Origin of the sequence: Streptomyces sp. NPDC008139, from assembly GCF_042957025.1 — a bacterium.
GTDB lineage: Bacteria > Actinomycetota > Actinomycetes > Streptomycetales > Streptomycetaceae > Actinacidiphila.
This window is the reverse complement of the sequence record NZ_JBIBHM010000001.1, coordinates 226,963-282,137: the sequence shown is the minus strand read 5'-3', so window position 1 is coordinate 282,137 and position 55,175 is coordinate 226,963. Positions and strand designations below refer to the sequence as shown.

Sequence of the window (55,175 nt, the reverse complement as noted above, 5' to 3'; positions counted from 1 at the left end):
CGCTGCGAGCGGTGGTCGTCCGGCGGGCTGGGCCGAAGGCTGATCTTGGCGGCGGGTGTCGCGTCGCGCTTGTATGCCTCTCGGCGGCGGCCGACATGCTTGTCCTCTAAGCTCCGCGCATGCGGGAGATCTGGGGTGGAGTGCGGCTGCTGTATTTGGGGCAGAAGTGGGCCGCAGGCCACGGGCGGGAGTGGCGGCTGGGGATGGTGCCCGCGCTGATCACGTTGGTCGGGTACACGGCGGCGCTCGTGGCGCTGCTGGTGTGGACGGACGACCTGGTCGCGTGGGCGACGCCCTTCGCGGATCACTGGGCGTCGCCGTGGTCCGGGGCGTTCCGGGGGCTGTTGGACGCGGTCGTGGTCGGGGGCGGGCTGCTGCTGGCGGTGATCTCGTTCACGGCGGTGACGCTGCTGGTCGGGCAGCCGTTCTACGAGACGGTCGCGGCGCGCGTGGACCGGGCCGAGGGCGGGGCGCCCGAGGGGCCCGAGCCGGGGCTGTGGCGGGAGTTGTGGGTCTCGACGGTGGACAGCGTCCGGGTCCTGGTGCGCGTCGCGGCCTTCGGGATCGTGCTGTTCGCGCTCGGCTTCGTGCCGGTCCTCGGGCAGACCGTGGTGCCCGCCGTCGGCTTCTGCGTCTCCGGCTTCTTCCTCACCCTGGAACTCGCCGCGGTCGCGATGCAGCGCCGCGACGTACCGCTGCGCGAACGCATCCGCGTGCTGCGGGCCCGGCTGCCGCTGGTCCTCGGCTTCGGGGTGCCGCTCGTCCTGGCCTTCCTCGTGCCGCTGGTGGCGGTCTTCCTGATGCCCGGCGCCGTCGCGGGCGCGACGCTGCTGGCCAGGGAAGTGCTGCCGCCGGGCGAGCCCGCCGAGGAGGGCCGGCCCGACGACTGAGGGCCACCGCCGGACCGCGCCCGGTCCCGCCGCCGCAAAAGGCCGGATCCGTCCGCGAAATGGCCGCTTCCGCCCCTACGTCGGACTCGAGCCGAAGGCGACTCGGGCCAGAATCCTGGCCAGTTGGGCCTGCCCCCGCTCGTTGGGGTGGAACCAGTCCCAGCGGCTCAGGTCGTCCGTGCCGAAGGGGTACGCGAAGACGGCGCCGCCGTCGTAGCGGCAGCGCTCGTACTGTCCGCAGACCTGCCCGAGCACCTTGTTGTACGCGATCACGCGGTCCCGTACGGTGTCCCGCCGCTGTTCGGCCGCCGCGCTGTGCGAGTCCGCGTCGCGCAGCATCGAGGGACACAGGCCGAGCTTCCAGACCTGCTTGCCCAGGACGTTGGTCCGCCCGACCGACCACAGCCGTTTGAGGTCGGGGATGCTGGCCACCAGCACCTGCGTGCCGGGCAGCACGCGGTGCAGATACGACAGCGCGCGGGCGAAGTCGGCCCGGAAGTCGGCGATCGAGGTCATCGCGGCGGCGGAGGCGGTGCACGCGTCGTTCGCGCCGATCAGCACGGTGACCATGGCGGGCCGGTGGGCCGCCGCGGCCTCGGCCTGGGCGGGCAGGTCGGCGACCAGGGCGCCGGACTGGGCGAGATTCCAGCTCCTGGTGGCGGGCACGGTCGCGGCCAGCCGGTGCGTCACGCTGTCGACCTTGTCGCGGCCGCCGGTGGACCACGACACGTCGGGGCAGTCCGACAGCGGCGAACAGGCGTCGAAACCGCGGGTGATGGAGTCACCGAGCGCGGCCACCGACGGCGGACGGACGTTCCAGGGGCGGGTCGGCGAGGGCTTCGGGGACGGGTCGCGCGGCCCGGAAGCGGAATGCGAGGTGTGTGCGGAGGGTTCACCCCGACCGCCGTCGGGCGGAGACCCGCTGACGGTGCATCCGCCCAGGAGAACGGCCCCTACGGCCAGTGCGAGGCCACGGCGCAGCATCGGTCGCATCCGGTGCTTCCCTCCGACGAGTGGGTGACATCTCGTACCAGCACGACGGTACGTGACTCCCTCAAGGACGCCGCACGGTAGCTTTTTCCCTGACACCCGGGCGAAAAGACGGGAGGTCGGCGACTGCCGGGCGTCAAACGTAGATTGTTGTCCCGATTGCGGTGAATAGTGCAGAATGTCTAATGTTGCCCCGGGAGCAGCCAGTTCGGGTGTGAGGCCGCTGGGGAAGGCGAACCTCGTCCCACACTGGAGGTACCGGTGACGACACGTGGAGTTCTGTACGTGCACGCCGCACCGCGCGCGCTCTGCCCACACGTCGAATGGGCCGTCGCGGGCGTCCTAGGCGTGCGCGTCACACTGGACTGGATCCGGCAGCCCGCCTCGCCGGGTACCTGGCGCGCCGAATTCTCCTGGCAGGGAGAGCCCGGCACCGCGTCCAAACTGGCGTCCGCGCTGCGCGGCTGGCACCAACTGCGCTTCGAGGTCACGGCGGAGCCCTGCGCGACCGCCGAGGGCGAGCGCTACAGCGCCACGCCCGAACTGGGCATCTTCCACGCCGTCATCGGCATGCACGGCGACATCCTGATCCCCGAGGACCGGCTGCGCGCCGCGATGCAGCGCGCCCGCATGGGCGAGGCCGATCTGGAGAGCGAGCTGTCCGGGCTGCTCGGCAAGCCCTGGGACGACGAGTTGGAGCCCTTCCGCTACGCGGGCGAGGGCGCCCCTGTCCGCTGGCTCCACCAAGTGGTCTAATCCCGGCGGCGGTACGTCGTCGCCCCCGAGCGGGGTCGCGCGGCATAGCCTGCCGGTATGTCCGACACTCTCACCGTCGCGGTCCTCGGCACCGGAATCATGGGCGCCGGGATGGCCCGCAATCTGTCCGCCGCCGGGCACGAGGTCCGTGCCTGGAACCGCACCCGCTCCCGCGCCCAGCCGCTCGAAGCCGACGGCATCCGCGTCACCGACGACCCGGCCGACGCCGTACGCGACGCCGACGCCGTGATCACCATGCTCTTCGACGGGCCCTCCGTCCTGGGGGTGATGCGCGCCGCCGCGCCCGCCCTGCGCGAGGGCGTCGTATGGGTCCAGAGCAGCACCGTGGGACCCGACGCGCTGGCCGAACTGGGCGCGCTGGCGGCCGAGACCGGGGCGCACTTCCTCGACGCGCCCGTCCTCGGCACCCGGCCGGTCGCCGAAGCCGGGGAGCTGACCGTACTGGCCGCGGGCCCCGCCGCCGCCCGCCCGGTCGCGGAACGGGTCTTCGACGCGGTCGGCCGCACCACCATCTGGCTCGGCGACGACGGTACGGCCGGGGCCGCCAGCAGCCTCAAGCTCGTCCTCAACACCTGGGTGCTGGCCGTCACCCACGGCGCCGCCGAGGTCATGGCGCTCGCCAAGGGGCTCGGCGTCGACCGCGACCACATCCTCGAAGCCATCGGGGGCGGCCCCCTCGACCTGCCCTACCTCCGCGCGAAGTCCGCCGTCATCCTCAGCGGCGACTTCGCCCCCAACTTCACCGTGGACGCCGCCGCCAAGGACGCCGGACTCATCCTCGGCGCCGCCGACCGGCACGGCATCCGCCTCGACCTCACCGCCGCCGGCGCCGACCGCTTCCACCGCGCCTCCGCCCAGGGCCACGGCGACGAGGACATGGCCGCCTCGTACTTCGCGAGCTTCCCCGACCCCGAAGCGAAGTAGCGGACCTTATTGCCGCCGTCTGCCTCCGGGCGTTTGGATCCGCCCTTTGGCTCGCCGGCTACCGGCGAACCCCGCCGCGCCAGTGCGCCCGGCCGTCCGACCTCACACGTGTGCCCCTGCCGGACCGACCGGCAGGGGCACACGTGTCACAGCTCAGCGGGCAGCGCCTCAGCGGTTCCAGGAGCGGAGCGCCAGCACCACGTTGTGGCCGCCGAAGCCGAAGGAGTCGTTGAGGGCGGCGATGGTGCCCTCGGGCAGCGGGCGGGCCTCGGCGCGGACGATGTCGGCGTCGGCCTCCGGGTCCGGGTCGTTGAGGTTGATCGTCGGCGGGGCGATGCGGTGGTACAGCGCGAGAACGGTCGCGACCGTCTCGATACCGCCCGCGCCGCCCAGCAGGTGACCGGTCATGGACTTGGTGGCGGAGATCGCCATGTGGTCCACGTCGTCGCCGAAGACCTGGCGCAGCGCCTTGATTTCCGCGACGTCACCCTGCGGGGTCGAGGTCGCGTGCGCGTTGACGTGCACGATCTCGGCCGGCTTCAGGTCGGAGTTGTGCAGCAGATTGGTCAGCGCGGCGGCGATGCCACGGCCCGACGGCTCCGGCTGGGTGATGTGGTGCGCGTCGGCCGAGATGCCCTGGCCGACCGCCTCGCAGTACACCCGGGCGCCGCGCGCGGTGGCGTGCTCCTCGGACTCCAGGATGATCACGCCCGCGCCCTCACCGAGGACGAAGCCGTCCCGCCCGGAGTCGTACGGCCGCGACGCGCCCTGCGGGTCGTCGTTGTTCTTGGACATCGCCATCATGTTGCCGAAGGCGACGATGGGCAGCGGGTGGATGGCCGCCTCGGTACCGCCCGCGACGACCACGTCGGCGCGGCCGGTGCGGATCATCTCGATGGCGTAACCGATGGCCTCCGCGCCCGAGGCGCAGGCGCTGACCGGGGTGTGCACACCGGCCCGCGCGTTGACCTCGATGCCGACGTTCGCCGACGGGCTGTTCGGCATGAGCATCGGCACGGTGTGCGGGGAGACCTTGCGGACGCCCTGCTCCTTGAGCACGTCGTACTGGCCGAGGAGCGTGGTCACGCCGCCGATGCCGGAGGCGACGACCGTACCGAGCCGGTCGGGGTCGACCGCCGGGTCCTCGCCCGCTTTCGCGGTGAAGCCCGCGTCCGCCCACGCCTCACGGGCCGCGATCAGCGCGAACTGCGCGCTGCGGTCCAGCTTGCGGGCCAGCGGGCGGGGCAGCACCTCACCCGGTTCGACGGCGATCTGCGCGGCGATCCGCACCGGCAGATCCGCCGCCCAGTCCTGGTCGAGCGTGCGTACGCCGGACCGGCCGGCCAGCAACGCCTCCCAGGTCGACGCGCTGTCGCCACCCAGCGGTGTGGTTGCTCCGATACCGGTGACGACCACGGTGCGATTGGTCGGACTCACAGGAATTGTCTCTCCACGTCTAGAAGGGCGGGCGACAGTCGCGTCGTCCCGGTAGGGCTTTCTGGCGGGCGGGGCCCGGTCAGGCCTGGGCGGCCAGGATGTAGTCGACGGCGTTGCCGACGGTCTTGAGGTTCTTGACGTCGTCGTCCGGGATCTTCACACCGAACTGCTCCTCGGCCGCCACGACGACCTCGACCATGGACAGCGAGTCGACGTCCAGGTCGTCGGTGAAGGACTTGTCGAGCTGGACGTCCTCCTGCGGGATACCGGCGATCTCGTTGACGATGTCGGCGAGACCGCTGACGATCTCTTCCTTGGTGGCTGCCATTGACGGCGCTCCTTGATGTGTTGCTGGGTGAGCGGCGTGCGGGACTGCGGCGCCGCGAGGGTGTGTGACTAAGGGAGAGTAACCACAGTTGCCGCGTAGACCAGACCCGCCCCGAAGCCGATGACCAGCGCGGTGTCGCCGCTCTTGGACTTGCCGGTGGCGAGCAGCCGCTCCATCGCGAGCGGGATCGAGGCGGCCGAGGTGTTGCCCGTGGTCTCCACGTCACGGGCGACCGCGACGTGGTCCGGCAGCTTCAGAGCCTTGATCATCGAGTCGATGATCCGCATGTTCGCCTGGTGCGGGATGAACGCGTCGAGCTCGTCGGCGGTGATCCCGGCGGCGTCCAGCGCCTCCTGGGCGACCTTGGCCATCTCGAACACGGCCCACCGGAAGACCGACTGGCCCTCCTGCGTGATCGCCGGAAAACGGACTTCCCCGGCGGGCGTGTCCCGGTAGACCTCCCAGGAGACGGTCTGCTTGATCGTCTCGGACTTCTCGCCGTCGGAACCCCACACCGTGGGGCCTATGGCGGGTACGTCCGAAGGGCCGACGATGACCGCTCCCGCGCCGTCGCCGAACAGGAAGGCCGTGGCACGGTCCTCCTTGTCGGTGAGGTCGCTGAGCCGCTCCACGCCGATCACCAGGACGTGCTTGGCGGTGCCGTCGGTGACCATGCCCTTGGCCAGCGTCAGGCCGTAGGTGAAGCCCGCGCAGCCCGCCGAGATGTCGAAGGCGGGCGGCATGCCCGCGCCGATCCGGTGGGCGATCTCGGTCGCGATGGCGGGGGTCTGCTTGAAGTGCGAGACGGTGGCGACGATCACGCCGTCGATGTCGGACGCGCTGATCCCGGCGTCCGCGATGGCCTTGCCGCCCGCGGCCAGCGACATCTCGGCGACGGTCTCGTCCGGACCCGCCCAGTGCCGGGTGGCGATCCCGGACCGGGACCTGATCCACTCGTCCGTCGAGTCGATGTGCTCCAGAATGACCTCGTTGGGCACCACGCGGGTCGGCCGGTAGCCGCCGACACCGAGGATCCGCGCGTACGGCGCACCCTTGCTCGGCCTGATCTTCGCTGTCATCTCTGCACGGCTCCTATTCGGCTGCGTCTACGGCTTCGGCGGGGGTGCCGTATTCGGCGACGAGGGCGCGGGCCGCTTCCAGATCGTCCGGCGTCTTCAGCGCGAGGGTTCGCACCCCGGGCAGCGCCCGCTTGGCGAGGCCGACGAGCGTGCCACCGGGCGATACCTCGATCATCGCAGTGACGCCGCGTTCCTTGAAGGTCTCCATGCACAGATCCCACCGAACCGGGTTGGACACCTGCGCGACGAGCCGCCGTACGATGTCCGCGCCGGACGCCACGAACCGGCCGTCGGCGTTCGACACATAGGGCAGCGCCGGGTCCGTGACGGCCAGCGAAGGCGCGAGCGCCTCCAGGGTCGCCACGGCCGGGGCCATGTGCTCGGTGTGGAAGGCGCCCGCCACCTTCAGCGCGATGACGCGGGCCTTCTCCGGCTTGTCCGCGGCCAGCGCCGCGAGTTGCGGCATGGTGCCGGCCGCCACGATCTGGCCGGCGCCATTGATGTTCGCCGGGGTCAGACCGAGACCGGCGAGGTGGGCGAGGACCGTGTCCGGGTCGCCGCCGAGCACCGCGGACATGCCCGTCTCGGTGACCGCGGCGGCGTCCGCCATGGCCCGGCCGCGGGCCGCGACGAAGGTCATCGCGTCCTCGGCGGACAGCACCCCGGCCAGTACGGCCGCGGTGATCTCACCGACGCTGTGGCCCGCCACCGCGTCCGGGGTCAGCGGGGAGGCCCCGCCGGTCAGTTCACCCGCGGACAGCAGACCCGCGGCGACCAGCAGCGGCTGTGCCACCTTGGTGTCGCGGATCTCGTCCGCGTCCGCCTTCGTGCCGTAGTGGGCGAGGTCGAGGTTCGCCGCGGCGGACCAGCCGGCCAGGCGGTCGGCGGCACCGGGGAGTTCGAGCCAGGGGGCCAGGAAGCCGGGCGTCTGCGCGCCCTGGCCGGGAGCGACGAGTACGAGCACCTTCACACTCTCTCTCGCGGACGGGGATGACCGCCCGTGGGGACAGGGACCAAGAACTGTCAGGCGATTTGTATGTGTCCAACAAAAGCTCAGTGCGTCCGGTCGGCGTCGGACAGTCGCCCCAGGATGAGCGCGATGCGCAGGGTGAACGCGGAGCGTACATCGGAGGGTGACCAGCCGGTGACATCGGTCACACGTCGGAGCCGGTAGCGAACGGTATTGGGGTGAACGAAGAGCATGCGGGCCGCACCTTCGAGGGACGACGCCTGCTCCAGATAGACACTCAGCGTCTCCAGCAGCGCCGAGCCCGCTTCCTCCAGCGGTCTGTAGATCTCCTCCACCAACTGTTCACGAGCGTAGCGGTCGCCCGCCATCGCCCGCTCCGGCAGCAGGTCGTCCGAGAGCACCGGGCGCGGCGCGTCCGGCCACGCCGCGCACGCCTTGAGTCCGGCCGCCGCCGCCTGCGCGGAACGCGTCGCCGTCAGCAGGTCGCCGACGACCGGGCCCGCGACGACCGGGCCCGCCGCGAACGGGCCGATCAGCGCCTTCGCCACCCGGATCGGGTCGTCGTCGCCTCCGGCGACCACGACCAGGCGCTCGCCGAGCACGCCGGTCAGCACCTGGAGCTTCGCGTGCCGGGAGGCCCGCCGGATCGCCTCGACCGTCAACTCGCTGTCCCCGGTGGGCGCGGTGCCGAGCACCACCACGATCTTGTCCGGCGAATTCCAGCCCAGCGCGGCGGCCCTGGACAGCACGCCCTCGTCCGCCTCGCCCGACAGCACCGCGTTGACCACCAGCGACTCCAGCCGCGCGTCCCACGCGCCGCGCGCCTCCGCGGCCTGCGCGTACACCTGCGCCGTCGCGAAGGCGATCTCCCGCGCGTACACCAGCAGCGCCTCGCGCAGTACGCCCTCGTCGCCCGGTGCGGCGACCTCGTCGATCGCCGCCTCCATCACCTCGATGGTGGTCCGGACCATCTCCACGGTCTGCCGCAGCGAGATCGCCCGGGTCAGCTCGCGCGGCGCCGTGCCGAACACGTCGGTGCTGATCGCCTGCGGCGCCTCCGGGTGCCGGAACCACTCCGTGAACGCGGCGATGCCGGCCTGGGCCACCAGGCCGATCCACGACCGGTTCTCCGGTGGCATCGCCCGGTACCACGGCAACTGCGCGTCCATCCGCGCGATGGCGTTCGCGGCGAGCCTTCCGGCGGATTTCTCCAGCCGCCGGAGCGTGGCGGCATGGCTGCCGCGGCCTGTCTCTGCGGGAGGTTGCGGGCTTTGCGAGGGCTCGGGCACGAGGACAAGCCTGCCTTATCCCCTGCGGGGCGCGCTCCAGGGGTACGGCGATCACCCCCACCGTCCTCGACCCGGCCCCGGTCCCACGGTTTCCCCACCCGAGACCCGGCCCCGCCGCGGGCCCGCCCCCTGTACCTCCACCCTGCGCAGGGCCTTGCTTTCCGGGGCGCGGCCCCGGTGGGTTCACCTTGCGCAGGGCCTGGTTTTTAGGGGCGCGCCCCTGTGGGTTCGCCCTGCGCAGGACGTGCCCCGTCAGGGGCGCGGGGAACTGCGCGACAAGCCCCCACCGGCGGGTGGTCCGGAGACAACCGAACTGCCCCTCTGGGGCGGGTGGTGACCTGCGGGAGCGTCGTGGCTGGCCGCGCAGTTCCTCCCCAACCTTCGGCCGGGGGTGCCCCTAGCGCCCCAGACGGGGCACAGGCCGTGCGGACAGCGCGCCCGCGCGGCGGCCGCCGCACGGGCAGGACCCCGGCCCCTGCGGGGTGAGGTCTGGGTATCGTGGGCCGGTGATCGACGTGCGGCGGGCCGCGAGCAGGATGCGATCGGTGCCGGAGAAGGGCATCGTGACGCGGCACGCGTTCTCGTTCGGGGGTCACTACGACCCCGAGAACGTCCGGTTCGGACTGCTGCTGGCGTGCAATGAGGAGAGCCTGGAACCGGCCGCGGGGTTCGCGGAACACCCGCACCGGGACACGGAGATCGTCACCTGGGTGGTGGAAGGCGAGCTGGAGCACCGGGACGAGGGCGGCGCGCCGCACCGCCTCGGCCCCGGCGGGCTCCAGCGGCTGAGCGCGGGCGGCGGCGTACGCCATGTCGAGCGCAATGCGGGCGGGACGCGGCTGACGTTCGTTCAGATGTGGCTGCACCCCGACACGTTCGGCGAAGCCCCTGGCTACGCGAGCGTGAGCGACCCGGCCCCGCCGGGCCCCGGTCTGACGCTGCTGGCCACGGGCGCCCCGGGCGCGCCGCCGCGGGCGCTGCGGCTGCGGCAGCGCGCCGCCGCGCTGTACGTGGGCCGCCCGGTGACGGCGGACAGCGCGCCGCTGCCGTCGGCCCCGTACCGCTATGTGCATGTCGTCCGCGGCGGTGTGCGGCTCGGCGACGAGCTGCTGACGGCGGGGGACGCGGCCCGGATCACCGGCGCGGACCCGCTCACGGCGCGGTGCGAGGGCCCGGCGGAGTACCTGGTGTGGGAGATGCACGCCGAGCCCTCGTACGGCTGACCGCCCCCCCCGAACGCGCTAGCGCAGCTCCGTGAGGACGGCGTCGGTGAAGCGCGGCCACAGCGGCACCGCCCACTCCCCGAAGTCGCGGTCGGTGAGCGCGACGCAGGCGGCTCCGGCGACCGGGTCGACCCACAGGAAGGTGCCGGACTGGCCGAAGTGGCCGAAGGTCGCGGGGGAGGAGAGGGCGCCGGTCCAGTGCGGGGACTTGGCGGCGCGGATCTCGTAGCCCAGGCCCCAGTCGTTGGGATTCTGGTGGCCGTAGCCCGGCAGGACGCCCTTGAGGCCGGGGAAGACCACCGAGGTGGCGGTGGCCACGGTGGAGGGGTGCAGGAGCCGCGGGGCCTGGAGCTCGGCGGCGAAACGGACGAGGTCGTCGACCGTGGAGACACCGTCGGCGGCGGGGGAGCCCGCGCCGGACAGGCCGGTGGCGGTCATGCCCAGCGGTTCGAGCACGGCCTGCCGCAGATACTCCGCGAAGGGGATGCCCGCGGCCTTGGCCAGGTGCTCGCCGAGCACGTCGAAGCCCGTGTTGGAGTACAGCCGCCGGGTGCCGGGCGGCGCCGTCACCCGGTCCTCGTCGAAGGCGAGCCCGGACGCGTGCGCAAGCAGGTGCCGCACGGTGGAGCCCTCGGGACCCGCCGGGTCGTCCAGCTCGAAGACGCCCTCCTCGTACGCCACCAGCGCCGCGTACGCGGTCAGCGGCTTGGTGACCGAGGCGAGCCGGAACCGCTGTCCCGTCGGCCCGTGCGACCCGGCCACCGTCCCGTCCTGCCGCACCACGGCCGCCGCCGCGTTCGTCACCGGCCACTGCTCGATCAGGCGCAAGCTCTCCATGCGTGCGAGCTTAAAGCGTGTCCGTGCCGCGCTTCGGGGCGGGACCGGAGCGAGGCCGGGGCGGGATCAGAGCGGGCCCGGCGCGCGGAGCCCACTTGCTTGGAGTGCACTCCAAGGTCTTAGCGTGGAGGGTATGACGGTCGTGCAGGTGGCGAAGAGCAAACCGAGTAATACGACGAGCTGCGCGGATGACGACGGGCACCTGCGGCCCGACGGGCAGGACCAGTACACGATCAGCGAGGTGGCCGCCTTCACCGGCCTCAGCGCGCACACCCTGCGCTGGTACGAGCGGATCGGCCTGATGCCGCACGTGGACCGCTCGCACACCGGCCAGCGCCGGTTCACCAACCGCGATCTGGACTGGCTGGCCTTCGTGGGCAAGCTGCGGCTGACCGGGATGCCGGTCGCCGACATGGTCCGGTACGCCGAGCTGGTGCGCAGCGGCCACCACACGTTCCCCGACCGGCAGGCGCTGCTGGAGTCCACCCGGCTGGACGTGCTCCAGCGGATCGCCGAGCTCCAGGACGCCCTGACGGTCCTCGACTTCAAGATCAGCACGTACGCGTGCTCCACCGTGCAGGACCCCGCCCCGCGGACCCCCGCGGTGCGGCACCCCGCAGCGCAGGAAAGGACAGGCGCCTGATGAGCGACGACACCTCACGTATCGCCACCACGACCCTCGGCACCGAAGGACCCGCGGTCGGTGTCCAGGGTCTGGGCTGCATGGGCATGAGCGAGTTCTACGGCGACACCGACGAGGCCGCGGCCCGCGAGACGCTGGAGACGGCGCTGGGCGTCGGCGTCACCCTCTACGACACCGCCGACATGTACGGGATCGGCGACAACGAGGAGTTCCTGGCGCCCTTCGTCAAGGCGCACCGCGACGAGATCGTCCTGGCGACGAAGTTCGCCAACGAGCGCAAGCGCGACGACTCCTCGTACCGGGCGATCCGCAACGACCCGCCGTACATCCGGCAGGCCGTCGAGGGCAGCCTGCGCCGCCTCGGCACGGACGTCATCGACCTGTACTACATGCACCGGCGCGACCCGGCGGTCCCGCTGAGCGAGTCGGTCGGCGCGATGGGCGAGCTGGTCACGGAGGGCAAGGTCCGCTGGCTGGGGCTGTCCGAGGTGACCGGCGCGGAGCTGCGCGAGGCGCACGCGGTGCACCCGATCAGCGCGATCCAGTCGGAGTGGTCGCTGTTCAGCCGGGACGTGGAGCAGTCCGCGGTCGGCGCGGCGGCCGAACTGGGCATCGCCTTCGTGCCGTACTCGCCGCTCGGCCGCGGCTTCCTGACCGGCTCGTTCACCGACGCGGCCACCGAGCTGGGCAGCGGCGACTTCCGGCAGAGCCAGCCGCGCTTCACCGGCGAGAACGCCCGGCGCAACGCGGACCTGCTGGCGCCGGTCCGCGCCGTCGCCGAGGCGCACGGCGCGACCCTCGGCCAGATCGCGCTGGCCTGGGTGCAGCAGCGCGCCGCCGTGCACGGCCTGCCGGTGGTGCCGATCCCGGGCACCCGCAAGTCCGCCCGCGTGCTGGAGAACACCGCGGCCACCCGGATCACGCTCACCCCGGCCGAGCTGGAACTGCTCGAACCGATCGCCGCGCGGGTGGCGGGCGACCGCTACCCGGACATGAGCAGTACGTCGGCGGCGCGCGAGTAGCCGTACGGATTCAGCCACACGACACCGCACGACGCGCCCCGGCGCCACCCGCCCGCGTACGACCGCGCCCTACGGCTGCGGCCGTACGCGGGCGGACTTGATCGCCGCGAGCACCGCCGCGGCGAAGGGCAGCGACTCGTGCACGGGCCCGTAGCCGAGGCCGAAGACGACGGCGGCCGGGTCCTGGTCGGCCTCGCCGGGCTGCTCCTGCCGGTCGGCGTCGCGGCGCAGCAGCCGCAGATGGCCGTGGAGGAGTTCGGGCGAGCGCCAGTCGAGGCCGCTGAGCTGTTCCACCGGGAAGCTCTGGTCGCCCGCTTTCCACTTCGCGGACGACGCGCCCGTCCAGAACCAGCGGAAACTGACGGTGCGGCCGTCGAACAGCGCCTTCGCGTCGTACGCCTTGAAGGAGCGCGGCGCCGCAGGTGGGGCCACGAGGAAACGTTCCGCCGGGCCGTCGTCGAGGCTGTGCCGCACCTGGGGGCCGAGCAGGGGGCGCAGCTCGTCCCGGTAGTACTCCGCGAGCGTGCGCGACTGCGCGGGCAACACCAGACGGTACGGGTCCGCGCTCTCCTTGAGCTGGCCGCCGGCCGCCTCGATCACCGGATCGGCGCCGGGCCTGGGCAGCGCCCGCAGGACGACGGTGCCGCGCCGCCCGTCCAGCAGTTCGATCCCGTCCAGCGCCTCATGCGGAATCCGGCGTTCCCCGAGGGCCTGGAGAAACCTCACGCCCCGTACGCCTCTGCTGTACCGGATCACCACCGCTTCTGGTTCGAACTCCCATTCAGCGTTGTTTCCGGCCAGCACATCACCCATACGGGCCATCGTAAGCGGCCTCCCGCTTGGCGGTACCCCGTCAGGAACTACGCGCGTCCCGCGGCCTCGTCGAACTCCTTGACCAGGCGGCGCGGAGCCGTGCGGCGCCAGGCCTCGGTGAGGAGTTCCGCGAGCTCGTCCGGGTCGACGGAGTCCAGGGCGGCGCGCACCCAGCCGAAGCGGCCGACGTAGGGGGCGGGCGAGAAGGTGCCGGGGTCGGCGGCGATCAGCTCGGCCTGATCCTCCTTGGACGCCTTCAGCGACACATGGGCGCCGTCGGGGTTGCCCATGGCGAAGATCTTCTCGCCGACCCGGAAGGTGTGCTCGCTGCCCCAGGTGATCTGCCGGTGCGCCCGCGGCAGCGCCAGGGCGCTGTCCGCGAACTCCTCGAAGGTGGCCATGCGGCCAGCGTAGAGCGGCCCTGTGACAGCCCGCCCCCGCAGCCCGCCCCGGACGGGTCGCGGCTCGGCCCGGCCCTCAGGCGAGCCCCGAGGTGCAGCCCTCGTCGGCGTCCTGGCAGGCGACCGCCGCGTAGTTGCCCAGGGCGATCTGCGTGAAGTTGGCCAGGCTGGTGGTGCCGGGCGCGAAGTAGCCGGGGTGCCCACTGGCTCCGGCGGCGCTGATCACCCGGGCGCCGAAGGAGTCGTTGACCGGGTCGGCGCCGTGGCCGAGCCCGGCGATCTCCAGGTGCGGCACATCGCTGATCCAGTCGGAACTGTCCCGCGCCGCCCACACGTGCGCCGACGTGTGGAGCTGCGATGCGCGCTGCACGCGCATGCCAGGACTGCCGAAGACCGTGATGTCGGCGACCGAGCGGCCCGGCAGGTCGGGGGCGGCCACCCCGCACAGCACCGAGCCGTAGGAGTGGCAGAAGAGCGACACCTCGGCGTGCTGCGGCAACGCGCTGAGCAGCGCGTTCAGCCGGGTGGCGCCGCGCTCGGCCATGTTGCCCGTCGAGGCGTCCAGGCCGAGCCCCGTCGGCGTGGTGTAGTCCGCCCACGCGATCACGGCCGTCCGCACGCCGGGGTCTGCGGCGCGCTCCGCGTCGTACAGCGCCGTCGCCATGCCGACCGGGGCCGCGTACGACTTGGTGGCGCGCTCGAACGTGAGCAGGTTGGTGTCGACGCCGGGGACGACGACGGAGACCCGCTTGGCGGCCTTCAGGTCGCCGAAGACCTCCGCGACCCGGCCGGAGCCCGTCGGGTCGAAGGAGAGGATCTGCCGGTGGCCGCTGAGCAGCGAGGTGTAGCGCGCGGCCCGCCGCGCCGCGTCGATGCGGCCCGCCACGGTGAACTGGTCGCTGTGCGAGCGCGCGGTCTCCGCGGTGCGGGCCTGCTCGATGGCCGCGTGGTTGGCCCGGTAGCGCAAGGTGAGCGGCGCTCCGTTGAGATTGCCGACGATCAGCGGGTACCGCTCGGTGAGCGCGAGCCGCTGGCCGCCGGTGAGCGACGCGAAGAAGCGCGCGATCGTCCGGGCGCCGCTGTCGGGGTCCGGCAGCTTGTGCGAGGCGATGGTGCCGTGCCGCCAGGACGACAGGGCGGCGGCCCGCGGGTCACCGGCCCCGCCGGGGCGCAGCGCCGTCCAGCCGGTGGTCGCCAGCATGATGAAGACGACCGACAGGGCCAGCAGGGCGCGGATCGACATGGGGCTCAGTCGCGCTTCGAGAAGGCTCACTCGCAGATGCCTCGCGGATTCGTCCCGGGTTCAACCGGGCGGCGGGGATATGGGGGCGGGAGGTGGGGCGTCAGGTGCTGTGGGGCAGTACGTGTCGGACAACGGCGTCCCTGGGCGCGGCTCCGCGGTCCAGCGTAGAAGACCCGGACGGGTGGCCGGGTCAAGGGTGAGTCAGATCACGTTTGGAAACGGAATGATCTGACCGGAGGTTACGCGCCTGCCGCCAGTCGGACGCACCCCCGGTGGCCGCCTCCCGCCGGAAGGCACTCACAAGGCGATACGCGGCCGGTACACGGCCTCCGCGCGGCATAGCGGCGGCCGCAGCGGGCAATGGAACCGGCAGGACCCGAGGACGGGACCCCGAGGAGGGAACCATGGCTCGACGTTTCGCCACGACCGAACGCTCCCGCGGCACCCGAGTCGAAGTGGAGCGGACCGGCGGCAGGCTCGGCATCATCGGAGTCATCAGCTCGGTCGTGGGCTTCTTCGTCCTGGGCATCGTGTTCGGCCCCGTGGCGGTCGTCTGCGGCTGGCTCGCGATGGGCCGCCGCTGGAGCGGCCGCAAACCCCTGCTGGCCCTGATCGCGCTGTTCCTCGGCGCGCTCGACACACTCATCGCGGTGCTCTACGTAGCCCAGTAGCCCCGCCCGCGCCGCCCGCCGCCGCGCGGGCGTGCGAACGGCCTCCGGGCCGAGAGGGTGAGACCTCTCGGCCCGGAGGCCGTTGTCGTGCGGAGCCCAGGCGAACCCGAGGCGAACCCCGGGCGGAGCCGAACTACGCGTCGCCGCCCGCCGCGCCCGGGTCGGCCGAGGCCACGTCCAGGAGCTGGTAGCGGTCGACGGCCTGCTTCAGCAGGGACCGGTCGATCTTGCCGTCGCGGGCCAGCTCGGTGAGGACCGCCAGGACCACCGACTGCGCGTCGATGTGGAAGAAGCGACGGGCCGCGCCACGGGTGTCCGCGAAGCCGAAGCCGTCCGCGCCCAGCGAGGAGTACGTGCCGGGCACCCAGCGCGAGATCTGGTCGGGCACCGCCCGCATCCAGTCCGAGACGGCCACGAACGGCCCCTCGGCCCCGGACAGCTTGCGCGTCACGTACGGCACGCGCTGCTCCTCCTCCGGGTGCAGCAGATTGTGCTCCTCGATCGCGACGGCCTCGCGCCGCAGCTCGTTCCAGGACGTCGCGGACCATACGTCGGCCCGTACGTTCCAGTCCTCGGCGAGGATGCGCTGCGCCTCGACCGCCCACGGCACCGCGACACCCGACGCCATGATCTGCGCGGGGATCGTACCGGCCTCGCCGGTCTTGAAGCGGTAGATGCCCTTGAGGATGCCGTCCACGTCGACGTCCGCGGGCTCCGCCGGGTGCTGGATCGGCTCGTTGTAGACGGTGAGGTAGTAGAAGACGTCCTCGCCCGGCTTGCCGTCCGCGGTCTCGCCGTACATCCGGCGCAGACCGTCCTGCACGATGTGCGCGATCTCGTAGCCGAAGGCGGGGTCGTACGCGACGCAGCCGGGGTTGGTGGAGGCCAGGAGCTGCGAGTGGCCGTCCGCGTGCTGGAGGCCCTCACCGGTCAGCGTGGTGCGGCCCGCCGTCGCGCCCAGCACGAAGCCGCGCGAGAGCTGGTCGGCCATCTGCCAGAACTGGTCGCCGGTGCGCTGGAAACCGAACATCGAGTAGAAGACGTAGACCGGGATCAGCGGCTCGCCGTGCGTGGCGTACGCCGAGCCCGCCGCGATCAGCGACGCCGTACAGCCCGCCTCGGAGATGCCGTCGTGCAGCATCTGCCCGGTCGGCGACTCCTTGTACGCCAGCAGCAGCTCGCGGTCGACCGACTCGTACTGCTGACCCATCGGGTTGTAGATCTTCGCGCTCGGGAAGAACGCGTCCATGCCGAAGGTGCGGTACTCGTCGGGGGCGATCAGCACGAATCGCTTGCCGATCTCCTTGTCCCGCATCAGGTCCTTCAGGACGCGGACGAACGCCATGGTGGTGGCGATCGACTGCTGGCCCGAGCCCTTCTTCGCGGTCGCGTACGTCTTCTCCGGCGGCAGCGGCAGCGGCTTGGCCCGCACCACGCGCGTGGGCACGTAGCCGCCGCACGCCTTGCGGTGGTCGTGCATGTACTGGATCTCTTCGGAGTTCCGGCCGGGGTGGTAGTACGGCGGGTAGCCCTCGTCGAGCCGCTGGTCGGTGATCGGCAGGTGCAGCCGGTCGCGGAAGCGCTTGAGGTCGTCGACCGTCAGCTTCTTCATCTGGTGCGTCGCGTTGCGGCCCTCGAAGTTCGGACCCAGCGTCCAGCCCTTGATGGTCTGCGCGAGGATCACCGTCGGCTGGCCCTTGTGCTCCTTGGCCGCCGTGTAGGCCGCGAAGACCTTGCGGTGGTCGTGGCCGCCGCGCCCGAGGTGCAGGATCTGCTCGTCGGACATGCCTTCGACCATCTTGCGCAGCCGCTGGTCGTCGCCGAAGAAGTGCTCACGGATGTACGAACCGGTCTCGGTCGCGTACGTCTGGAACTGGCCGTCCGGGGTGGTGTTCATCTTGTTGACCAGCAGACCGTCGCGGTCCTGGGCCAGCAGCGGGTCCCAGGAGCGGTCCCAGATCAGCTTGATGACGTTCCAGCCGGCGCCGCGGAACTGCGACTCCAGCTCCTGGATGATCTTGCCGTTGCCGCGGACCGGGCCGTCGAGGCGCTGGAGGTTGCAGTTGACCACGAAGGTCAGGTTGTCCAGGCCCTCGCGGGCGGCGATCGAGAGCTGGCCGAGCGACTCCGGCTCGTCCATCTCGCCGTCGCCGAGGAACGCCCACACGTGCGACTTGGAGGTGTCGGCGATGCCGCGCGCCTCCATGTAGCGGTTCATCCGGGCCTGGTAGATCGCGCCCAGCGGGCCGAGGCCCATCGAGACGGTCGGGAACTCCCAGAAGTCCGGCATCAGCCGCGGGTGCGGGTAGCTGGAAAGGCCGTTCGGCGCCTTCGACTTCTCCTGGCGGAAGGCGTCGAGCTGCGCCTCGCTCAGCCGGTCGAGCAGGAAGGCGCGGGCGTAGATGCCGGGGGAGGCGTGGCCCTGGAAGAAGATCTGGTCGCCGCCGAGGCCGTCGTCCTTGCCGCGGAAGAAGTGGTTGAAGCCCACGTCGTAGAGCGAGGCGGAGGAGGCGAAGGTGGCGATGTGGCCGCCGACGCCGATCCCGGGACGCTGGGCGCGGGAGACCATGACCGCCGCGTTCCACCGGGTGGCGTTGAGGATCTTGCGCTCGATCTCCTCGTTGCCCGGGAAGAACGGCTCGTCCTTGGTGGCGATGGTGTTCACGTAGTCGGTGCTGCGCATCTCGGGCACCGCGACGCGCTTCTCGCGCGCGCGCTCGATGAGGCGGAGCATCAGATAGCGGGCCCGCTCACGGCCGCGCTCGTCGATGGCCGCATCGAGCGAGTCGAGCCATTCCGCCGTCTCCTCGGGATCGAAATCCGGGACCTGGCTGGGAAGGCCGCCAATGATGATCGGGTTGCGATCGGATCCGGAAGCCACGCTGTTCCTTCGCTGCTAGGTGGAGCTCTGCTGGGTCGCGCCGCCTCCATCGTGTACCGCGTCGTTCGATACGTCATCTCTACCGAGCGGTAACCGCAGCTCATGAGCCGCGCGGCTCCAGGGCCGGTGGTCGGCCGGGAGCCTCCCGGACTGAGGTTGGGGGAGGCCAAACCTGAACTCTACGCCCAGTCGCTCGTACGACCGACTCGCGGCTCCAATCACGCACAACACCGGCAAACCGCCGTGATGTGCGTCACCATTGAGTGTGCGGGTTGCGGTGACACGGTCGAATCGTCACCGTTTCGACGGTCTCGTACGCCGGGTACTTGCGCGATCCGCCCAGCCCGTGTGGACTACCGCCAATAACCCGCACAGGCGCGGGCAGATTTTCCCCATGACAGGAGGCAAAGCGTGAGCGCGACCGCGGACCACGCGGAGGAGCGGACCAACCCGGCGAGCCGGCTTGGTTTCGAGCCCGGACAGGTGGTCCAGGAGCTCGGGTACGACGAGGATTGCGACCAGGAGCTTCGAGAGGGTATCGAGGAGCTCACGGGCGAGGAGCTCGCCGATGAGGAGTACGACGACGTGCCCGACGCCGTCCTGCTGTGGTTCCGCGAGGACGACGGCGACCTCACCGACGCACTCGTCGACGCCACGTCGACGGTCGACCCCGGCGCCCCGATCTGGCTCATGACCCCGAAGACCGGGCGTGACGGCCACGTCGAGCCCAGCGAGATCGGAGAGGCCGCGCAGACCGCGGGCCTCGCCCAGACCAGCAGCGTCAACGCCGCCAAGGACTGGACCGGCAGCCGTCTCGTGACACCCAAGACGGCCCGCGCGGGGAAGCGGTAGCTTTCCCGGCATCGGCGGCCCGCCGCAGGGGTTGCGCCCCGCGGCCGTCCGCCGCCCGTCACACGCTGGCCGCGCGGTTCCCCGCGCCCCCTCGGGGGAGCGGGGAACCGCGCGCTTGGCCCACCCTGTGTCGCGGCCCTGCGGCGGTCGCGACGGCCGCGCCGGGTCCCGCGCCTCCCCGAGAAGGGACGCCCGCGCGATGAGCGAGATCAGCGCAGCCCACGAGATCCCCGCGGTCGGCGCCCCGGCACCCGACTTCGCCCTGCCCGACCAGCACGGCCGTACCGTGCGGCTGGCCGACTTCCGCGGCCGGAAGAACGTCGTGCTGCTCTTCTACCCCTTCGCCTTCACCGGCGTGTGCACCGGCGAGCTGTGCGCGCTGCGCGACGAACTGCCCGCGTTCCAGAACGCGGACGTGCAACTGCTCGCCGTCTCCTGCGACTCGATGCACTCGCTGCGGGCCTTCGCCGATCAGGAGGGCCTGGACTACCCGCTGCTGTCCGACTTCTGGCCGCACGGCACCGCCTCCCGCGCCTACGGCGTCTTCGCCGAGGACAAGGGCTGCGCCCTGCGCGGCACCTTCGTCATCGACAAGGAGGGCACCGTGCGCTGGACCGTCGTCAACGGACTGCCGGACGCCCGCGATCTTCACGACTACGCGAAGGCGCTCGAATCGCTGTAGACCTCGGGAACCCGTCACTAAGCTCGGCACGTTGATCCGGCACCAGCGCAGGATCTGTGCACGCGTACGCCACGCACACAGCACGCACGAACCGATTTGGGAGGACTCGTGGGAGTCAGCCTCAGCAAGGGTGGCAACGTCTCGCTGACCAAGGAGGCGCCGAATCTCACGGCCGTCGTCGTCGGTCTGGGCTGGGACGCCCGCACCACCACCGGCAACGACTTCGACCTCGACGCGAGCGCGCTGCTCACCAGCGACCAGGGCAAGGTGCTCTCCGACGCGCACTTCGTCTTCTTCAACAACCTCACCAGCCCCGACGGCTCCGTGGTGCACACCGGTGACAACCTCACCGGTGAGGGCGAGGGCGACGACGAGGTCATCAACGTGAATCTGGCCGGTGTCCCGGCCGATGTCGCGAAGATCGTCTTCCCCGTCTCCATCTACGAGGCCGAGAGCCGCCAGCAGAGCTTCGGCCAGGTGCGCAACGCCTACATCCGGGTGCTCAACGCGGCGGACCAGCGCGAGCTGGCCCGCTACGACCTGACCGAGGACGCCTCGACCGAGACCGCCATGGTCTTCGGTGAGCTGTACCGGCACGGCGCGGAGTGGAAGTTCCGCGCCATCGGCCAGGGCTACGCCTCGGGACTGCGCGGCATCGCCCAGGACTTCGGCGTCAACGTCTGATCGCGGTGCGGCGCCCGGCCACCGGGCGCCGCCCGTCCCTGGCGAACCCAGGACCCAGCACCCAGGACCCACCCAGCACACCCTGCGACGGGGAGGAACGAAACACGATGGGCGTCACGCTCGCCAAGGGAGGCAATGTCTCCCTCTCCAAGGCCGCGCCGAATCTCACCAAGGTGCAGATCGGTCTCGGCTGGAGTTCCCGCTCGACCACCGGAGCCGACTTCGACCTGGACGCCAGCGCGCTGCTCTGCGGCAACGGCCGGGTCCTGGGAGACGAGTTCTTCGTCTTCTACAACAACCTCAAGAGCCCGGAGGGCTCCGTCGAGCACACCGGCGACGAACTGGTCGGCGGCACCGGCGGTGACGACGAGACGATCCTGGTGGACCTGAGCCTCGTCCCCGAGCGCGTCGACAAGATCGTCTTCCCGGTCTCGATCTACGACGCCGACGCCCGTTCCCAGACCTTCGGCCAGGTCAGCAACGCGTACATCCGGGTGCTCAACCAGGCGGACGGTGCCGAACTGGCCCGCTACGACCTGACCGAGGACGCCTCGACCGAGACCGCGATGATCTTCGGCGAGCTCTACCGCTACAGCGGCGAGTGGAAGTTCCGTGCAGTAGGTCAGGGGTACGCCTCCGGACTGCGCGGCATCGCCCTAGACTTCGGGGTCAACGTTTCGTAAAGCCGCGTACCTCGCGGGGGTCCTCGTGATCATCAGGGAAATGGGTAGGTAGCTCGTGCTCCTCAGAACATTCGGCTGGTCGTTCGGCATCACTGCCGCCGGCCTCGCCCTGGCCGGCGTCCTCTGGGGCTGGAAGGGCCTGGCCATTGTCGCGATCCTGTCGGTCCTCGAGATCTCACTCTCGTTCGACAACGCGGTGATCAACGCGGGCATTCTCCGCAAAATGAATGCCTTCTGGCAGAAGATGTTCCTCACCATCGGCGTGCTGATCGCCGTCTTCGGTATGAGGCTCGTCTTCCCGATCATCATCGTCGCCATCACGGCCAAGCTCAGTCCGTGGGAAGCGGTCAAGGTCGCGATCAACGACCACGACCGCTACGAGGCGCTGGTCACCGGCGCGCACCCGGCGATCGCCGCCTTCGGTGGCATGTTCCTGCTGATGATCTTCCTCGACTTCATCTTCGAGGAGCGGGAGATCACCTGGCTGGGCTGGCTGGAGAAGCCGCTGGCCAAGATCGGCAAGCTGGACATGCTCTCCGTCGTGGTCGCGCTGGTCGCGCTGCTCGTCGCCGCCACCACCGTCGCCACCGGCGTCCCGCTGCACGGCGGTCACGGCACCATCGACAAGGGCGAGACGGTCCTGCTGGCGGGCGTCGGCGGCCTGCTCACGTATCTCATCGTCGGCGGTGTCTCCAGCTTCTTCGAGGAGCGACTGGAGGACGACGACGAGGACGGCGCGGAAGCGGGTGGAGCGGAGCCCGTCGCGGCGAAGGACGGCAACGGCGTCAGCACCGGACAGGTCGTGGGCCTGGCGGGCAAGGCCGCGTTCTTCATGTTCCTCTACCTCGAAGTCATCGACGCGTCCTTCTCCTTCGACGGTGTCGTCGGCGCCTTCGCGGTCAGCAACGACATCTTCGAGATCGCGCTGGGTCTCGGCATCGGCGCGATGTACATCAGGTCGCTGACCGTCTTCCTGGTCCGCAAGGGCACCCTGGACGACTACGTGTACCTGGAGCACGGCGCGCACTACGCGATCGGCGCGCTGGCCGTCATCCTGCTCGTCACGATCAAGTACGACGTCAGTGAGGTCATCACCGGTCTGGTCGGCGTGGTGCTGATCGCCGCTTCGTACTGGTCCTCGGTGGTACGCAACCGCCGACTCGGGGAAGACTCCGAGCAACCGGACGGTGACAAGGACGACGACAAGGCGGAAGTCGCGAGCGGGGTCTGACCCCGGTCGCGCCAGCGCTGCCCCCGCCGTCCGGCGGGGGCAGCCTCATGTCAGGGGAGGGCGAGGGCAGATGGCCTGGTGGAGTTTTCTGCGGCCGAGCGGCGGGCAGCAGTTCGACGTCGCGAACGCGCACACCGTGGAACTCACCAAGCGGCACCCCATGGTGTCGCTGACCAAGCAGGGAGCGGCCGTCGGCAACCTCCGGGTCAACCTCTCGTGGTCGATGCGGACATCCGACACCGGTGGCTGGGCCACCTCCAACGGCGGGTTCTTCCGCCGCCAGATCGACGTCTTCAAACCGCGCGTGGTGCAGGCGGCCGGACCCGCCATGGTCAATGTCGACCTCGACCTGGCCTGCATGTACGAACTGGCCGACGGCAGCAAGGGAGTTGTCCAGCCGCTCGGCAATCTGCTGGGCGACCTGGACGCGCCGCCGTACATCCAGATGAGCGGCGACGACCGGTTCGGCGGCACCTCGGGCGAGACGCTGTACATCAACTTCGACAAGCGGGACGAATTCCGGCGGCTGCTGGTCTTCGTCTACATCTACGACGGCACGCCCGCCTTCGACCGCACGCACGCGAAGGTCGAGATCTTCCCGACCTCGGGCCCGCGCATCGAGATCCCGCTCAACGAGCGGGAGCCGCAGGCCCGTTCGTGCGCCGTCGTGCTGATCGAGAACCGCAAGGGCGAGCTGGTGGTGCGCCGCGAGGTCAGGTACGTCTACGGCTTCCAGGCCGAGATCGACCGGCTCTACGGCTGGGGCCTCCAGTGGGGGCGCGGCTACAAGTCCAAGGTCTGACCGCGTCCGGCGGGCTGTCCGCGCGGGTCAGCTGCCCGACTGGAACTGGGGTCCCTGCGGCGGCAGTTGGAAGCTGCCGTCGTTGGCGGCGGCAGCGGCGGCCACCGGCTGCGGGTAGCCGTACGCCGGGTAGCCCTGCTGCGGCTGCTGGTGGACCGGAGGGGCCGTGGTGGCCGCCACGGGCTGCGGGTAGCCGTAGGCGGGCTGTGCGGGCACGTGGCCGGGCGAGGGGGCCTGGAGCGGGTATCCGTACGCACTGGTGGGCGCCGGCTCCGGCTCCTGGGCGTACGGTGCGGTCTGCTGGGACACCGGCCCGGCCGTGGGTGGCGCCGCCGGGGAGACGGTGGGCGGCGCGGTCGTGGCCGGTACGGCGGTGCGGTCGGAGTCGCCGCCCTCGACGTCGTCCACCGCGATGCCGAATTCGGTGGCCACGCCGACCAGACCGGTGTCGTACCCCTGGCCCAGGGCGCGGAATTTCCAGCCGCCGTCCTTGCGGTAGATCTCGCCGCAGTTCAGGGCGGTCTCGTAGCCGGTGTCGGGGCGCACCTCGAAGGTGATGACGGGGGCGTGCTGCGGCCCCGTGGTGTCGTAGAGGAGCACGCACAGGTCCTGGACCTGCGCGAAGGGGCCGCCGTCGCAGGAGGCGACGATCACGACGCGGTCCACGTCGGAGCCGAGGGCGGCCAGGTCGACCTCGACGGTGTCGGTCAGGCTGCCGGAGACGCGTTTCTTGGGCAGGTGACGGGCGAGCCCCGAGGGGTGGCGCGGTTCGTTGTAGAAGACGAAGTCGGCGTCGGAACGGACCTTGCCGTTGGAACCGAGCAGCAGCACGGAGGCGTCGACATCGGGGGAGCCGGACGCCGGGGTCCAGCGCAGTACCGCCCGGATTCCGGGGGCGTCCAGTGGGGTGTTCGAGCCCTTCACCATCACGTGCGTCATACCGGTCATCCTGCCCTCCCCGTGGCGTGCGCCACAACGCCGGGCGTGACGGTCACGCGGTGGACCCGCCGCGGTTACCTGTTTTTCACGTGTGGAGGGAACCTCTACCCCATGCTCGCACGTACGATAATCGGCCAGATATCATCGGGCTCACTACCTCGAAATGGGGCGTATGCGACACTTCGGGCACCTCGCTCCTGAAGCCAGGAGCGAACTGTTTCACCGCGAGCCGCAGGAGTTCACTGCCGACTCGCCCGCACGCATGCTCGCGGTCGCCCTCGGCGCCACCCTCTACAGCCCCGCCACCCGCCCGCAGCTCGCGGACGACGTGGTGAAGCAGGCCGCCCGGGGTGTGGTGTCGATGGTCCTGTGCCTGGAGGACTCCATCGACGACCGCGACGTCGTCGCAGGTGAGGCCAATCTCGTCCGACAGTTCGCCGATCTCGCGACCCGGCCGGAGGCGGCGCTTCCGCTGCTGTTCATCCGGGTCCGCACGCCCGCGCAGATCACCGACCTGGTGACGCGGCTCGGCGGCACCGTGGAACTGCTGTCCGGATTCGTGCTGCCCAAGTTCACCGAGGAGACCGGCGTCCCGTTCCTGGAGGCCATGGCCCACGCGGAGGCCGCCAGCGGACGGCGGCTTTTCGCCATGCCCGTACTGGAGTCCCCGCAGCTCCTGCACCTGGAGAGCCGGGTCGAGACGCTCTACGGGATATCCAGGACGGTCGACAAATACCGCGAGCGGGTGCTCGCCCTGCGCCTGGGCGTCACCGACTTCTGCTCCTCCTACGGCCTGCGCCGCGCCCCCGCGATGACCGCCTACGACGTACAGATCGTCGCCTCGGTGATCGCCGACGTGGTCAACGTCCTCGGCCGCGCGGACGGCAGCGGCTTCACCGTGACGGGACCGGTCTGGGAGTACTTCAGGCACCACGAGCGGATGTTCAAGCCGCAACTGCGCCGCAGCCCCTTCACCCCCGAGGCCGAGGACCTGCGCGACACCCTCATCGAGCGCGACATGGACGGACTGCTCCGCGAGATCGAGCTGGACCGCGCCAACGGCCTCCAGGGCAAGACCTGCATCCACCCCACCCACGTGCCCGTCGTGCACGCGCTGAGCGTCGTCACGCACGAGGAGTTCTGCGACGCGGCCGACATACTCGACGAGGACCGCTCCGGCGGCGGCGTCATGCGGTCCGCGTACACCAACAAGATGAACGAGGTGAAGCCGCACCGCGCCTGGGCGGAGCGCACCATGCGCCGCGCCGAGGTTTTCGGCGTCGCCCAGGAGGACATCGGCTTCGTGGAACTGCTCGCGGCGAGCCTGCCGCAGTCCTGAGCGCGGTCCCGGAACAGCCTCCAGCGCAGTCCTGAGCACGGCCAGGCGCCGCGCCCAGCCCTGAGCACGGCCCCCGCGCCGCGCTCGCACCGAACGGAAGAGAAGCACCGCATGGCAACGCACACGCCCTGGCCGGGCCAGTGGGTCGCGGACCGGCTGGGCATCGGCCTGGTGGGCGAGGGCCTGCACGGAGTGCTCGGCCTCGCGCTGCGCCGCAACCCCAAGCGCGCCCACCTGCTGGTCTCCAACATCCTCGGCAAGCACGTCCCGCAGGACCCGCGCGCGGTCTACGGCTCCGCGTACGCGCTCGGCGAGCGGGTCCGCGACCTGCTCGGCCCGGACGCGGTCGCCGACGCCGTGGTCCTCGGCTACGCCGAGACCGCGACAGGGCTCGGGCACTGCGTCGCCGACGGCGTCGGCGGTGTGCCGTACCTGCACTCCACCCGGCGCGAGGTCGCGGGCGTCGCGGCGGGCGGCGGCTTCCAGGAGGAGCACAGCCACGCCACCGGGCACCTGCTGCTCCCCGAGGACCCGGCGCTGCTGGCGGGCAGCGGCCCGCTCGTCCTGGTCGACGATGAGTTCTCCACCGGCCAGACCATCCTCAACACCATCCGTGACCTGCATGGACGCCACCCGCGCGAGCGGTATGTGGTGGTCGCCCTGACCGATATGCGGTCCGCCGCCGACCAGGCGCGGCTGGAGGACTTCGCGGCGGAGCTCGGCGCCCGCGTGGACGTCGTCGCACTGGTCGCGGGCGCCGTCACGCTCCCCGAGGGCGTGCTGGAGCGCGGACAGGCCCTGGTGGCCGCCCACGAGACGCCGCCGCCCGCGCCCGCCGACTACTACGACCTCACGCACGTCGAGCTGGACTGGCCGGCCGGGGTGCCGGACGGCGGCAGGCACGGCTTCCTGCCCGAGCACCGCGCCGCCCTGGAGGCCGCGCTGCCCGCGATGGGACAGCGGCTGGCCGCCGCGCTACCGCCCGGCGCCCGCCGCGTCCTCGTCCTCGGCAACGAGGAGCTGATGTACGCCCCGCTGCGGCTGGCGGAGGCGCTGCGGCGGCACACCGCCGCCGGAGCGGGGACGGGCCTGGAGAGCCTGCGGCGGCACACCGCCGGAGCGGACACGGGCCCTGAGGGCTCGGAGACGGCCCCAGGCGGCGCCCTCGACGTGCGCTACTCCACCACCACCCGCTCGCCGGTGCTGGCCGTCGACGACCCCGGCTACGCCATCCGCAGCCGGATCGTCTTCCCCGCCCACGACGAGCCCAGCGACGGCCCCGGCGACCGGTACGCGTACAACGTGGCGGGCGCGGGCTTCGACGCGGTCGTCTGCGTCATCGACTCCGCGGGCGAGACCCCCGAGCTGTACGGGCCCGGCGGCCTGATCGCCCAGCTCGCCGCGCACACCGACCGCGTACTGGTCGCCGTCGTCCCCACCTACCGGCCGCGGCCCCGGCTGCACGCCCGGTTGCGGTCCCGGCTCACCGCTGGAGCCGAGTCCCGTCCCCGACCGAACGGACACGCCGCCCCGATGAGCCCCGCCCCTGTGAGCGCCACCGCCCGACCGCTGCCCGAGCCCCTGCGCGGCCCCGCCTTCTCGTCGTACGCGGCGGACGAGGTCGGCTGGCTGCTCAAGGACCTGTCGGAGGTCGAGCTGGAAGCGCCGACCGAGGAGCGCGAGGAGGCCATCCAGAGCGGCGGCGCGCACTACGCCGAGTCGCTGCCCGTCGAGTACCAGCCGAGCGCCGCATACCAGGACCTGTTCAAGGCCGCCCTCGACGGCTCCGCCGAACGCATCGCGCGCGCGGTCGGCGCCGTCACCGAACTCGTGCTCGCCGAGCGCGGCCCGGACGCCGTCCTGGTCTCGCTGGCCCGCGCGGGCACCCCGGTCGGCGTGCTGATGCGCCGCTGGGCCCGGCACGCGCACGGACTGGACCTGCCGCACTACGCCGTCTCCATCGTCCGCGGCCGAGGCATCGACCGCAACGCGCTGAGCTGGCTGGCCGCCCACCACGACGCGGCGAACGCCGTGTTCGTCGACGGCTGGACGGGCAAGGGCGCCATCACCCGCGAACTGGCCGAAGCCGTCAAGGACTTCGACGGCGAAGGCGTCTTCGACCCGGACATCGCGGTGCTCGCCGACCCCGGCGGCTGCGTGTCCACCTACGGCACCCGCGACGACTTCCTGATCCCCTCCGCGTGCCTCAACTCCACGGTCTCCGGCCTCATTTCGCGCACCGTGCTGCGCGCCGACCTGACCGGGCCCGACGACTTCCACGGCGCGAAGTTCTACCGCGAGCTGGCGGGCGCCGATGTCTCCGGGCTCTTCCTCGACACCGTCAGCGCCGCCTTCGACCGGGTCGGCGACGCCGTCGCCGAGGACGTCAAGTCGCTGCGCTCCGCCGACCGTTCACCCACCTGGGCGGGCTGGGCCGCGGTCGAGCGGATCAGCGAGGAGTACGGCATCGGCGACGTGAACCTCGTCAAGCCCGGCGTCGGCGAGACCACCCGCGTGCTGCTGCGGCGGGTGCCCTGGAAGATCCTCGCCCAGCGCGGCGTGGGCGCCGACCTCGACCACGTCCGCCTGCTGGCCGCACAGCGCGGCGTACCGGTCGAGGAGGTGGACGGGCTGCCGTACTCCTGCGTGGGTCTCATCCACCCCCGCTACACCCGAGGGGCCACCGGGACCGACGGCAAGGCGGTGGACGCGAAGTGAGTACCCGTCAGAACCGCACGCTGGTCGCCAGCGACCTCGACCGCACCCTGATCTACTCCACCGCGGCGCTCGCCCTCACCATGGCCGACGAGCACGCGCCGCGCCTGCTCTGCGTCGAGGTGCACGAGGCCAAGCCGCTGTCCTACATGACCGAGACCGCCGCGGCACTGCTGGTCCGACTCGCCGCGGAGGCCGGGCAGTTCGTGCCCTCCACCACCCGCACCCGCAAGCAGTACCGCCGGATCAGCCTGCCCGGACCCCAGCCGCGGTACGCCATCTGCGCCAACGGCGGCCACCTCCTGGTCGACGGCCGCACCGACCACGACTGGAACGCCGAGATCCGCCGCCGTCTCGCCGACGGCTCCGCGCCGCTGGACGAGGTACGCGCCCACCTCGCCGCCACCGCCGACCCCGCGTGGCTGCGCAAGGAGCGCATCGCCGAAGACCTCTTCGCCTACCTCGTGGTCGACCGCGAACGCCTCCCCGCCGGCTGGGTCAAGGAACTCGCCGCCTGGGCCGAACCCCGAGGCTGGACCGTCTCCCTCCAGGGCCGCAAGATCTACGCCGTGCCGCTGCCGCTCAGCAAGTCCGCCGCCCTCGCCGAGGTCGTCCGCCGCACCGGCGCCGACCGCGTCCTCGCCGCCGGCGACTCCCTCCTCGACGCCGATCTGCTCCTCGCCGCCGATGAGGGCTGGCGCCCCGGCCACGGCGAGCTGGCCGACTCCGGCTGGACCGCCCCCCACGTCACCGGCCTCCCCACGGTCGGCGTCGCCGCCGGCGAAGAGATCATCCTGCGGATGCGCAACGCCCTCTAACGCCGCCCCCGCGCAGGGCCAGCCTGGCCCAGGGCCCTGTTTTCAGGGGCACACAGCAGGCGCGCTGCCGTCGCGCAGGGCCTGTTTTCGGGGGCGCGGGGCTGGTGCGCTGGCGTTGCGCAGGGCCTGTTTTTGGGGGCGCGGGGCTGGTGCGCTGGCGTTGCGCAGGGCCTGTTTTTGGGGGCGCGGGGCTGGTGCGCTGGCGTTGCGCAGGGCGTGTTTTCGGGGGCGCGGGGCTGGTGCGCTGGCGTTGCGCAGGGCGTGTTTTCGGGGGCGCGGGGAACTGCGCGACCAGCCCCCGCCGGGCTGTCAGCCCGAACACAACGGCGTCTGCCCCGCTGGGGCCGGTTTTCGAAGGCGCGCCACCGCCGTGGCTGAGCGCGCAGTTCCCCGCGCCCAAAAAAAGCGCGTGGCCGGCGCCCCGGCGGAGAGGAACCGCCTCGGGGGCCCCGGGGTCAGTGCCCCGGGGCCACCACCCGGGTGCAATGGGCGCGGGAGCGCTCTATGCGTCGCGCGTTGGGCCGCTCGCTCGCAGCGATAAAGGCCCGGGCCTCAAGCTCGCTGCGGCCCCCGCGCACGTGCCGTCGCAGCAGCCGCCGCTCACGCAGCAGACGCGGCGCGTCGACGTACCAGAGCTCGTCCAGCAGGTCACGGACCTGCTCCCAACCGGCGCCGTCGTCGGCGAGGTAATTGCCCTCGGTGACGACGAGCCGGACACCGGGCGCGACGACCAGCCCGGCGGCCACCGGCTCGTCCAGGCGCCGGTCGAAGTCGGGCGCGTAGACCGGGTGTTGACGGTCACCGCGCAACCGCCGCAGCAGGTGGACGTAGCCGTCCACGTCGAACGTCTCGGGCGCGCCCTTGCGGTCCCGCAGCCCCAGCCGGTCCAACTGCGCGTTGGACAGATGGAACCCGTCCATCGGCACATACGCGGCCGTCCCCGCGCCCACCCGGTCGTTCACCCCGGACACCAGCCGCCGCGCGAGAGTCGACTTCCCGGCGGCCGGGGCGCCCGCCAGCCCCAGCAGAGCCCTCCGGCCTGGAATGCTGGGCACCAAGGCGACCGCGTCATCCACGAGCATTCCGTCACCCTAGGGCCCGTACGGGCCCTGAGCGCCGCACCAGGGAGAAGACCCTTGTCCGAAACGAAGAACCCGCAGCTCACACCCGAGCTCTACGGATACGTCCTCGAGCACAACCCGCCGCTGGACGCCGTCCAGCGGGAACTGGTCGAGACCACGCACGCCCGCCTCGCCGATGTGGCCGGGCTCCAGACCGCGGAGGAGCAGGGCCCGCTGCTGGCCTTCCTCGTCCGCCTGACCGGCGCCAAGCAGATCGTGGAGGTCGGCACCTTCACCGGCTTCTCGACCCTGTCGATGGCCCAGGCCCTGCCCGCCGACGGCAGGCTCATCGCCTGCGACGTCTCCGAGGAGTGGACCGCCGTCGGCCAGGACGCCTGGGCCAAGGCGGGCGTCGCCGACCGCGTCGACCTGCGGATCGCCCCGGCCATCGACACGCTCAAGGCGCTGCCCGGCGGCCAGTGGATCGACCTGGTGTTCCTGGACGCCGACAAGGGGTCCTACACCGACTACTGGGAGGAACTGGTGCCGCGCATGAGCCCCGGCGGCCTGCTCGTCGTCGACAACACCCTCTTCCACGGCGAGGTCGTGGACGAGGACGCGACCGGCGGCGCCGCGGCCATCCGCGCGTTCAACGACCACGTACGCGCGGACGACCGGGTGGACGACGTCCTGCTCACCGTCGCGGACGGCCTGACGCTGGCCCGTAAGAAGTAGTCACTCCGGCAGGGCAGGCACGGGGTCAGTGCTGCGGCAGTCCGCGCGGAGGCGGCCGCCGGGTGGCCACCGCCGCCCGGGCCTCCTCCTCGCGGGCTGCCTGCTGGGGGTGGCGCTTGCGCCAGTACGGATTGTCGTGCGGCAGTCCGCCGGTCACCCGCCCGTACATGCCGAAGAACATCAGCATCACGCCGACCGCGAAGCTGAACAGCACGTTCGACATCTTGAACGCCAGAAGGTTGCTGCCGGTGTCCAGCAGGGCGAGATTGACGAACCCGCTGAGCAGGAAGGCGACGCCGACGACGATGTTGAGGGTCGAGGCGAAGTTGCCGCCCTTCACCATCCCGGCGAAGAGCAGCACGCCGATGACGATGGAGATCGTGCTGAGCGCGCCGTTGGAGTTCAGCCCGGCGATCCGGTCGCCCGCCTTGGACAGGAACGACACGCCGTTGAGGAGTCCGAGGATCCCGAAGACGACCAGGATCAGGCCCATCAGACCGGCGCCGAAGCGGTACATCTGGCTCAGCTTGTGGTCCACGGGCAGATGATCGTCGAGTCGCATATGACCGGCCTCCTTCGCTGAAGGGGAATCGAGGCCGCTGCTCCTCCAGGATAGGCCGGGGTCCGGAATCCGGCGCTCCGCGCGGGTCACCCCGGGACACGCCCTAGCGGCGCAGGGCTTCCAGCAGCGGGCGGTAGCGCGCGAAGTCCGGCACGCGCGCGTCGGGGACCTTCGCCCGCTCGTCCCAGCGCCGTACCGCGACCCCGTCACGCGCGTACGGGCGCGCCTCGTACTCCCGTACCTCCGCGTCCGACATCGGGCCGCCCCGGAGGGCCAGGGTGTCGAGCGGATCGGCCGCCGGGTCGTCCCCCGTATCGGCCGCCGTGCCGTGATCGTTCGTCATGGCCGGAATCCTCCACAGGTCACCCCGGCGCCGCCGGGCGCCGGGGTGACCTGTGGAGGAACGCCCTCCGCGGGCCGCGTCCCCGCTACCCTGGGCCCATGCCTCGCTACGAGTACCGCTGCAAGACCTGTGGCTCCACCTTCGAGCTGCGCCGCCCGATGTCCCAGTCGGACGCCCCGACCGCCTGTCCCAAGGGCCACGACGACACCGTGAAGCTGCTCTCGACGGTCGCGGTCGGCTCCTCGTCGTCCTCGTCCTCGTCGGCCGGTCCCGCCCCGGCGAGCGGCAACGGCGGCGGCGGCGGATGCTGCGGTGGCGGCTGCTGTAGCTGAACGGATGGGACGGTACGGGGGCCGGTACGGGCGGCGGTCGGATCGTACGTATGCCGGTCCGGCCGTACGTGTGCCGGTCCGGCCGTACGACCGGTCGCCGGAGCAGGAGACCGGCCAGGGGTGCTCAGCGCCCGGCCGCGCGGTCCTCACGGATGTTGGCCACCACGCGGTTCGCGGTCTCGCGCACCGCGGCGGTCTCGGTGAGGAACGCCCAGTAGTCCGGGTGCCTGCCCTCCAGCGCGGCCACCGCGCGGTCGAGGCGTGCCACCGCGTCGTCCAGTGGGCGGGCGTGCCGCGGCTCCGGCGTCGAACGCCCCTGCATGGCCAGCCGCTGCGCGTCCCGGATCGCGAAGCGGGTCTTCTCGACCTCGCCCTTCGGGTCCTTGCTCACCTCGTTGAGCTGCCGCAGCCGGTCACCGGCCGCGGACACCGCGCCCTCCACGTCGTCCATCAGCGCCCTGACCGTCGCCAGCCGTGATGTGGCGTCCGGCCAGCGCTGCTCGTCCCGCGCCTTGCGCGCCTCGGCCAGCGCCGTCTCCGCCTGCCGTACCGCCTGCGCGGCCCGCTCGGGCACCTGCTGGAGATCCTGCCAGCACGCCAGCGAGAACCGCCGCCGCAATTCGCTGAGCACCGGGTCCACGCCCTCGGCCCGCGTCGCCAGCGCCTGCACCCGCGTGCGCAGCGACACCAGCCGCTTGTCCATCTCCCTGGCCTGCTCGGGCAGCCGCTCCGCCTCGGTCCGCACCGCGTCCGCCGTGCGGCGCACGTCGTCGGCCCGCTGGACGGTCTCCTGCACCCCGTGCTTGCTCGCGCCCTCGTTCAGCCTGGTCAGCTCGGGTGCCAGCGCGGCCAGCCGGGCCGCGAGGTCGTCCGCCTTCAGCCCGACCGCGCGGACCCCGTCCAGCGCGTTCGTCGCCGCCAGCAGCGACTGCTTGGCCCGCTCCACGGCGGGCGCCAGCCGGGCGAGTTGCGTCTCCGCCTTGCCGAGCAGCGGCGCGAGACCCGCGGAGAAACGCTCCAGCTCGGTCTTGGCCCTGTCCAGCTCGTCCTTGGCCTTCGTCAGCTCGGTGCGTGCCCGCGCCGCCGTGCCCGCGTCCAGCTCGTCCCGGTCGATGTCGTGCGCGTCCACGGTGTTGATGTAGGCCGCGCTCACCTGGTCGATGCGCTCGCCCAGCGACCGGAATCCGGCCAGCGCCCGGCGCGCCTCGGGGGAGTCGTCCACCGCCGAGATCGTCTCTATCGAGATCTCCAGATCGCGCTGCGCCGTGTCCAGCTCGTAGAACGCCTGTGACGCGGCGTCCTTCGCCGCCTGCGCCTCCGCACGGTGATTGTCGCCGCGTCGCCACCACGAACGTGCCGTCGTCACCGTGACACTCTCTCCCCGCAGATCGCCGCCGACCACCGTCGGACCCATCCTCCCACCAGGCCGCCCCGAACACACCGCCCGGTCCCCACGGCCCCGTGGTTGCTGATCACGCCCCAGGGCAGGGTAACCTGTGACGTCGAACTCACCGAGGGCGTGTAGCTCAGTGGTAGAGCGCCGCCCTTACAAGGCGGATGTCGGCGGTTCGAAACCGTCCACGCCCACCCTCGGAAGACCCCGGGCCCCTGTCCAGCGTCCTTGGACAGGGGCCTCTTCCTGTCCTGTCCCGTGTTCCGTCCCCCGGCCCGTGCGCGGCGGCCGGGGGCGGTTGCGTGGCCCGTCACGGTCGGGGTTGGGTGGGGTCATGACGCGCCCCGTGCTCTATCTGTTCGGCTCGGCCGCACCCCCGGTACTCGATATCGCCTCGGTCGTCGAGGGCGCGCGACGAGCCGGGTGGGACGTCTGCCTCGGTCTGACGCCCGCCGCCGCGGGCTGGCTCTTCACCCGGACGAAGAAGCTGACGAAGCTGACCGGCCACCCGGTGCGCAGCAGGTACAAGAAGCCCGGTGAGCCGGACGTCTGGCCGCCCGCGGACGTGATCGCCGTCGCGCCGGCCACCTTCAACACGATCAACCAGTGGGCGCTCGGGTTCACCAATCACTTCGTCGTCGGCGTCGCGGCCGAGGCGATCGGCAGGGGCATCCCCCTGGTGACGATGCCGTGCGTGAACACCGCCACCGCCCAGCACCCCGCCTTCGACCGGTCGGTCGACGAGCTGCGCGTGGCCGGGGTGAGGGTCCTCTACGGCGAGGGCGGCTTCGTCCCCCACCCGCCCGGCCAGGACGCCCCGGACGACTTCCCCTGGCCCCTGCTGTTCGAGGCGGCGAAGGCGGCACTCCCCGATCACCTGCGCTGACGCCGGGCCGGGGCCATCGGCCGACCGGCCCGCGTCCGTACTCCCGTGGACGTAACGGCGCGGCCCGTACCGCCCGCGGGGGTACGGCGATGTCCGCCGCCGGCGCGACGTTCCGTGGCTGTCACGCCTTGACGATGGAGGCGATCAGTCGTTCGTCGCAAGGGGAGGCCGGGATGAGGACCGCGGAGCAGGTCAGCGGGGTACGTGACGGGGGCGCCGCGCCGCCGGGGGCACGGGAGGGCGGGGGCCGGGCGCGGAAGCTGCCGTGGCTGATGCTCGCGCTGTGGGTCGGGGTGCTGGCGGTCGCGATACCGCTGTCCGCCAAGCTCGGTGACGTCCAGCGCGACAGCGTCGTGGACTACCTGCCGAACAGCGCGGACTCCACGCGGGCGGCGAAGATCCAGGCGTCGCTGCCCGGCGGCGAGACGACCGACATCGTCGTGGTCTACCACCGCGACGGTGGCCTCACCGCGGCCGACCGGGCCACCGCCGCGCGGCAGACCGCCGAGATCGCCCGTACGAACCGGCTCACCGGGGACGCCCCGCGGGCCGTGCCGTCCAAGGACGGCACCACGCTGATGTACCCGATGTCGACCACGGCGCCGGACCAGGACTCCCAGGCCAGAACCGACTTCGTGGACGGGGTCAGGGACGTCGCCAAGGGCGGCTCGGGGCTGACGGTGAAGGTCGGCGGACAGGGCGCCCTGGACACCGACAGCGCCGAGGTCTACAGCGCGCTCGGCGGCCCGCTCCTCTACACCACGGTCCTCGTCGTCGCCGTCCTGCTGATCCTCATCTACCGCAGCCCCGTGCTGTGGCTGATCCCGCTGATCTGCGCGGGCGCCGCCGACGTACTGTCGATGGCGGTCACCTACGGCCTCAACCAGGCGTTCGGCGTCACCGTCAGCGGCCAGAGCTCCGGTGTGATGACCATCCTCGTCTTCGGCGTCGGCACGGACTACGCGCTGCTGCTCGTGGCCCGCTACCGCGAGGAACTGCGCCGCATCGAGCGCCCGTACGACGCCATGCGCACCGCCCTGCGCAAAGCCGCGCCCGCGGTGCTGGCCTCCGCGGGCACCGTCGCCGCGGGCATGCTCTGCCTGCTGGCCGCGGACCTCAACAGCAGCCGGGGCATGGGCCCGACGGCCGCCGTCGGGGTCGTCTGCGCGCTGCTCGCCATGGTGACGCTGCTGCCCGCCGTCCTCGTCGTCCTCGGCCGCCGGGTGTTCTGGCCGCTGATCCCCGCCCACGGCAGCGAGCCGAAGCGGCGGCGCGGCGCCTTCGTCGCGATCGGCGACGGCGTCGGCCGCAGGCCGGTCGCGGTGCTCGTCGGCGGTGTGCTGCTGCTCGGCGCCCTCGCCGTCGGCGTGCTCAACCTGCCCGGCAACGTCAAGCAGCAGGACATGTTCAGCAGCGAGCCCGACGCGATCACCGCCATGCGGATCCTCGGCGCGGCCTACCCCGACCAGGGCAGCCGTCCCGTCGCCGTCATCGCGCCCGCCGACCGCGCCGAGGCCGCGCGGGCCACCGCCCGCTCCACCCGAGGCGTCACCGACGTACGCGCCGGGCGCACCGCCGACGGCTGGAGCGAATTCTTCGTCACCACCGCGGGGCCGCCGCAGACCGCGGCCGAGACCGCCACCATCAAGGCCCTGCGCACCGGTCTCCCCGGCTCCTACGTCGGCGGCCCCAGCGCCCAGCAGTTCGACCTCCAGCACACCAACCAGCGCGACCGCGGCATCGTCATCCCGATCACCCTCGCCGCCGTCCTGCTCATCCTCGTCCTCCTGCTGCGGTCCCTCGTCGCGCCGCTGCTGCTCGTCGTCGCGGTCGTCGCCGTCTGGGGCGCCGCCCTGGGCATCGGCGGCCTCGTCTTCGGCCCGGTTCTCGGCTTCCACGGCACCGACCCCGGACTCGCGCTGCTCTCCTTCGTCTTCCTCGTCGCCCTCGGCGTCGACTACGGCATCTTCCTCATGCACCGCATGCGCGAAGAGGCGCTCAACGGCGCCGGGCCACGCGGGGCCACCCTCGGCGCGCTCCACTCCACGGGCGGCGTCATCACCTCGGCCGGTGTCGTCCTGGCCGCGACCTTCTCCGTCCTGATGAACATGCCTCTCGTCCAGCTCGCGGAACTCGGCTTCGTCATCGCCGTGGGCGTCCTGCTCGACACCTTCCTCGTCCGCACCTTCCTGGTGACCTCGGCCGCGCTGCTGCTGCGCCGCCGGGTCTGGTGGCCCGGCGCCCTGAGCCGCCCGGCGCCGGGCGACCGGGGGTGAGCCCGCGAGGGCGCCGCGTGACGCGCCAGGACGCGGCGCTCGCGGTGGGGCTGGCGGCGCTGTCGGTGCCGCTGGCCCTGCTGACGCCGGGGACGCGTCCCGACGCGCTGGGCTGGACGCTGCTGGTCTGCTGCCAGATCCCGTTGCTGTGGCGGCGGACGCACACGACGGCCGCGCTGGTGGTGACGGTCGCGTTCCTCGGGCCCTACCACGCGCTCGGGTATCCGCACGCGGCGCCGGTGCTGGGCTCGATGACGCTGCTGTTCACGGCGGCGGCCACGAGCCCGGCGTGGCGGGCGGCGGCCATCGGGACGGTGGTGATCGGCGGCACGGTGGCGGCGGACTGGGTCTCGGACGCCGGGGGAGCGGTGGACACGCTGCGGACCTCGGGCTGGATCGCGGCGGTGCTGGTGGCGGGCGCGACCGCGCGCGTGCACCGCCAGTTGGTGGCCGCGACCACGCAGCGGGCCGAGCGCGCAGAACGGACGCGGGAGGAGGTGGCGGCCCGGCGGGTGGTGGAGGAACGGCTGCGGATCGCCCGTGACCTGCACGACCTGCTCGCGCACAGCATCACGCTGATCGGCGTGCGGACGGCGGTGGCCGCGCACGTGATGACGGTGGCACCCGAGGAGTTCGACCGGGCGGCGGTGTCCAAGGCGCTGGACGGCATCGCGGACACCTGCCGCGCCGCCCGCGTCGAGGTGCGCACCACGCTGGAGGTGCTGCGGTACGGCGAACGGGCCGCCGACGAGGGGCCGTTGCCCGGTCTGGCCGCGCTGTCGGACCTCGCCCGCCCGGCCGGGGCCCGGCTCAACGTGCTTACGGCGCACGGTGGTTCCTCCGGCGGCGCGGACCCGCACATCCCGCCCGCCGTCGAGGCCGCCGCGTACCGCATCGTGCAGGAGGCCCTGACGAACACCACCCGGCACGCGGGGGCCGGGGCGCGGGCCGAGGTGACCGTGCGCGTCGGCCCCGGCTCGCTGCTGGTCGAGGTCACCGACGACGGCGGGGCGGCCGTCGGTTCGGGTCCCCGGCCCGGCCCCGGACTCAACCCCCACCTCGGCCCCAACGACGGCCCGCACGACGGCCCCCACGATGGCCCCGCCCACGGCCCCGACCTCGGCCCCGGCTTCGGTCTGATCGGCATGCGCGAACGCGTCCGCAGCGTCGGCGGCACCCTGACGGCGGGCCCCCTCCCCGGAGGCGGATTCCGGGTCACGGCCGACCTCCCGCTGACCCCCCGCGCGGACGCGTGTACGGACGGGGCCGCCGCGCCGGAGGACTCCGCCTGACGCTTCCCGACGCGCGGGGGACCGGCGCCCGCGACCGTGCCCAACTGGTCCTCACCTGCTGCGAGTCGGGGCCGGTCACGCCCGCGCGGCGGCCGGTGCGGGCGGCGCCGGTTCGCGCGGAGAATCGAGGGTTTGACGTCTTCGTTACTCCTTTGGGGGAACGGCCGCGGGAAGCGTCGGCACGTGCCCCGCACATGCTGACCATGAAGGGTGACCACTTCTAGGGGGAGGCGCGTCCGCGGTTGGACGGCGCTGCTTGTCGTGACGATGGCGGCAGGATCGTGGGGACTCGGCGCGGTGGCCTCGGCCGAGCCGCGCGCGCGGTGCCCGGCGGGAGCGGGCCACGGCAGAGCGGAGTCATGCCCCGCCGAGCCGTCCCGCCACCCGTCGCACCACGCGTCGCCCGTACCGTCCGAGGCCCCGTCGCCCGCGCCGTCGCACCGCGCGTCGCCCGGTCCGGAGCCCACCCGGACGTCGACACCCACACCCGCACCGACACGGACGCGGCCCTCCCGGCCCGATCCCGGTCCCACGTCCCCGCCCACCCGGGCACCCACACCCGCTCCCACGACCACACCCGCGCCCGAACCGGCGCGTACGGCCGCGCCCACGCACAGGGCCGATCCCGAGCCCACGGCCGCGCCGACGACCTCGCCCGCGCCCAGCCGTGTGCCCGACCGCCACGAGCCCGTACGGCACCAGCCGACGCACCACGAGCCCGTATGGCACGACCCCGGTCATCACGACCCGGATCACCCTGACCCCGGTCACCACGACACCGCGCACCACGACCCCGGACGGCACCAGCCCGATCATCACGGGCCCGGCTACCACCACCCGGACCCGTATGTGACCTGGTGCGGGTACTGGCCGGACCAGTGGCCCTGGACGTGGCTCTGCCACCGCCACCACCACCATCCGAAGCCGCGCCCGACCCCGACGCCGACACCGACCCCCACGCCGACTCCCACCCCCACCCCGACTCCTACGCCCACGCCCACACCGACCCCGACGCCCACTCCGACCCCCACGCCGACGCCCACTCCGACCCCGACTCCTGAGCCGAGTCAGAAAGCGGCGGTGACGCCACGTCCCAAACCCGCGCCGAAGCCCCCGGCGCCCGCACCCGTACCGCAGCCCGTACCCACCGCCGCGCCCGTACCGGCTCCCGCGCCGATGCCGCGGCCCCAACCCGCGCCGCCCGCCGCTCCGGTGGCGGTGCACTGGCCGGAGAAGGCGCCCGCGCCGGTCGCGGCGCCGAAGGAGCACCGGCGGTCGCTGATGATCACGATGATGCTCACCACCGTGCCCGCCGTGCTGGCCGTCGCCGTCCTGCGGCCCGGCTCCTCCGGCTCGAACTCCGGTCGCAGCAGGAACAACTGAACGTGAAACAAGGGGGATTTCCGCATGTCGCAGTGGTTGGCGCTGGTGATCGCGATGGCCGCGGTCTGCGCTGTGGTCCTCGGCGTGGTCGTCCTGCGTACGCGCAAGGTCCACGCGGACGACGATCCGTCGGAGACACCCGACGTCATCGAGTACATGGTCATGATGATCGGCGTGGTCTACGCGATCGTGCTCGGTCTGGCCATCGCCGGTGTCTGGGAGGGGAGGAGCGGGGCACAGGCCGAAGTCCTCGCCGAGGCACAGGCGTTGCACGAGGTGAGCGCGCGGGCGCAGGTGTATCCCGTTGACGTACGCGACCGGATCCGCGCGGACGTGAACGCCTACGCGGCGTTCGTGGCCGACAAGGAGTGGCCGTACATGAAGAACCACGGCGAACTGGAGCCGCGGGGCAACGCGTTGCTCGACACGCTCCGCAAGGACGTCTCGCAGTACGCGCCCACGTCCGACCTCGGCGCCCAGGCGTACCAGCCGCTGGTCGACGAGGTCGCCGCCGTCGACGAGGCCCGCACGTCGCGCAGCCAGAGCGTGGGCGCGACGATGCCGGGGATGGTGTGGTTCGGCCTGATCACCGGCGCGCTGGTGACGGTCGGACTGATCTTCACCCTCCAGATCCGGCGCTCACCGAAGGAGTTGCTGCTCGCAGGTCTGTTCAGCGCGCTCATCGCCTTCCTGCTGTTCCTGATCTGGGACCTCGACGATCCCTTCGGCGGCGGACTCGCCGTCTCCGCCGACGTCTTCCGGGACCTCGTACTGCGCCGCTGACCAGGGCGCGCGCCCGGCGGACACGGCCGGGAACGCGACCGGGAACGCGACCGGCGGACACAACGAAGCGGCTCCCCTGCCAGGCCGGGCAGGGGAGCCGCTTTCAGGAGAACCGCCGTGCGGTCAGCGCCAGTTGGACACGTTCACGTTCTCCAGGATGCCGAGCGCGTCGGGCACCAGGACGGCCGCGGAGAAGTACGTGCTGACGAGGTAGCTGATGATCGCCTTGTCGTCGATACCCATGAAACGGACGTTGAGCCCCGGCTCGTACTCGTCGGGCAGCCCGGTCTGGTTCAGACCGATGACGCCCTGGTTGTCCTCGCCGCTGCGGACCGCGATGATCGCGCTGGTACGGGCGGTGCTGACCGGGATCTTGTTGCAGCTCAGAATGGGCACACCGCGCCAGCCGGGAACGGTGTGGCCGTGCACCTCCACCGGGTCGGGGTAGAGGCCCGCCCTGGTGCACTCGCGGCCGAAGGCGGCGATGGCCCGCGGGTGGGCGAGGAAGAACTTGGTGCCGCGGCGCCTGCTGAGCAGCTCGTCGAGGTCGTCGGGGAGCGGCGGGCCCGCGTGCGGCTGGATGCGCTGGTCGTAGTCCGCGTTGTGCAGCAGCCCGAACTCGGGGTTGTTGATCAGCTCGTGTTCCTGGCGCTCGCGCAACGCCTCGACGGTGAGCTTGAGTTGCTGCTCGGTCTGGTTCATCGGCTCGTTGTAGAGGTCCGCGACGCGGCTGTGGACGCGCAGCACGGTCTGGGCGACGCTCAGCTCGTACTCGCGCGGCTTGACCTCGTAGTCGACGTAGGTGCCGGGCAGCGCTTCCTCGCCCTTGTGGCCCGACGCCAGCTCGATCGCGGCCTCACCGCGCTTGTTGACCCGCTGCTGCGGGAGCGCGCGGTGCGCCTCCAGGTGCGCGCGCAGCGCCTCGGACTGTCCGAGCAGCGGTTCGAGCTCCTGCCGGGGCAGGGCAAGCACCGTGGTGACGGTGGCCGCGCGGGCCGTGTACTCCCACTCGCCGTCGGCGCCGAGCAGCGCCTGGTCGCCGAAGTGGTCGCCGTCGGCGAGGACTCCGAGCCGGGTCGGCTCGCCGTACGACCCCTCGCCGAGCTTCTCGACCTTGCCGTGCGCCAGCAGATAGACGGTGTCCGCGGGCGTCCCGGCTTCGGCGATGACCTCGCCCGGCTCGAATTCACGCTGGACGAAACGGTCCGCCAGCGCGGTCAGCGCGCCGACGTCGTCGAACGACCGCAGCGCGGCCAGCTCGCCCAGCTCCTGCGGGATCACCCGGACCTCGGACCCCGTCTTCACGAAGGTCACGCGTCCGTCGCCGACCGAGTAGCTCAGCCGGCGGTTCACCCGGTACGTGCCCGCGTTGACCTGCACCCAGGGCAGTACGCGCAGCAGCCACCGGGAGGAGATGCCCTGCATCTGCGGGGCGGACTTGGTGGTCGTCGCCAGATTCCTGGCGGCCGACGTGTCCAGACTCGTACGTGCCTGGTCGTCGTGCGGATTGCCGAGTGCGGTGTCCTGGCCCGCATCAACCGACATGTGCTGTCCTTCCCGTAAGCGGGTGATACGGCCTCATTCTTTCCGTGACGCAGAGTGCTGCCTATTGCCGAAACGAGTGAGAATACTTTCCGAAAATCCGGATCGCGGCTTTTGGTGCGGCGCACAAGGGGCGCGACCCCGCGCGCGCTCGAACCCGTGTGCGTCAGGGGGGAGTTCGGGGGCAACCGGTGGGTGGGGACGCCACCCGGCGCCGCCGCACCGCACGAGCACCGCCGGCCCCGAGGGCCGGCTTACAGGAGGTCCGGGATGTTCGCCGCAATCGGGGCAGCCATCTTCGCCATCGCGTACATCATCAACGCCACGAGCACGAGCACGGACGCGGGCTTCACGCCGATCAGTCTGCTGCTCGCGGGACTGGTCTTCGTCGCACTGCACCTGGCGGGCGTCGGATCGGGCTGGGCGGTCCCCAGCAGACGGCGTCGTCGCCGCTGACCGGGTGCGGGCCGCACCCGAGGTGAGGCGGCGGCCACGCGGCGGTCAGGAACCACCGCTCGCGGAGGCCGCGGCGGCTACAGCGCCTCGACGACCGAGCCGCGGTCCGGGGGCGTCACCTGCGGCGGGATGGTGAGCGGCACGGCGGCCAGCGCCGCGGCCAGCGCGCTGCGGCGCTCCCGGCGGAAGACGTACGCGGCGAAGGCGCCAGCGCCCAGCAGCGCGACGAACGACATCAGGGTGCCGAGCCAGCTCGCGCCCAGCCACTTGCCGCCGATCCAGCCGAGTCCGACGCTGTACGTCGCCCAGGCGATCCCGGCCAGCGCCGACCAGGGCAGGAACTCGCGCGGGCTGCGGCGGGCGGCGCCCGCGCCCAGGCTGACCACACTGCGGCCGGCCGGTGCGAAGCGGGCGAGGATCACCAGGGCGCCGCCGCCCTGGTGCAGTACCTGTCCGAGCCGTTCGTGCGCGCCCGCCAGGCGCCGCGAGGACGCCACTCTCCGGTCGAACCAGTCCCCGCCGCGGAAGGCCAGCCGGTACGCCAGCAGGTCGCCGAGGCAGGACGCGACGGCGGCGCACACCAGCAGCGCGAAGACGTCGAGCATGTCGTCGCGTGAGCTGGCGGTCCCGGCGGTGGCGGCACTGATCACCAGCACACCGCTCGGCAGCACGGGCACGAAGACGTCGAGAATCACGGAACTCGCCACGAGCAGGTAGATCCAGGGCCAGTCGAAAAGGGAGCCCAGGCCTTGCAGCACCGCGCCTCCTCGTCCTTGGCCGAATTCGTGCCCGTGGAGCGCCCGTCTGATGCCGGGCACCTCGTACTTGCCGTGCTCTCCGGCTCTCCGTCGGCGTTTCGCCTCGTCAAACCGGGTCCTGAAGGGGTGCTGTCCGGCGGTCGAAGATCTTCATCCACCGTCAGCCGTACAGCGTACGCCAAGGGGCACCGCCGGAACCGGCGAGGGCACGTGACGTAGTAGACATCACTACGAGAATACTTTCCGACGGGACCGTTCATCGCTGATCAGAGAACTGATCGGAAATCCGTACGATCCGCGCGGGAATCGGCAGGGGCGCCGGGCGGGCGCCCGCCTACAGTGACGCTGTGGCTTCCGCACCCGCTCCTCCAGTGTCCACCCACGAGACGCTGTCCACGTCGCTGGCCTCGAATTCCTCGCTGCTGCCGGTCGACAAGACCCTCGGCATCGTTCTCGCCGCGCTGCTCGTGGTGGCCGCCGGGGTCGCCGCGTACGCCAGGCTCGCCGACGAGCACGACAACTACGCGCGCGGCATCGCCCTGGCGGGCCTCAGGGCGGCCGTACAGCTCGCGGTGGTCGCCGCCCTCATCGGCTGGGTCGTCAAGCACCAGGCGGCGCTGCTGGGCTTCGTGGCGCTGATGTTCGCGGTCGCGTCGCGGACCGCGGGGCGCCGGATCACCCGCAACCGCACCTGGTGGTGGGCCGCGGTGCCCGTCGCGGCGGGCGCGCTGCCGGTGGTCGTCGTGCTCGTGCTGACCGGCCTGGTGCCGATCGACGGGATCGCGCTCATCCCCGTGGCCGGAATCCTCATCGGCGGCGCGCTCACCGCCACCGTGCTCGGCGGGCGGCGCGCCCTGGAGGAGCTGAAGCTGCGCGCGGGCGAGGTGGAGGCCGCGATGGCGCTGGGCTTCTCCGATCGCGACGCGCGTCTGGAGATCGCCAGACCGGCCGCCTCCGGGGCGCTGGTCCCCGGCCTCGACCAGACCAGGACGGTGGGCCTGGTGACCCTGCCCGGCGCCTTCGTGGGCATGCTGCTGGGCGGCGCGAGCCCCGTGTCGGCCGGGGCCGTGCAGTTCTTCGTCCTCATCGCGCTGATGGCCGTACAGGCGGTCGCGGTCTCCGTCGTCCTCGAACTGGTCGCGCGGGGCCGCATCACCCGCGTTCCGGCCCTGTGACGGGGCCTTCGGACCGGAGGACCGGGCCCCGCGACCTCGCGGTGCGGTACCCCGTTCGGGCGTCGCGTAGACTCGCTCGGAGCAGAAGGGGAGTAGCTCTTCGCCGGACCGTCGACATACTGCTCAGTTCAGCCGCAGTTCGCTGTTCTGAGCCGGCGCCCGGAGGCGGATGTGCCGCGCGATGCGCGTACAGCCCGCCAGCGAGACCTTCGGCCGCAGTGTTCCGACGCTGCCGTGCCGAAGCGATCTCAGATACGGCTTGACGTTCCCCTGGATCTCTCGGTGCGGCGCCCGACCGATTGAGGACCAGACCCCGTGCTCAGCCTGACCGTCATCGCCGTCGTCTTCGGCGTGATCTTCCTTGCCGAACTCCCCGACAAGACCGCGCTCGCCGGGCTCATGCTCGGCACCCGCTACCGCGCCTCGTACGTCTTCGTGGGCGTCGCCGCCGCCTTCGTCGTCCACGTCGCCCTCGCCATCGCCGCGGGCAGCCTGCTCACCCTGCTGCCGCACCGCTGGGTCCAGGGCGTGGTCGGACTGCTCTTCCTCGGCGGCGCGGCCATGCTGCTCTTCTCCAAGGGAGACGACGAGGAGGAGGTGCGCGAGCCCGCCAACCAGAGCTTCTGGAAGGTCTCGGGCACCGGCTTCATGCTCATCCTGGTCGCCGAATTCGGTGACCTCACGCAGATCATGACCGCCAACCTCGCGGCCCGCTACGACGACCCGGTCTCGGTCGGCATCGGCGCCGTCCTCGGCCTGTGGGCGGTCGCGGCCCTGGGCATCTTCGGCGGGCGGCTGCTCATGAAGCGGGTGCCGCTGGCGCTGATCACGAAGATCGCGGCAGCTGTGATGCTGGTGCTCGCCGGATTCAGCCTGTACGAGGCCGCCGCGGGCTGACGCTGCGCGGGGCGGTGCGACACGGCGGGCCGGACCCTGAAGAGGGTCCGGCCCGTTCGTTCCTACGCGTCTCCGTACGGCCTTACGGCTCGTGCGTGCGGCTCGTGCGTGCGTCTCGGCTGTACGTCCTGTCCGTACGTCGCGTCCGTACGTCTCAGTCGACGACGACACGGAGGCCGCCGTCCGCGAGGGCCTCGATCCGTACCCGCTCCAGCGAGTCGACGTGCGCGGTGGGCGCGTGGACCGCGGCGCGCGGGCCGACGCCGATCACGCGCATTCCGGCGGCCCGCGCCGCCGCGATGCCGACCTCGGCGTCCTCGAACACCACGCAGTCCTCGGGCGCGAAGCCCAGCTCCGCCGCGCCCTTCAGAAAGCCCTCGGGGTCCGGCTTGCTCGCGCTCACCCGCTCCGCGGTCACCATGACGGGCGGCAGCGGCAGGCCCGCGGCGGCCATCCTGGTCGTGGCCAGCTCCTCGCTCGCCGAGGTCACCAGCGCGTGCGGGCGGCCGTCGAGCGAGGCCAGGAAGGCGGTGGCGCCGGGCACCTGCACGACACCGTCGGTGTCGGCGGTCTCCTCGGCGAGCATCAGCGCGTTCTCCGCGTAGTTCTCTGCCATCGGGCGGTCGGGGAGCAGGACGGCCATCGTCGCGTGGCCCTGGCGGCCGTGCACGACCTTCAGCACCGCGTCGGCGTCCAGGCCGTGGCGGCCGGCCCAGGCACGCCAGCAGCGCTCCACGACGGCGTCCGAATTCACCAGCGTTCCGTCCATGTCCAGCAGCAGGGCTTTCGCGGAGAGGACGGGCATGTTCTGGGGCTCCTCGGCACATCGGTGATCAACGGCAACGTGGTTCCGCCCGCCGGTCAGGGAAGCGGGCGGAACCACTTTGTTCCCTCACGGTACAAAAGTGGGGCGCTCAGCGCCAGTCCCCCTGGTCCACGTACTGCAACAGGCCCCATGTGAAGTGCGCGACCACCCTCGCGCCGCCGCCGGGCGGCGTCAGCGCCACGCGGGTACGGCTCGGCGCGTCCGGCGGCAGCGGTTCCGCGGGCGGGAAGGCCCTGGCCGCGTCGTCCACCGTGCACGACCACGGCCTCAGGTCGGCCACTTCCCGCAGCCTTGGCGCCGGCGCTTCCGGGGCCCGTACCAGCCACTCGTTCCACACCGCCGAGCCGCTGCCCGGTGCGCACAGCACCTCGAATCTCAGGTCCGGCCACAGGGGCGTCGGCCAGCGCAGGGCCCGGCACGTCAGGTCGCCGATCCGCCGCTCCTCCTCCGTCTCCGGAGGGCCCAGCGCCGTCCTGTACCTCCGCTCACCGGTCGGGAACGTGCGGGAGTGGACTCTCGCCTGCCATCTCTTGTGCGCCTCCCGCGCCTGAGCGTGCGTCGCTCCCAGCGACCGGAGCGCCTCGTCCACCAATTCCGGTTGGTGGTCCGCCATCCTTCGCAGCAGCACCAGCTGGAACTCCGCGACCCCGAACGCCTGCGTGACCATCCCCCGACCCTAGAACCTCCACCCCCGCGGCACTGGCCGCGCCCCATGAAGGTCGCCTGGCCGCGCGGCGCCCTTGCGCAGGGCCTGCTTGGGGGGGGCGCGGGGAACTGCGCGACCAGCCCCACCGGGCTGTCAGCCCGAAAACAACAGCGTCTGCCCCGCTGGGGCCGGTTCTTCAAGGCGGGCCACCGCCGTGGCCGAGCGCGCAGTTCCCCGCGCCCCTGAAAAGATCGGCTCGCCGCCCGGACGAAAGGCGGTGTGCCCCGTAAGGGGCGTGGTGAGGTGCGGGAGCGTCGTGGCGGCGCCCCGGGGTCTTGAGGGGGCACCCGGCCTTCGTAGAGCGGCGCTAGCTGGTTTGGTGTTCGAGGGTGGAGCGGGTTTGGGGGCCGTAGACGCCGATGGGGTCGCCGCGGACGCCGTACCAGACCTGGAACATGGCGACGGCCTCGCGCACCCCTTGGTCGTAGGAGCCGTTGACGTGGCCGTGGTAGACCCACACGTCGCGGAGCCGCTGCTGGAGATCGGAGACGGCGGCGCCGGTGTCGCCGAGCTGGAGGATCTTGGAGGCGGGGGAGGTCGGGGTGACGGGGGGCGTGGTGGGGGCCGGGTCGGCCGGCGCGGCGGGGGCGGACGGCGTGGAGCCGGTCGTGGCGGGCGCGGCGGGGGCGGACGGCGCGGAGCCGGTGGCGGCGGGGGCCGTCGTAGAAGGGGACGGCGACGCCGTGGCGGTCTCGGGCACCACCGGCGCGGCGGAGGTCGTGGCCGGCGCGGGCGTGTGGCGCGGGGTGCCGACGGCCACGGTGCCCACGACGGCGGTGGACTCCGTCGGCAGCTCGACGTCCGGCATCGAGGACGTCCGGTCCGGCGGCAGCGCCCGGTCGGTGCGCGGCTCGTCGCCCATGACCTGTCCGGTGACAGCGACGGCGCCCGCGGCCAGCGCGGAGGCGGCGACCGCGGCCGCGGCCACCACCAGGCCCCGTCTGCGGCGCCGGTGCCTGCCCCGGTCCTGGTACAGCCCGGTCCCGGCCGCCGCCCCGGCGAACGCGGCCGGGGTCCCGGCCTCGGCGTCGCCCCGCGGCGCGTACTCCACGCCGGAGTACAGCGCGGCGAACAGCCCGACATCGGCGGTCTCGGGACCGCCGTCGCCGGGCGCCAGCAGCGGCCGTACGGTCGTCTCGCCCGCTTCCCCGTCCGGCTCGGCGACGTAGGGGCGCATGCGCAGCGGGTGGAAGCCCTCGGTGGCGGCGAGCGCGGCGGCCCGCGCGGCGGAACGCTCCGCCGCCCGCGTCTCCCCGCCCTCGTCCTGCTCGCCGGGGAGGCCGGGCGGGCCCGGTTCGGCCGAGTCGTCCCAGGTGACCAGGGCTCCCGGCGGCACCAGCTCGCTCGGCGGCGGCGCCGGTGGCCGCAGGGCGGTCACCTCGGGCGAAGCGTGCGGCACCCCGGGCACGACCGGTATCCCCGCCGAGGACGCCTCGGCGTCCACCTCGCGGGCAGCGTCCGGCTGCGGCGCCACTGGTTCCCCTCCCGGCCGTCGTTCGCATTTCGCATATTCGCAAAGACGTGCCGATTATGCCCACCTCCGGCGGCGAGCGCAGCCCGCTGACCGCACAAGTGGGCGAGTATCGGAGGCCAAAGTCGTACAAATGGTGGGAATATAAGGTTCCGACCGTCGGGGGATGACGCGAGGAGCCGTTCCATGGCCCAGGACACCACGACCGCCGCGGGCCCGGCGGCGGCAGAGCCGGGGCAGCACCAGGACAAGCGAGCAGTACGGATCGCGATCAGCGCCCTGGCGCTCGGCATGCTGCTGGCCGCCCTCGACCAGACCATCGTGTCCACCGCGCTGCCCACGATCGTCAGCGAACTGGGCGGCATCGACCATCTGTCGTGGGTGGTGACGGCCTATCTGCTGGCGTCGACCGCGGCCACCCCGCTGTGGGGCAAGCTCGGCGACATGTACGGCAGGAAGCGGCTCTTCCAGACCGTCATCGTGATCTTCCTGATCGGCTCTGTGCTCTGCGGAATCGCCCAGAACATGGGCGAGTTGATCGCCTTCCGGGCCCTCCAGGGCCTGGGCGGCGGCGGGTTGATCGTGCTGTCGATGGCCATCGTCGGCGACATCGTGCCGCCGCGCGACCGCGGTCGCTACCAGGGCGTGTTCGGCGGGGTGTTCGGCGCGGCGAGCGTCCTCGGGCCGCTGCTGGGCGGGGTGTTCACCGAACAGCTCTCCTGGCGCTGGGTGTTCTACATCAACCTCCCCATCGGGATCATCGCGCTCGCCGTGATCGCCGCGGTGCTGCACATCCCGGTCCGCCGTACGGCCCACCGGATCGACTACCTCGGCATGGCGGTGATCGCCGCCGCGGCGACCTGCCTGGTGCTGATGACCTCGCTCGGCGGCACCACATGGGCGTGGAGTTCGGCCGGGATCATCGGCCTCGCGGTCGCCGGCGTCGTCCTCATCGCGCTGTTCGTGGCGATCGAGCGCCGCGCGCAGGAGCCGGTGCTGCCGCCGAAGCTGTTCCGCAACCGTACGTTCCTGCTCTGCTCGGTGATCTCCTTCATCATCGGCTTCGCGATGTTCGGCGCGATGACGTTCCTGCCGACCTTCCTCCAGGTCGTGCACGGCTTCTCGCCCACGCTCTCCGGCGTGCACATGATCCCGATGGTGATCGGCATGCTGCTGTCGTCCACGGTGTCGGGGCAGATCGTCAGCCGCACCGGCCACTACAAGGTCTTCCCGATCGCGGGCACCGGTGTCATCGCCGTCGGACTCGTCCTGCTGCACACCATGGACGAGACGACCAGCACCTGGGTGATGAGCCTGTACTTCCTGGTCTTCGGCCTCGGTCTCGGCCTGGTGATGCAGGTGCTGGTGCTGGCCGTGCAGAACGCCGTCGGGTACGAGGACCTGGGCTCGGCCACCTCGGGCGCCACCTTCTTCCGCTCCATCGGCGCGTCCTTCGGCGTCTCGCTGTTCGGCACGATCTTCGCCAACCGCCTTTCCGACGAGCTGACATCGGCCTTCGCGGGCAAGTCGCTGCCCGCCGGGGTCAATCCGGCGCAGTTCCAGGCCGACCCGACGGCGGTCGGCAAGCTGCCCGCGGCCGTCAAGGGGCCCGTGCTGCACGCGTATTCGAACTCGATCACCACCGTCTTCCTGTGGGCGGTGCCGATCGTGCTGGTCGGCTTCCTGCTGGCGTGGCTGCTCAAGGAGCAGCCGCTGCGGGGCACGGTGACCGTGCCGGACGCCAGCGAGACGCTCGGCACCAACCCGGTGGAGCGGTCCTCGCTCGACGAGATCGCCCGCTGCCTTTCGCTGCTCGGCAGCCGGGAAGCCCGCCGCGACCTCTACACCCGGATCACCGGCCTGGCCGGGCTCGACATCCACCCCGCCACGAGCTGGCTGCTGCTGCGGCTGGCCCACGACGGCGAGGGCGACCCGGTCGAGCTGGCCGCTCGTACCACCGTGCCCGCCGAGGTCATCGAGGCGGCGGCCGACGAGTCGCAGTCCCGCGGCTTCGCCGTACGCGACGGCGGTCCGCTGGTCCTCACCGCGTCCGGACACGCGCTGGCCGGACGCCTGACCGAGGCGCGGCGCACGGTCCTCGCCGATCTGCTCGGCGACTGGGACCCGGCCGCCCACGCCGACCTGGCCGCCCTGGTCACGAAGCTGAGCGGCGAACTGTGCGGCGGCGACGGGGACCGCCCCGAGGGCCGTACGCGGCACCAGCCGGCGGCCGGCGGTACGCCTCCGGCCTGAGGGTTCGAGCCCGTCGTCCTGAAGCCGTCCGTTTGCGGTGCCTGGCAGTGGCAAGCCGAGCAGGGAGAGAACGTCACTGTCTGACGACCCGTAGGAACGGGAGGCACGCCATGTCCACCGGAGCGACTGTAGCCATCGTCGTAGTGGCGCTGATTGTCCTGGCGCTGATCGCGACCCTGGTGATGAGGGGCGACGGTACGGGAGGTGTGGGTTCGGGAGCGCGGCTGAAGCATCGCTTCGGACCCGAGTACGACCGCGTGCTCGAACGGCACGACGGCGATGTGAAGGCCACCCGGGCGGAACTCGCCGAGCGGGTCAAGCGCCACGGCGACCTCGAACTGCGACCCGTCTCCGAGCAGGAGCGGGAGCGGTACACCGCCGATTGGACCGCGCTCCAGGCGCGGTTCGTGGACGAGCCCGTCGCGGCGGTCGGCCAGGCCGACGCGCTGATCGGAGAGATCGCCGCCGACCGGGGCTTCCCGGCCGCGCAGGAGCCGGAGCACTTCGACGCGCTGTCCGTCCACCACCCGCACGCGGTGCACGGTTACCGCCAGGCCCACACGCTGGTCGACCCCGTAGGGGCCCCCGGTTCCGCGGCGCCGCAGAAGCGGCAGTCCACGGAAGACCTGCGCAAGGCGCTGCTGGGCGCGCGAGGGCTCTTCGACGAGCTGATGACCGAGAGCGCGCGCGGAACGAAGAACACCACGGAGCGGGCGGACGAGGCCTACGAGCCCGTCGTGGAGCACGACGCCGCGGCCGACGAGGACGCGAAGGCGGGCGGTCGGCGCGGTGCGCTCGGCGGCCGGTTCGCGGCCCTTGCCGGCGGGCGGCGGGAGCACGACGACGCGGACGAACGTCTGTGACGTTCGGCTGGGCGCCGCTCGACCCCCCAAGCGGGGTGCACCACCCTGCGCCGGCCGGACGAGTCGGCTCAGCAGGACCACGGACAGGGAGATGAAGCGATGAGTGACCGCGACACCGAGAAGACCGGTACCGACCGGGCCGAGGCCGAGAAGACCGAGGCGGAGAAGGCCGCGACCGGCACCGACAGGACCGGCACGGACCGCAGCGGCGCGGACCGGACCGGCACGGAGCGCAACGGCACCGACAGGATCGGGTCCGGCAAGACCCGGACGACCACGTACGGGACCGGGAGCGGCACCGGGACCGGGACCGGGTCCGAGTCCGACAGGGCCGAGGCCGGCACCGGGAGCCGGAGCGCCTCCAAGGCGTCGTCCGGGACCGACAGGCCCGGCAGACTGGACAGGCCCGAGTTCTCCGAACAGCGGGAGAAGGAGCCCGAAGCGGCTTCCTCCACCGGCTCGGGCACGTCGGCCCGTTGGACCTCGGGGGCCTCCAAGTCCTCCGAGACCGCTGAGGCCGCTGAGCCCGCTGAGCCCGCCGGGACCTCCGGGTCCGACACCGGGCGGGCGACGACCGGTACGGGTACGGGTACCAGCGCGAGCACGTCCGTACCGGCGCCGCGTACCCCCGCCGAGTCGACGACCGGGGCCACCGCGACCGAGCCGGAGGCCGAGCGCACGTCGGGTCCCGGCACCGGGACCTCGGCGTTCGCCACCAAGCCCGGCACCGCCTCCGAGACGGAGACCACGTCCACGCGTACGGACACGTCCACGCACACGGACACGTCCACGCCTGCGTCCACGCACACGCACACGGACACGTCCACGACCGCGACGGACAGCACGTCCGGTGCGGCCAACGGCGGGGCCGAGGAAGTGGACCGGCTGAGCCGGCGGATGGACCGCGCGGTCGGCGGCTTCGTGGATGATCCGAAGCGCGCCGTGCGCGAGGCGGACGCCGTACTGGACGAGGCCGCCGCGCGGCTGACCCGGTTGCTGGAGGAGCGGCGCACGGCGCTGCGCGGGTCGTGGCACGGCGACGACGGAAGCGACGGCACCGGGACCGAGGAGTTGCGGATCGCGCTCACCAAGTACCGCGACATGACACGGCAGTTGCTGACGACCGGCATCTGACGCCGGAGCCGGAGCCGGAGCCGGACCGGACCGCGCGCGGGCGCAGGCGCGCGGCCGATCGCTGACGACAGCGGACGGGGGCTCTCACCTACGGTGAGGGCCCCCGTAGTCGACTCGCAGTTCCTTGACGCCGTTGATCCACGCCGAGCGCAGCCGCCGCGGGTCGCCGAGCAGCCGGATGTCCGGCAGATTGTCGGCGATGGCGTTGAACATCAGGTTGATCTCCAGCTTGGCGAGATTCGCGCCGAGGCAGTAGTGCGGGCCGCCGCCGCCGTACCCGAGGTGCGGGTTGGGATCGCGCAGGATGTCGAACGTGCCCGGATCGTCGAAGACTTCGGGGTCGTTGTTGGCGGAGGAGTAGAACATCCCCACCCGGTCGCCCGCCTTGATCTTCGCACCGCCGAGTTCGGTGTCCCGGGTGGCGGTGCGCTGGAAGGACACGATCGGGGTGGCCCAGCGGACGATCTCGTCCGATGTCGTGTCCGGGCGCCGCTCCTTGAACAGTTCCCACTGCTCGGGGTGGGTCAGGAACGCGTGCATGCCGTGGGTGATGGCGTTGCGCGTCGTCTCGTTGCCCGCGACGGTCAGCACGAGCACGAAGAAGCCGAACTCGTCGGAGGTCAGGCTGCCTTCGTCGGACGCGGCGACGAGTTTGCTGACGATGTCGGCGGCCGGGCACTGCTTGCGGGCGGCGGCCATGTTCATCGCGTACGAGATCAGCTCCATCGCCGACTCGGCGCCGATCTCCTCGGTGATGGCGAGTTCCGGGTCGTCGTACGCGGCCATCTTGTTCGACCAGTCGAAGAGCTTGAGCCGGTCGTCCTGCGGCACGCCGATGAGTTCGGCGATGGCCTGGAGCGGGAGTTCGCACGCGACGTCGGTGACGAAATTCCCCCGGCCCGCCTCCGCCGCGCCGGTCACGATCCGCTGGGCCCGGGCCCGCAGCGCGTCCTCCAGGGCCCGTATCGCCCGCGGTGTGAAGCCGCGCTGGACGATCTGCCGCAGCCGGGTGTGCTCGGGCGGGTCCATGTTGAGCATGATGAAGCGCTGCACGTCGATCTGGTCGCGGCTGATCCGGTCGTTGAAGCGGATGATCGCGGTGTTGGTGTACGAGGAGAAGACCTCCGGGTTGGTCGACACCGCCTTGACGTCCGCGTGCCGGGTCACCACCCAGTAGCCGTCGTCTCCGAAACCCGCGGTGTTGTGCGGCTGGGCGTTCCACCACACCGGGGCGGTCCGCCGGAGTTCGGCCAACTCCGGGAGGGGGACGCGATCCTGGTAGACGTCCGGATCGGTGAAGTCGAAGCCTTCGGGAAGCGCGGGACAGGGCATCGGCACTCCAGGTCTGACGTGTCATAAGTTGTCTGACGGTCCATCAGATATACGACCGAAGGTAGTAACGAGTTCCACAAGTCGCAAGGGCCGCGGGGGTGTGGATCGCGTACGGGAACGACGTGGGCCGTGCGCGACTCTTGCGCGCGCCGTACCGCGGGTAATAAGACTGCGGGAAGAACTAGAACGCGTACTAGTTTAGTTGAGAAGAGGACGAGCTTCATGGCCGCTGAACCCGTCATCGTCGAAGCCGTACGCACCCCGATCGGCAAGCGCGGCGGCGCGCTCGCCAACCTCCACCCCGCCTACCTGCTCGGCGAGACCTACCGCGAACTGCTCGGCCGCACCGGCATCCAGGCCGACGCCGTCGAGCAGATCGTCGGCGGCACCGTCACCCACGCCGGGGAACAGTCCATGAACCCCGCGCGCAACGCCTGGCTCGCCGTCGGCCTGCCCTACGAGACCGCCGCGACCACCGTCGACTGCCAGTGCGGATCCTCGCAGCAGGCCAACCACATGGTGGCCAACATGGTCGCCGCAGGCGTCATCGACATCGGCATCGGCTGCGGAGTCGAGGCCATGTCGCGGGTGCCGCTGGGCAGCGGCTCCAAGCACGGACCCGGCAAGCCGTTCCCCGACGAGTGGAACGTCGACCTGCCCAACCAGTTCGAGGCCGCCGAACGGATCGCCCGCCGCCGCGGACTCACCCGCGAGCACGTCGACCGGCTCGGCCTCATCTCGCAGGAACGCGCCGCCCGCGCCTGGGCCGAGGAGCGCTTCAAGCGCGAGACCTTCGCCGTCCAGGTGCCCACCACCGAGGACGAGCAGCACGCCGGGCTCGGCATGTGGCGGCTGGTCGACCGCGACCAGGGCCCGCGCGACACCACCATGGACGGGCTCGCCGGGCTCAAGCCCGTCATGCCCACCGCCGTCCACACCGCGGGGAACTCCTCGCAGATCTCCGACGGCGCCTCCGCCGTGATGTGGGCCTCCAAGAAGATGGCCCGCGCCCTGCACCTGCGCCCCCGCGCCCGGATCGTCGCCCAGGCCCTGGTCGGCTCCGACCCGCACTTCCACCTCGACGGACCCGTCGACGCCACCCGCGCCGTCCTCGGCAAGGCAGGGATGACGCTGCGGGACATCGACGTCGTCGAGATCAACGAGGCCTTCGCCTCCGTCGTCCTGTCCTGGGCCCAGGTCTTCGACCAGGACCTCGAAAAGGTCAACGTCAACGGCGGCGCCATCGCGCTCGGCCACCCCGTCGGCGCCACCGGCGCCCGGCTGATCACCACCGCGCTGCACGAACTGGAGCGCGCCGACAAGGAGTTCGCCCTGATCACGATGTGCGCGGGCGGCGCGCTCGCCACGGGCACGATCATCCAGCGGCTGTGAAGCACCGCCCGGACGAGCCCCGCGTGGGAGTCAGCGCTGCCTGCGGCCCTTGCGGCCGCTGAGCAGGAAGCCCACGCCGACGCTCGCGACGAAGAAGATGCTGACGATCAGCCACGTACTGGTGCCCGCCGATCCGCCGTCCTTCTTCGTGTCGCCGGTCG

General features: G+C 71.9%; 54 protein-coding genes and 1 tRNA gene (1 of these 55 running past the window's edge). 32 read left to right on the top strand and 23 right to left on the bottom strand.

The window, feature by feature from the left end; all coding sequences use genetic code 11:
* The first annotated feature begins 119 nt into the window (after positions 1-119).
* Positions 120-890, top strand: a complete 771-nt coding sequence (locus tag ACFZBB_RS01270) for an EI24 domain-containing protein (RefSeq protein ID WP_391116605.1) — start codon at positions 120-122, stop codon at positions 888-890.
* A gap of 75 nt (positions 891-965) precedes the next feature.
* On the opposite strand, the gene ACFZBB_RS01265 is transcribed toward ACFZBB_RS01270, so the two are convergent.
* Positions 966-1,688 (bottom strand): SGNH/GDSL hydrolase family protein, encoded by a 723-nt coding sequence (locus ACFZBB_RS01265; RefSeq protein ID WP_391116603.1) that lies wholly within the window; start codon positions 1,686-1,688, stop codon positions 966-968.
* A 453-nt stretch (positions 1,689-2,141) separates the two neighbouring features.
* On the opposite strand from ACFZBB_RS01265, the gene ACFZBB_RS01260 reads away from it, so the two are divergent.
* A complete protein-coding gene (locus tag ACFZBB_RS01260) occupies positions 2,142-2,636 on the top strand; it encodes a DUF3145 domain-containing protein (RefSeq protein WP_188285125.1) in 495 nt (164 codons plus the stop codon).
* A gap of 57 nt (positions 2,637-2,693) precedes the next feature.
* On the top strand, positions 2,694-3,581 hold the full coding sequence (locus ACFZBB_RS01255; protein ID WP_391116601.1) for an NAD(P)-binding domain-containing protein: 888 nt from the start codon (positions 2,694-2,696) through the stop codon (positions 3,579-3,581).
* A gap of 168 nt (positions 3,582-3,749) precedes the next feature.
* Here the strand turns inward: ACFZBB_RS01255 and fabF are convergent, their stop codons facing one another.
* From fabF to ACFZBB_RS01230, 5 genes are all read right to left on the bottom strand, one after another.
* Entirely contained in the window at positions 3,750-5,018 is a 1,269-nt protein-coding gene (gene fabF, locus ACFZBB_RS01250; RefSeq protein WP_355344792.1) for a beta-ketoacyl-ACP synthase II, read from the bottom strand.
* A 79-nt stretch (positions 5,019-5,097) separates the two neighbouring features.
* Positions 5,098-5,346, bottom strand: coding sequence for an acyl carrier protein (locus ACFZBB_RS01245; protein ID WP_391116599.1), 249 nt, complete (start codon positions 5,344-5,346; stop codon positions 5,098-5,100).
* A 68-nt stretch (positions 5,347-5,414) separates the two neighbouring features.
* On the bottom strand, positions 5,415-6,425 hold the full coding sequence (locus tag ACFZBB_RS01240; RefSeq protein WP_391116596.1) for a beta-ketoacyl-ACP synthase 3: 1,011 nt from the start codon (positions 6,423-6,425) through the stop codon (positions 5,415-5,417).
* A 13-nt stretch (positions 6,426-6,438) separates the two neighbouring features.
* Positions 6,439-7,389: an acyltransferase domain-containing protein gene (locus ACFZBB_RS01235; protein WP_391116594.1), complete on the bottom strand. Its 951-nt coding sequence runs from the start codon at positions 7,387-7,389 to the stop codon at positions 6,439-6,441.
* Between the two features lie 89 nt (positions 7,390-7,478).
* Positions 7,479-8,684: a helix-turn-helix domain-containing protein gene (locus tag ACFZBB_RS01230; protein WP_355344804.1), complete on the bottom strand. Its 1,206-nt coding sequence runs from the start codon at positions 8,682-8,684 to the stop codon at positions 7,479-7,481.
* Between the two features lie 509 nt (positions 8,685-9,193).
* Between ACFZBB_RS01230 and ACFZBB_RS01225 the strand changes: the two genes are divergently transcribed.
* Entirely contained in the window at positions 9,194-9,907 is a 714-nt protein-coding gene (locus ACFZBB_RS01225; RefSeq protein WP_391117464.1) for a pirin family protein, read from the top strand.
* 18 nt (positions 9,908-9,925) lie between these two features.
* Here the strand turns inward: ACFZBB_RS01225 and ACFZBB_RS01220 are convergent, their stop codons facing one another.
* Complete coding sequence (locus ACFZBB_RS01220; RefSeq protein WP_391116592.1) at positions 9,926-10,744, bottom strand: serine hydrolase; 819 nt, start codon at positions 10,742-10,744, stop codon at positions 9,926-9,928.
* A 133-nt stretch (positions 10,745-10,877) separates the two neighbouring features.
* Between ACFZBB_RS01220 and ACFZBB_RS01215 the strand changes: the two genes are divergently transcribed.
* Together ACFZBB_RS01215 and ACFZBB_RS01210 are read left to right on the top strand one after the other, a co-directional pair.
* Positions 10,878-11,387, top strand: a complete 510-nt coding sequence (locus ACFZBB_RS01215) for a MerR family transcriptional regulator (RefSeq protein ID WP_391116590.1) — start codon at positions 10,878-10,880, stop codon at positions 11,385-11,387.
* A complete protein-coding gene (locus ACFZBB_RS01210; protein WP_391116588.1) occupies positions 11,387-12,409 on the top strand; it encodes an aldo/keto reductase in 1,023 nt (340 codons plus the stop codon). Before ACFZBB_RS01215 ends, ACFZBB_RS01210 begins: the two co-directional genes overlap by 1 nt.
* A 69-nt stretch (positions 12,410-12,478) precedes the next feature.
* On the opposite strand, the gene ACFZBB_RS01205 is transcribed toward ACFZBB_RS01210, so the two are convergent.
* The 3 genes from ACFZBB_RS01205 to ACFZBB_RS01195 form a co-directional block, all read right to left on the bottom strand.
* The gene (locus tag ACFZBB_RS01205) at positions 12,479-13,231 is read right to left on the bottom strand and encodes a DUF4429 domain-containing protein (protein WP_391047353.1); all 753 of its coding nucleotides are present in this window, start codon (positions 13,229-13,231) and stop codon (positions 12,479-12,481) included.
* 38 nt (positions 13,232-13,269) lie between these two features.
* Positions 13,270-13,623 (bottom strand): MmcQ/YjbR family DNA-binding protein, encoded by a 354-nt coding sequence (locus ACFZBB_RS01200; RefSeq protein ID WP_391116585.1) that lies wholly within the window; start codon positions 13,621-13,623, stop codon positions 13,270-13,272.
* Between the two features lie 76 nt (positions 13,624-13,699).
* On the bottom strand, positions 13,700-14,866 hold the full coding sequence (locus ACFZBB_RS01195; RefSeq protein WP_391116583.1) for an alpha/beta hydrolase: 1,167 nt from the start codon (positions 14,864-14,866) through the stop codon (positions 13,700-13,702).
* A gap of 404 nt (positions 14,867-15,270) precedes the next feature.
* Between ACFZBB_RS01195 and ACFZBB_RS01190 the strand changes: the two genes are divergently transcribed.
* The gene (locus ACFZBB_RS01190; protein WP_391116581.1) at positions 15,271-15,537 is read left to right on the top strand and encodes a small hydrophobic protein; all 267 of its coding nucleotides are present in this window, start codon (positions 15,271-15,273) and stop codon (positions 15,535-15,537) included.
* A 133-nt stretch (positions 15,538-15,670) separates the two neighbouring features.
* Here the strand turns inward: ACFZBB_RS01190 and aceE are convergent, their stop codons facing one another.
* Positions 15,671-18,418, bottom strand: coding sequence for a pyruvate dehydrogenase (acetyl-transferring), homodimeric type (gene aceE, locus ACFZBB_RS01185; protein WP_391116579.1), 2,748 nt, complete (start codon positions 18,416-18,418; stop codon positions 15,671-15,673).
* Between the two features lie 411 nt (positions 18,419-18,829).
* On the opposite strand from aceE, the gene ACFZBB_RS01180 reads away from it, so the two are divergent.
* The 6 genes from ACFZBB_RS01180 to ACFZBB_RS01155 all read left to right on the top strand — a co-directional run bounded on the left by ACFZBB_RS01180 (position 18,830) and on the right by ACFZBB_RS01155 (position 23,352).
* On the top strand, positions 18,830-19,270 hold the full coding sequence (locus tag ACFZBB_RS01180; RefSeq protein WP_188285110.1) for a DUF3052 domain-containing protein: 441 nt from the start codon (positions 18,830-18,832) through the stop codon (positions 19,268-19,270).
* Positions 19,271-19,469: 199 nt separating this feature from the next.
* Complete coding sequence (locus ACFZBB_RS01175) at positions 19,470-19,952, top strand: redoxin domain-containing protein (RefSeq protein WP_391116577.1); 483 nt, start codon at positions 19,470-19,472, stop codon at positions 19,950-19,952.
* Positions 19,953-20,060: 108 nt separating this feature from the next.
* Positions 20,061-20,636 carry a TerD family protein gene (locus ACFZBB_RS01170; RefSeq protein ID WP_188285108.1) on the top strand — a complete coding sequence of 192 codons (576 nt, stop codon included), beginning with the start codon at positions 20,061-20,063 and terminating at the stop codon, positions 20,634-20,636.
* A 107-nt stretch (positions 20,637-20,743) separates the two neighbouring features.
* Positions 20,744-21,319, top strand: coding sequence for a TerD family protein (locus ACFZBB_RS01165; RefSeq protein ID WP_355349942.1), 576 nt, complete (start codon positions 20,744-20,746; stop codon positions 21,317-21,319).
* A gap of 55 nt (positions 21,320-21,374) precedes the next feature.
* Positions 21,375-22,550: a DUF475 domain-containing protein gene (locus ACFZBB_RS01160; protein ID WP_391116575.1), complete on the top strand. Its 1,176-nt coding sequence runs from the start codon at positions 21,375-21,377 to the stop codon at positions 22,548-22,550.
* A gap of 70 nt (positions 22,551-22,620) precedes the next feature.
* Complete coding sequence (locus ACFZBB_RS01155) at positions 22,621-23,352, top strand: Tellurium resistance (protein WP_188285105.1); 732 nt, start codon at positions 22,621-22,623, stop codon at positions 23,350-23,352.
* Between the two features lie 27 nt (positions 23,353-23,379).
* Here ACFZBB_RS01155 and ACFZBB_RS01150 read toward each other — a convergent pair whose 3' ends face one another.
* Positions 23,380-24,300, bottom strand: a complete 921-nt coding sequence (locus tag ACFZBB_RS01150; protein ID WP_391116573.1) for a TerD family protein — start codon at positions 24,298-24,300, stop codon at positions 23,380-23,382.
* A 163-nt stretch (positions 24,301-24,463) separates the two neighbouring features.
* Here ACFZBB_RS01150 and ACFZBB_RS01145 point away from each other — a divergent pair, with 163 nt between their 5' ends.
* The 3 genes from ACFZBB_RS01145 (at position 24,464) to ACFZBB_RS01135 (ending at position 29,163) form a co-directional block, all read left to right on the top strand.
* Positions 24,464-25,630, top strand: a complete 1,167-nt coding sequence (locus tag ACFZBB_RS01145; RefSeq protein ID WP_355349953.1) for an HpcH/HpaI aldolase/citrate lyase family protein — start codon at positions 24,464-24,466, stop codon at positions 25,628-25,630.
* A gap of 111 nt (positions 25,631-25,741) precedes the next feature.
* Positions 25,742-28,348 (top strand): phosphoribosyltransferase domain-containing protein, encoded by a 2,607-nt coding sequence (locus ACFZBB_RS01140; RefSeq protein ID WP_391116571.1) that lies wholly within the window; start codon positions 25,742-25,744, stop codon positions 28,346-28,348.
* Entirely contained in the window at positions 28,345-29,163 is an 819-nt protein-coding gene (locus ACFZBB_RS01135; RefSeq protein WP_391047340.1) for an HAD family hydrolase, read from the top strand. Before ACFZBB_RS01140 ends, ACFZBB_RS01135 begins: the two co-directional genes overlap by 4 nt.
* A 455-nt stretch (positions 29,164-29,618) precedes the next feature.
* Here the strand turns inward: ACFZBB_RS01135 and ACFZBB_RS01130 are convergent, their stop codons facing one another.
* Positions 29,619-30,245, bottom strand: a complete 627-nt coding sequence (locus ACFZBB_RS01130; protein ID WP_391116569.1) for a nucleoside/nucleotide kinase family protein — start codon at positions 30,243-30,245, stop codon at positions 29,619-29,621.
* Positions 30,246-30,299: 54 nt separating this feature from the next.
* Here ACFZBB_RS01130 and ACFZBB_RS01125 point away from each other — a divergent pair, with 54 nt between their 5' ends.
* A complete protein-coding gene (locus ACFZBB_RS01125) occupies positions 30,300-30,959 on the top strand; it encodes a class I SAM-dependent methyltransferase (RefSeq protein WP_391116567.1) in 660 nt (219 codons plus the stop codon).
* Between the two features lie 25 nt (positions 30,960-30,984).
* On the opposite strand, the gene ACFZBB_RS01120 is transcribed toward ACFZBB_RS01125, so the two are convergent.
* Together ACFZBB_RS01120 and ACFZBB_RS01115 are read right to left on the bottom strand one after the other, a co-directional pair.
* Positions 30,985-31,521 (bottom strand): DUF4383 domain-containing protein, encoded by a 537-nt coding sequence (locus tag ACFZBB_RS01120; RefSeq protein WP_391116565.1) that lies wholly within the window; start codon positions 31,519-31,521, stop codon positions 30,985-30,987.
* A 103-nt stretch (positions 31,522-31,624) separates the two neighbouring features.
* A complete protein-coding gene (locus tag ACFZBB_RS01115; RefSeq protein ID WP_391116563.1) occupies positions 31,625-31,864 on the bottom strand; it encodes a hypothetical protein in 240 nt (79 codons plus the stop codon).
* Between the two features lie 98 nt (positions 31,865-31,962).
* Here ACFZBB_RS01115 and ACFZBB_RS01110 point away from each other — a divergent pair, with 98 nt between their 5' ends.
* Entirely contained in the window at positions 31,963-32,196 is a 234-nt protein-coding gene (locus ACFZBB_RS01110; RefSeq protein WP_391116561.1) for an FmdB family zinc ribbon protein, read from the top strand.
* 124 nt (positions 32,197-32,320) lie between these two features.
* On the opposite strand, the gene ACFZBB_RS01105 is transcribed toward ACFZBB_RS01110, so the two are convergent.
* Positions 32,321-33,562: a hypothetical protein gene (locus ACFZBB_RS01105; RefSeq protein WP_391116559.1), complete on the bottom strand. Its 1,242-nt coding sequence runs from the start codon at positions 33,560-33,562 to the stop codon at positions 32,321-32,323.
* Positions 33,563-33,711: 149 nt separating this feature from the next.
* On the opposite strand from ACFZBB_RS01105, the gene ACFZBB_RS01100 reads away from it, so the two are divergent.
* The 7 genes from ACFZBB_RS01100 to ACFZBB_RS01070 all read left to right on the top strand — a co-directional run bounded on the left by ACFZBB_RS01100 (position 33,712) and on the right by ACFZBB_RS01070 (position 40,209).
* Positions 33,712-33,783, top strand: a tRNA-Val gene (locus ACFZBB_RS01100).
* 140 nt (positions 33,784-33,923) lie between these two features.
* Entirely contained in the window at positions 33,924-34,475 is a 552-nt protein-coding gene (locus tag ACFZBB_RS01095) for a flavoprotein (RefSeq protein WP_391116557.1), read from the top strand.
* A 272-nt stretch (positions 34,476-34,747) separates the two neighbouring features.
* The gene (locus ACFZBB_RS01090) at positions 34,748-36,751 is read left to right on the top strand and encodes an MMPL family transporter (protein WP_391117462.1); all 2,004 of its coding nucleotides are present in this window, start codon (positions 34,748-34,750) and stop codon (positions 36,749-36,751) included.
* Positions 36,752-36,768: 17 nt separating this feature from the next.
* Positions 36,769-38,043: a histidine kinase gene (locus ACFZBB_RS01085; protein ID WP_391116555.1), complete on the top strand. Its 1,275-nt coding sequence runs from the start codon at positions 36,769-36,771 to the stop codon at positions 38,041-38,043.
* Positions 38,044-38,933: 890 nt separating this feature from the next.
* Positions 38,934-39,104 carry a hypothetical protein gene (locus tag ACFZBB_RS01080; protein ID WP_391116553.1) on the top strand — a complete coding sequence of 57 codons (171 nt, stop codon included), beginning with the start codon at positions 38,934-38,936 and terminating at the stop codon, positions 39,102-39,104.
* 19 nt (positions 39,105-39,123) lie between these two features.
* Positions 39,124-39,426, top strand: coding sequence for a hypothetical protein (locus ACFZBB_RS01075; protein WP_391116551.1), 303 nt, complete (start codon positions 39,124-39,126; stop codon positions 39,424-39,426).
* Positions 39,427-39,450: 24 nt separating this feature from the next.
* Positions 39,451-40,209 carry a DUF4239 domain-containing protein gene (locus ACFZBB_RS01070; protein ID WP_391116549.1) on the top strand — a complete coding sequence of 253 codons (759 nt, stop codon included), beginning with the start codon at positions 39,451-39,453 and terminating at the stop codon, positions 40,207-40,209.
* 123 nt (positions 40,210-40,332) lie between these two features.
* Here ACFZBB_RS01070 and ACFZBB_RS01065 read toward each other — a convergent pair whose 3' ends face one another.
* Entirely contained in the window at positions 40,333-41,754 is a 1,422-nt protein-coding gene (locus tag ACFZBB_RS01065) for a family 2B encapsulin nanocompartment shell protein (protein ID WP_391116547.1), read from the bottom strand.
* Between the two features lie 267 nt (positions 41,755-42,021).
* On the opposite strand from ACFZBB_RS01065, the gene ACFZBB_RS01060 reads away from it, so the two are divergent.
* Complete coding sequence (locus ACFZBB_RS01060; RefSeq protein WP_391116545.1) at positions 42,022-42,207, top strand: hypothetical protein; 186 nt, start codon at positions 42,022-42,024, stop codon at positions 42,205-42,207.
* 77 nt (positions 42,208-42,284) lie between these two features.
* On the opposite strand, the gene ACFZBB_RS01055 is transcribed toward ACFZBB_RS01060, so the two are convergent.
* Positions 42,285-42,965: a VTT domain-containing protein gene (locus tag ACFZBB_RS01055; protein ID WP_391116543.1), complete on the bottom strand. Its 681-nt coding sequence runs from the start codon at positions 42,963-42,965 to the stop codon at positions 42,285-42,287.
* 401 nt (positions 42,966-43,366) lie between these two features.
* Between ACFZBB_RS01055 and ACFZBB_RS01050 the strand changes: the two genes are divergently transcribed.
* Entirely contained in the window at positions 43,367-44,140 is a 774-nt protein-coding gene (locus ACFZBB_RS01050) for an ABC transporter permease (RefSeq protein ID WP_391117459.1), read from the top strand.
* Positions 44,141-44,455: 315 nt separating this feature from the next.
* Entirely contained in the window at positions 44,456-45,037 is a 582-nt protein-coding gene (locus ACFZBB_RS01045; RefSeq protein WP_391116541.1) for a TMEM165/GDT1 family protein, read from the top strand.
* A 154-nt stretch (positions 45,038-45,191) separates the two neighbouring features.
* Here the strand turns inward: ACFZBB_RS01045 and ACFZBB_RS01040 are convergent, their stop codons facing one another.
* From ACFZBB_RS01040 to ACFZBB_RS01030, 3 genes are all read right to left on the bottom strand, one after another.
* On the bottom strand, positions 45,192-45,842 hold the full coding sequence (locus tag ACFZBB_RS01040; protein WP_391116539.1) for an HAD-IA family hydrolase: 651 nt from the start codon (positions 45,840-45,842) through the stop codon (positions 45,192-45,194).
* 109 nt (positions 45,843-45,951) lie between these two features.
* A complete protein-coding gene (locus ACFZBB_RS01035) occupies positions 45,952-46,530 on the bottom strand; it encodes a hypothetical protein (RefSeq protein ID WP_391116537.1) in 579 nt (192 codons plus the stop codon).
* Positions 46,531-46,876: 346 nt separating this feature from the next.
* A complete protein-coding gene (locus ACFZBB_RS01030; RefSeq protein ID WP_391116535.1) occupies positions 46,877-48,043 on the bottom strand; it encodes a peptidoglycan-binding protein in 1,167 nt (388 codons plus the stop codon).
* Between the two features lie 183 nt (positions 48,044-48,226).
* On the opposite strand from ACFZBB_RS01030, the gene ACFZBB_RS01025 reads away from it, so the two are divergent.
* The 3 genes from ACFZBB_RS01025 (at position 48,227) to ACFZBB_RS01015 (ending at position 52,290) form a co-directional block, all read left to right on the top strand.
* Positions 48,227-50,293 (top strand): DHA2 family efflux MFS transporter permease subunit, encoded by a 2,067-nt coding sequence (locus ACFZBB_RS01025; RefSeq protein ID WP_391116533.1) that lies wholly within the window; start codon positions 48,227-48,229, stop codon positions 50,291-50,293.
* Positions 50,294-50,403: 110 nt separating this feature from the next.
* Entirely contained in the window at positions 50,404-51,156 is a 753-nt protein-coding gene (locus ACFZBB_RS01020; RefSeq protein ID WP_391116531.1) for a hypothetical protein, read from the top strand.
* A gap of 99 nt (positions 51,157-51,255) precedes the next feature.
* Complete coding sequence (locus ACFZBB_RS01015) at positions 51,256-52,290, top strand: hypothetical protein (RefSeq protein WP_391116529.1); 1,035 nt, start codon at positions 51,256-51,258, stop codon at positions 52,288-52,290.
* Between the two features lie 84 nt (positions 52,291-52,374).
* Here ACFZBB_RS01015 and ACFZBB_RS01010 read toward each other — a convergent pair whose 3' ends face one another.
* Positions 52,375-53,622: a cytochrome P450 gene (locus tag ACFZBB_RS01010; RefSeq protein WP_391116527.1), complete on the bottom strand. Its 1,248-nt coding sequence runs from the start codon at positions 53,620-53,622 to the stop codon at positions 52,375-52,377.
* A gap of 222 nt (positions 53,623-53,844) precedes the next feature.
* Here ACFZBB_RS01010 and ACFZBB_RS01005 point away from each other — a divergent pair, with 222 nt between their 5' ends.
* Positions 53,845-55,014, top strand: a complete 1,170-nt coding sequence (locus ACFZBB_RS01005) for a steroid 3-ketoacyl-CoA thiolase (protein WP_355345423.1) — start codon at positions 53,845-53,847, stop codon at positions 55,012-55,014.
* Positions 55,015-55,044: 30 nt separating this feature from the next.
* Here ACFZBB_RS01005 and ACFZBB_RS01000 read toward each other — a convergent pair whose 3' ends face one another.
* A protein-coding gene (locus tag ACFZBB_RS01000) for a hypothetical protein (RefSeq protein WP_391116525.1) crosses the window boundary here: on the bottom strand, positions 55,045-55,175 show its 3' end. The gene runs 145 nt beyond the window's last position; the window shows 131 of its 276 coding nt (coding positions 146-276); its start codon lies beyond the right edge, outside the window — the gene reads right to left on this strand; it ends in the stop codon at positions 55,045-55,047.

What these genes read in the sequence shown, in the direction of transcription:
- ACFZBB_RS01095 (WP_391116557.1), top strand. Translation starts at nt 33,924, where the DNA reads ATGACGCGCCCCGTGCTCTATCTGTTCGGCTCGGCCGCACCCCCGGTA.
- ACFZBB_RS01240 (WP_391116596.1), bottom strand. Translation starts at nt 6,425, where the DNA reads ATGACAGCGAAGATCAGGCCGAGCAAGGGTGCGCCGTACGCGCGGATC.
- ACFZBB_RS01205 (WP_391047353.1), bottom strand. Translation starts at nt 13,231, where the DNA reads ATGGCCCGTATGGGTGATGTGCTGGCCGGAAACAACGCTGAATGGGAG.
- ACFZBB_RS01145 (WP_355349953.1), top strand. Translation starts at nt 24,464, where the DNA reads ATGCGACACTTCGGGCACCTCGCTCCTGAAGCCAGGAGCGAACTGTTT.
- ACFZBB_RS01140 (WP_391116571.1), top strand. Translation starts at nt 25,742, where the DNA reads ATGGCAACGCACACGCCCTGGCCGGGCCAGTGGGTCGCGGACCGGCTG.
- ACFZBB_RS01120 (WP_391116565.1), bottom strand. Translation starts at nt 31,521, where the DNA reads ATGCGACTCGACGATCATCTGCCCGTGGACCACAAGCTGAGCCAGATG.
- ACFZBB_RS01060 (WP_391116545.1), top strand. Translation starts at nt 42,022, where the DNA reads ATGTTCGCCGCAATCGGGGCAGCCATCTTCGCCATCGCGTACATCATC.
- ACFZBB_RS01220 (WP_391116592.1), bottom strand. Translation starts at nt 10,744, where the DNA reads ATGGAGAGCTTGCGCCTGATCGAGCAGTGGCCGGTGACGAACGCGGCG.
- ACFZBB_RS01010 (WP_391116527.1), bottom strand. Translation starts at nt 53,622, where the DNA reads ATGCCCTGTCCCGCGCTTCCCGAAGGCTTCGACTTCACCGATCCGGAC.
- ACFZBB_RS01255 (WP_391116601.1), top strand. Translation starts at nt 2,694, where the DNA reads ATGTCCGACACTCTCACCGTCGCGGTCCTCGGCACCGGAATCATGGGC.
- ACFZBB_RS01110 (WP_391116561.1), top strand. Translation starts at nt 31,963, where the DNA reads ATGCCTCGCTACGAGTACCGCTGCAAGACCTGTGGCTCCACCTTCGAG.
- ACFZBB_RS01090 (WP_391117462.1), top strand. Translation starts at nt 34,748, where the DNA reads ATGCTCGCGCTGTGGGTCGGGGTGCTGGCGGTCGCGATACCGCTGTCC.
- ACFZBB_RS01005 (WP_355345423.1), top strand. Translation starts at nt 53,845, where the DNA reads ATGGCCGCTGAACCCGTCATCGTCGAAGCCGTACGCACCCCGATCGGC.
- ACFZBB_RS01270 (WP_391116605.1), top strand. Translation starts at nt 120, where the DNA reads ATGCGGGAGATCTGGGGTGGAGTGCGGCTGCTGTATTTGGGGCAGAAG.
- ACFZBB_RS01020 (WP_391116531.1), top strand. Translation starts at nt 50,404, where the DNA reads ATGTCCACCGGAGCGACTGTAGCCATCGTCGTAGTGGCGCTGATTGTC.
- ACFZBB_RS01200 (WP_391116585.1), bottom strand. Translation starts at nt 13,623, where the DNA reads ATGGCCACCTTCGAGGAGTTCGCGGACAGCGCCCTGGCGCTGCCGCGG.
- ACFZBB_RS01245 (WP_391116599.1), bottom strand. Translation starts at nt 5,346, where the DNA reads ATGGCAGCCACCAAGGAAGAGATCGTCAGCGGTCTCGCCGACATCGTC.
- ACFZBB_RS01175 (WP_391116577.1), top strand. Translation starts at nt 19,470, where the DNA reads ATGAGCGAGATCAGCGCAGCCCACGAGATCCCCGCGGTCGGCGCCCCG.
- ACFZBB_RS01065 (WP_391116547.1), bottom strand. Translation starts at nt 41,754, where the DNA reads ATGTCGGTTGATGCGGGCCAGGACACCGCACTCGGCAATCCGCACGAC.
- ACFZBB_RS01070 (WP_391116549.1), top strand. Translation starts at nt 39,451, where the DNA reads ATGTCGCAGTGGTTGGCGCTGGTGATCGCGATGGCCGCGGTCTGCGCT.
- ACFZBB_RS01025 (WP_391116533.1), top strand. Translation starts at nt 48,227, where the DNA reads ATGGCCCAGGACACCACGACCGCCGCGGGCCCGGCGGCGGCAGAGCCG.
- ACFZBB_RS01015 (WP_391116529.1), top strand. Translation starts at nt 51,256, where the DNA reads ATGAGTGACCGCGACACCGAGAAGACCGGTACCGACCGGGCCGAGGCC.
- ACFZBB_RS01215 (WP_391116590.1), top strand. Translation starts at nt 10,878, where the DNA reads ATGACGGTCGTGCAGGTGGCGAAGAGCAAACCGAGTAATACGACGAGC.
- ACFZBB_RS01155 (WP_188285105.1), top strand. Translation starts at nt 22,621, where the DNA reads ATGGCCTGGTGGAGTTTTCTGCGGCCGAGCGGCGGGCAGCAGTTCGAC.
- ACFZBB_RS01150 (WP_391116573.1), bottom strand. Translation starts at nt 24,300, where the DNA reads ATGACCGGTATGACGCACGTGATGGTGAAGGGCTCGAACACCCCACTG.
- ACFZBB_RS01035 (WP_391116537.1), bottom strand. Translation starts at nt 46,530, where the DNA reads ATGGTCACGCAGGCGTTCGGGGTCGCGGAGTTCCAGCTGGTGCTGCTG.
- ACFZBB_RS01195 (WP_391116583.1), bottom strand. Translation starts at nt 14,866, where the DNA reads ATGTCGATCCGCGCCCTGCTGGCCCTGTCGGTCGTCTTCATCATGCTG.
- ACFZBB_RS01040 (WP_391116539.1), bottom strand. Translation starts at nt 45,842, where the DNA reads ATGCCCGTCCTCTCCGCGAAAGCCCTGCTGCTGGACATGGACGGAACG.
- ACFZBB_RS01130 (WP_391116569.1), bottom strand. Translation starts at nt 30,245, where the DNA reads ATGCTCGTGGATGACGCGGTCGCCTTGGTGCCCAGCATTCCAGGCCGG.
- ACFZBB_RS01210 (WP_391116588.1), top strand. Translation starts at nt 11,387, where the DNA reads ATGAGCGACGACACCTCACGTATCGCCACCACGACCCTCGGCACCGAA.
- ACFZBB_RS01115 (WP_391116563.1), bottom strand. Translation starts at nt 31,864, where the DNA reads ATGACGAACGATCACGGCACGGCGGCCGATACGGGGGACGACCCGGCG.
- ACFZBB_RS01165 (WP_355349942.1), top strand. Translation starts at nt 20,744, where the DNA reads ATGGGCGTCACGCTCGCCAAGGGAGGCAATGTCTCCCTCTCCAAGGCC.
- ACFZBB_RS01190 (WP_391116581.1), top strand. Translation starts at nt 15,271, where the DNA reads ATGGCTCGACGTTTCGCCACGACCGAACGCTCCCGCGGCACCCGAGTC.